This window comes from Streptomyces sp. NBC_01454 (assembly GCF_036227565.1).
Taxonomy (GTDB): Bacteria; Actinomycetota; Actinomycetes; order Streptomycetales; family Streptomycetaceae; genus Streptomyces.
This window is the reverse complement of sequence record NZ_CP109460.1, coordinates 8,281,056-8,338,726: the sequence shown is the minus strand read 5'-3', so window position 1 is coordinate 8,338,726 and position 57,671 is coordinate 8,281,056. Positions and strand designations below refer to the sequence as shown.

The window sequence follows — 57,671 nt, the reverse complement described above, 5'->3', positions numbered from 1 at the left end:
TTGCGCGGCCGCAGGACGGACAGTCGCTCCCGCGACCGGAGGGCCACCTTGCACACCGCGAGCCGGCCCGACGCCTCGAGGAGAAGCGCGTACGGCTTCTGGGCGCCCGGGCCGTGGGCACCCACCCAGTACGGGCGGGCATACAGCAGCGGGTCGACGTCGGTCTCGCCGACGAACCCGACGACCTCGATCACACGCTTCGTGGGCAGCGGCAGGGCCTCGAGGTCGGTGTCTTGGATGATCACCGTGCGGCCGTCGGGTGCCTCCCAGCCGCGGGCGGTCTCCTCCGGCCTGACCTCCCTTCCGTCCAGTTCGCACACCCGCCGGTGGCGGACGCGGCCGCCGTCGGCGGCATGCACGAGATGAAGGCCGGGCCCGTGGTCTTCAGTGGCTGCGTAGATGTCCACGGCACTGCTTATCTAGATCCTGTGCCTATCTGGCCAGGTCAGAGGGGCGTGACTGGCTAAGACGTAAGGTCAGTCTCGTCAACGCAAGCGGTCAACCGATGCTCCGTGCCATAAAAGATTTGTCCCGTGCCGACGACTTCTTGTCGGCGAAGGGACCGCACAGTCCTCTGACCTGCGGCGCGCCCGTCACTCAACGTTCAGCGAGAACCCTCAGCCTTCGCTGCGAGAGGTCATCTTGACGGCAGGGCCCGGGGTGCTGTGTCGAGTGAACGCCCACAGCACGAGCCCGAGGCAGCTGAACGCGGCACCCAGTGCGCATACGGCTCCCCAGCCGGCCACCGTGTAGAGGGAGGTCGCTGCGATGGCGCCGGTGGCGCTGCCGATCGAGTAGAAGACCATGTATCCGCCGATCAGCCGGCTGCCCGCGTCCGGGTGTAGCACGTAGATCAGGGTCTGGTTGGTGACATGGACCGCCTGCACGGCGAGGTCGAGAAGGATCACCCCGACGAACAGGGCCCAGAGCGAGCTGCGGGTGAAGGCCAAGGGCAACCACGAGGCGGCGAGCAGTGCCAGGGCGATGCCGGTGGTCCGCCCGGAGAGTCCGCGATCGTTCAGACGGCCCGCCACGGTCGCGGCCAGGGCGCCGGCGACACCGATCAGCCCCAGCGCCCCGATCTCGCTGTGGGGCAGGAAGTACGGGGCCTCGCTGAGCGGCAGCGCGACGCTGCTCCACAGGGTGCTGAAGGCGGCGAAGATCAGCAGACCGAACAGGGCCCGGAGCCGCAGCAGTCGTTCCCGCGCGAACAGGGTGATCGTGGAGCGCAGGAGCTGTCCGTAGCGCAGGGTTGCCGGCGGAGCGTCACTGGGGCGCGGCAGCACTCGGTACAAGACCAGGGCGAGCAGAGCGGTGAGCGACGCCGAGGCAAGGTAGACGGAACGCCAGCCCGCAAGATCGGCCATGAGGCCGGATGCGGTGCGGGCCAGCAGGATGCCAATGACCACGCCGCTGGTGACCATGCCGACGACCCGTCCGCGCCCGGCGGCAGGTGCCAGTGATGCCGCGAACGCCACCAGCGTCTGTGTGACGACCGCGAGAAGCCCCATCGCGGCCATGCCCGCGAGCAGGACCGCCGCCGTGTGGGCGGCGGCCACCACGGCCAGCGCCACCACCAGGAGCAGCAACTGGGCCACGATGAGCCGCCTGCGGTCGGCCACGTCGCCCAGTGGCACGAGGAAGAAGAGCCCAAGGCCGTATCCGACATGGGTGAGGGTGACCACGCCGCCGACAAGTGCCGGGCTCATGCCGAGGTCGTGGCCCATGGTCACCAGGAGCGGCTGGGAGAAGTAGACGTTGGCCACCGCGGCCCCACAGGCGACGGCGAACAGTATGACGACGCCGCGGGACAGGACGAACGCGGAACCCTCCCCGTTTCGGGCCTCGGTCCGTCGTGTCACAGCCTCACCGTTGCCGGGCATCAGCACTCCTTCGCATTCTGGTTTCATATTGCTACCGGCGGAGACGGTAACTTCGTTGGTAGCATGTTGCAACCATCGTGAGAGTGAGGGACGTACGCCATGGTGACCAGAACGCGCTTCGACGACAGCGAATGTCCCGTCGCCCGGTCGGTGGACGCGATCGGCGACTGGTGGTCCCTGCTGATCGTGCGGGACGCCTTCGACGGAAGTCGGCGCTTCGGGGAGTTCCAGCGCAGCCTCGGCGTCGCGAAGAACATCCTCACCGCGCGCCTGCGCACCCTGGTTGCCGGCGGTGTCCTCGAATCCGTCCCCGCCTCGGACGGCAGCGCCTACCGCGAGTACGTACTGACTCCGAAGGGCAAGGCGCTCTTCCCCGTCATCGTGGCGCTGCGGCAGTGGGGCGAACAAAACTTCTTCGCCCCCGGCGAACCGCACTCACAGTTGGTCGACCGCCGACAAGGGCACGGCCTGCGCGCACTGGAAGTGCTGTCCGCGGACGGGCGACGGCTGAACCCCGACGACACCACCGTCCACAAGGTCTCCGCCCAGTGATCCGAGCCGGAGACCCGGTGCCGACACGCCGCTCTGCCGATGATTCCGAGGCCGGGTGAGGAGCCTGGACAGCCCGTTGCTCCGGTTCCTCCGGCCCGACCGGATGAACGGCGCGAAGGATTGCGGCGCATGCTGCGGAAGGCGTCCGAGGTCACCGGCCAGTCGCCTCGTACATTGCCCTGTGCCGGCCAGGGTTTGTGCCGGTGCTTACCGCTCGGAAGGGCTGACGGCCCACACGTCCTCAGCCGGTGGCCGATCGTCTGCGGTGCGGGGACCGGACACCCTTGCCGCTGCGAGATCGAGGCGGGCGGCCATGCCGAGGTTCACCTCGCCGCACGGGCGTATATGGGACCAGAACCGCGGGGTCAGGCCGTGCGGGAGCGCCGCCATTTGCGGCTGGTGACACGGTTCTTACCGGCACCCCTAATTGCCGTCCCGGATCATCTGACGCAGGCTCGTGCGAGCCGCGGCCAGGTCCTGCTCAAGTGCCTCGACGTGATCGGCGAGTGGCCGGAGCTGGGCCAGCTCGTGTTCGAGCTTCCTGTTGGCTTCGGTGAGTTCGGTGATCCGCTCGGTCAGTTTCCGGTTGCTGATCTGATCAAGCTGATGTCCGAGGTGCTGCCGCATCGCGGCTCGAAGCTGATCGCGTTCAGTGCGGAGTTCTTTGATCTCCTCCCGGGCCATTGCCAGGTCAGCGTGGAGGCTGGCGGGTGCTGCCCGGCGGCCTTGGACAGCTGCGGTGGCGGGAGCCTGTTCCTGCCGCTGGATGGCCGCTTGGACGTGCTCGCGGACCCCCTCGGCATAGACGAGCCAGGTCGACACTCTCGCAGCGCGGGCGATGGCGGCGAAGGAGATCGACTCGCCGTTGTCCAGCATGATCCGGATGGTGTCGAGCACGCGTTGTCGTTTGAGGAGGCTGGTCTGTCGCCGGCATTCGGCGAGGACGTCAGCTGGGGTTCGGGCAGCCATCTCAGGTTCCGTCCTTGGAGACGACGGTGAAGGGGAGGAGTTTGCGGTCGCCGCCGGCCCGGACTCGGCGAAGGATTGCGGCGGCCTGTTCCAATTCGGTCTGTTCGCCCTCCGGTAGGGCTGCCATCCGTTCGCGCATCTTCGCCGCGACGTCTTCGTAAGAGGTGATCTGGGCGGTGAGGTTGTCGATGACGAAGCCGGCTGCGTCCATCGCCCGTGCCTTCTCGCGGTCGGCCCGCAGACTGTTGGCGTGGTCCTCGATCGCGGTCAGGTAGGACGGGTCGGGACGGTAGAAGCCGCAGCCTGAGCACTGGAAGCGGATCGGGCACGCGTGTCCGCCGGCCTTGACGTTGGTCGGTTCGGTGCAGCCGCCGAACGGAACGGCCACCGACCGCTGTTCATAGGCAGTCGACGAACAAGGGATCGCTGTCCCGTGCCGGTCGGCGACCATCAGGCTCAGTGTTTTGACCGCCTTGCGCTTGCGTTCCAGAGAGACCCGGTAGTAACCCATGGTCGTTTTTGGATCGTCGTGGTCCATGAGGTCTCGGAGCACGTCGATCGGGGTACCGGCGTCGGCATGCCGCTGGGCGAAGGAGTGCCGGAACGCGTAAGGATAGATCAGGGACCGGTCGAAGGGGATCACGTTGCCTTCGGCGTCCATGGCGTCGCTGTCCAAGGTGTCCAGGTTGTCCACCCACGTTCGCATGCCGACACCGAAGTTGTTGCTCATCAGGTGGTCCGATCCTCCGGCGGAGGTGATCGCCGGGAACAGGTAGGGCTCACTGACGCTCGGGGCGTCGGGCAAGGTGTCGCGAAGGGCCTGCCATGTCTCGATCGCCGCGACCGTGGATGAGGTGATGGGCAGACGCCTCCGCATGCGGCGGCCTTTGTGGTTGTTCCAGATCAAGGACACTTCGTCGCGTTCGCGTTCAAGGCAGTTGCGGGGCAAGGAGACGACTTCCAAAGGGCGGCGGCCGGAGTCTCGGAGGACGACGTAAGCGGTCTGGAACATGGCTTTGACGCGTTCGGGGCCCATTGCCCCGTAGGTGACGCCTGTGCCGAGTGAGGCGAGCTGGGCATCGAGTTGGCGGATGACGTGCTCGGGAATTGCTTTGCCGAGCTCGTCCTCGTTGGTGTCCTCGTCCGGGATGCGCTGGGAGGAGCGGCGGATGAACGAGCCGGGGGCATCGAGCAGGCCGGCCAGGCGCCCGAAGTCGATCGTCTGGCTGAGCGCGGTCCAAAGATCACAGCGATAGCCAGCGCCGTAGAGACGTCCGTCCTGGTCGACGGCGGCGGCGATCTCGTCGAACGCAGCCTGCATGTGCGCGAAGTCCAACGCGGCGGTGTCGATGCCTCCGCCAGGAAGCCGGTTCATGCCCTGACCCGCGATAACGCAGGACCTCAACCATCTTCTGAACGCCGGGCCGGTGGGCTTCTCGGCCTCGGCCCGGCGCCTGAGGATCCGCCGCAACCACGGCTGGGGGATGACCGTCAGATCGACGCTGCCGAATTGCTCGCGTCGGCCCGAACGGGTGGCGCCCTTCAACCCTGCCGCCCGCAGGTCGAAGTGATCCTCGCCCCGCAGATCGTGCCCGCTGAAGGCGATGTAGCCCTGGTGGACCGACCAGATCAGCTGGCGCAGGACCGACTTCTCATTGGTGGTCCGCATCCTTCTCTGCAGCATGTCGGCCGCCAGCAGCAGGCTCGTCCCGGTGGCCAATGCCCCACTGACAATCGCCCGCATCGCGAACGGTTGCATGGTCGACCCCAGCACATCTCGCTGCTGGATTCCGTAGGCGAGTTCCAGCCGAAGCGGTGGCAGCAACTGGACGAGAGAGAACTCCGCCGCGGTCAGCACGGGAGGCTGTTCCGCTACCCAGCGGCGAAGGGCTGGGGTGTTCGCGGTCCCCCTGTGGCCAGCCGCAAGCCAACGACGCTGGTGATAGGTGCAGATCGGGCTCTTTTCGCTGATGCACCGGTTCCGGCATCCACCGACCGAGCACTCAGGAGGCTGTGGGAACGGCTTGATGCCGAACATGTCGACCCACTCACCAATCGGGAGCCGCCGGCCCTTCAGGCGGCAATGCCGCCGCCAGCTGCTGACGTGGCTTTGGCAGAGCTTCACGACGATACCCACCCGGCCGCATCTCACCGAGCCGCGGACAACCTCACACAGAGCCGGGTCGTTGCCGCGTGGCCGATCCGACGGAACGAATTGAGCATCGAACTCCTCCCAGGGCACACAGCTCAGCTCTTGGCCGCGGGTGCAGCTGCGGCAACGGCCTTGGGAGGCGAGGATGGCTCGACAACGGGGGGTTCGGCATCCCACCGCCGCTGTGCGGGGGCTGTCCACATCTCCCGTGAACAGCCAGCAGTCCTGGTTCCATTCGCCCGGCCGCCAGGCCGGGTCGACGTGATCGCCGAGCCAGTTCTGCCAGCCTGCCCAGTCGACACCCAACGGCGTGACCGTCCGCTGGACTGGAACGAGAGGCGCCCTCATCGCACACCTGCCGCCACTCGCTCGACGGCCTCCCGCCGTTCTCGGTCGGTGGTGTGCAAGTAGGGCTTGAGCGACCCGGGCCACTCGTGTCCGAGCAGGTCCTGGACCACGTCCCGGGGAACCCCGGCCCTGACCCACTCTGTCGCGGCGGTGTGGCGGAGCATGTGCGGCCGGGCCACGATCTGGGCCCACTTCGCCAGGCGGTCGAAGAGCTGCTTCGCGTTCGGGTAACCCATCGCTCGCCCCAGCGGTGCCCGGAACAGGTTCACGAACACCATGTCGCTGTCGGCAGCCTCCGGGTCGGCCTCGCGTTCCCACTGGTAGTCCCGGTAGTAGCCGGCGACCTCCGCGGTCACCGGGATCGTTCGGGATTTCCGGGACTTGGCCAGCGCGTTGTTGGCGTTGTCCCGCCGTCGGTGAACATGTACGTGGGGGCCACTGACGTGGCATCCCAGATCACACGAGTCGGCGAGGAGATGGACATCGGCCCGCCGCATGCCCAGCGTTTCACCGATCCGCATGCCGGTGGCCCTCATCAGCATGATCAGGAAGCGGTCACGGGCGTTCCGGGCCATCCGGATCATCAACTCGACTTGCTCTGGTGTGAAGTACTCGATGCCCGGGTCGGTCGTGGCGAACTCCAAGGTCCGTTCCGTGGACGACCCTGGCGCCACCGCCCTCACCTGCGGCTCCGTCCGGCGAGAACCGCAGGAACTTCGGCTTGACCAAGGACATGGCGACCTGCTCGGAGACCCAGCCTGGCCCGACGCCGAACAGCAGGAACTGCGTCATTGAAGTTTCCCCGTGATCCTGGACACTCTTCTTCTACGCTGCCAGTGTTTGGGCGTTACGGAACCGCTGACGCGTCTCGTGGGGTGTGAGGTACCCGAACACAGCGTGTTTGCGCAGGCGGCGCCGGTTGTAGAAGGTCTCAATGAACGTGAACACGTCGGCGCGGGCGGTCGCCCGGTCGGGCCAGATCCGGGTGCCGATCTCTTCCTTGAGCACGGCCCAGAAGCTCTCCGCCGCGGCGTTGTCGAAGCAGGAGCCAGTCCTGCCGGTGCTCTCACGAAGCCCCAACGTGTGTACTTCTGCGCGGAATTCAGCTGAGGTGTACTCGCTTCCGCGGTCGCTGTGTGTGATGCAGCCGTCTTCCAGGCCGCCCCGGCCGTGGGCCATCCGCAGTGCGTCGACCACCAGCGCGGCACGGTGGTGGTCCGCCATCGCGTAACCGACGACCTCGCGGGTGGCCAGGTCCAGCCAGCAGGCCAGATACAACCAGCCCTCACGGGTGGGCAGGTACGTGATGTCCCCAACCAGCCGGGTGCCGGGCCGGGCGGCGGTGAAGTCACGGCCGATCAGGTCCGGGGCGGGCCGTGCCTGCTTGTCGGGACGGGTCAGCGAGCGGCGTCTTCGGCGTGTGACGCCAGTGATCCGACGTTCGCGCATGACCCGCTCCACCCGCTTGCGGTTGACTGGTCGGCCCAGCCGCCGTAGCTCGGCGTGCACGCGCGGAACACCGTAGGCGCCCTTCGAGGCCAGGTGGATCACGGTGATCTCGTGGGCCAGCGCGTCATCCGCCCGCGTCCGGGCCTCCCGGGCATCCTCCGCCTCCAGCCAGGCGTAGAACGAGGAGCGGACCACGCCCAGGACACGGCACAGCAGGGCCACCGGGTAGACGGCCTTCTCCGCAGCGATGAACTGGTAGAACTCGCTCACCGATCGCTGTCCTTCGCGAAGAAGGCCGCCTTAGATTCAACCGGTCAGAGCAACAGTGCTGGTTGAGGACGGTATACGTGGCGAGATTGGGTCGGCCGGGGATGTCGGACGAGACGAAGGCCGACCTGTGGCGGCGGTGGAGGTCCGGGGAGTCGATCAGCGTCATCTCGAGACAGATCGGCAAACCGCCCGGCTCGGTGTTCACCGTCCTCAAGCATCACGGAGGAATCGCTCCCGCGCCTCGCAAGGCGCGCGCTGGAAGCCTGACCTTGGGCGAGCGGGAAGAGATCTCGCGCGGGCTTTGTGCCGGCCATTCCTACCGGGCGATCGCCAGCCTGCTGGGGCGTGCGGTGTCGACGATCAGCCGTGAAGTCGGCAACAACGGCGGACGCGACGTCTACCGGGCAATCGCTGCGCAGGAACGGGCACTTGACCGCGCCAGGCGCCCGAAACGGTGCCTGCTCGCCACCAGACCGGCGCTCAGGCAGAAGGTGCTGACCCTGCTCTGCGAGGAGTGGTCACCCGAGCAGATAGTCGGCCACCTTCGTCGCTATCACGGCAATGACCCGGCGATGGAGATCAGCCACGAGACGATCTACCGGTCGGTCTACACCACCCGGTGGAAAGTGATCCCCCGCGAGGTCTGCAAACGCCTTCGCACCGGCCGCCCGATCCGGAAGAACAAGCGACACACGGTGAAGGGACAATGGCGCTCGCAGATCACCGATGCCCGGCCGATCGAGGAGCGCCCCCAGGCCGCGGAGGACCGCAGCGAGCCCGGACATCTGGAAGGCGATCTGGTGATCGGCTCGAACAACAGCCAGGTCGCCACCCTGGTCGACCGAAAGACGCGGTTCCTCACGGTCGTGAAACTCGCCAGCCGCCACACCAACGTTGTCGTTCCAGCTCTAGCCGAGACATACACGCGCATGGACTCCCGACTACGAGGCACGCTGACCTGGGATCGCGGCATGGAACTGGCAGCCCATAAGCGTCTCAGCACCGACACCGGCGTCGACGTGTTCTTCGCAGCCCCACGCAGCCCCTGGCAGCGGGGCACCAACGAGAACACCAACAAGCTGCTCCGGCAGTACCTGCCCAAAGGGACGAACCTCTCGACGTTCAGCCAGGGCGACCTTGATGCCATCGCGGCAAAACTCAACAACCGCCCCCGCAAGTGCCTGGGATTCCGCACCCCGGCCGAGAGTGTTGCCTTGACCGGTTGAATCTAAGACCGCTTTTTTCAGGATCTCGATCGTCTTCTGCTGTTCGGCGCTCTGCCTGCGCAGCCGCTTCAGCTCCTCGCGCTCAGCGCTGGTCAGCTCGCCCGACGTGCCCCCGCCGCGGTCGATCCGGTCACGCTTGACCCAGCCACGCAGACTCTCCGGACTCACCCCCAGATCCCGCGCGACCTCCGTGATCGTCTTGTCGGAGGAGCGGGCCAACGCGATCGCGTCCCGCTTGAACTCCTCCGAATACCGCTTGGAGTACTGACTACCCACCTGGCACTACTTCCTCTGGAACCTCATGTCCCAGTCTCCAGGTGTCCAGTCACAAGGGGAAGCTTCATCCCCGCTTCCACCTGCACTTCACACCGACGAGTCGTCCTGGCTGAACCTGGTGGAGCGATGGTTTGCCGAACTCACGCAGAAGAAACTCAGGCGCGGCGTCCACCGCTCCGTCCAGGCCCTCGAACGCGACATCCGCACCTGGCTCGCCGGCTGGAACGACCACCCACAACCATTCATCTGGACGAAGACCGCCGACGAGATCCTCGACAAAGTCGCCGCTTACTGCCGACGAATCTCTGACTCAGGTCACTAGAGTCTGCTGCCGGCCTGATGGCCCGGCCTCACTTCAAGTGCCGGCGGAAGAACCGGTCCCCGTCCTCCACCTCGAACCACGGGGTGCCGACGTGCCCGCCCAGATTGGCGTGCAGCGTCTTCTCCTTGCTGCCGAAGGCAGCGAACAGGTCCAGGGCCCGCTGCCGGGGGTTCCCTTCGTCGTCCCACTGCAGCAGGAACAGCAGCGGAATGGTGACCTGCCGGGCCTCCTCGCGCTGGGCGCGGGGCACGTAACCCCCGGCGAAGAAACCGGCGGCCGTGATGCGCGGTTCGACCACCGCCAGCCGAATGCCGACGGCGGTCCATCCCGAGTACCCGACCGGGCCGGCGATCTCGGGCAGCAAAAGGAGGCGTCCAGGGTGGTCCGCCATTCCGGGACCGCCTTTTCGACCAGCGGGACGATGAAGGACTCGAAGATCTCGTCGACCGGCTCGCCGGCCGCCATCGCCCGGCGGAGGTCGGCGCGAGCCTGCTCATCGGCGGCGGAACGGGGCCGGTCACCGCACCCGGGGGCATCGATAGCGGCCACCGCGTAGCCGTACGCCGCGGACTGCTGGGCCCGTGCCACCAGCCGGGATTCCCCCTTGGGCAGGCCGTTGTTGTGGGCCATCAGGATCAGCGGAGCCGGTGCGGCGGATTCAGGCGTCCACAGGGTGCCGGGGATCTCGCCGAGGGTGAATTCGCGTTCGAGGACGCCGTCGTCGAGGCGCTGTTCAGAAGTGAATCGCATGGTCGTGCCTTTCGGGAGTGCTCTTGAACGGCGCTCCCGGACGACCTACCGTCCGACCGTGACCCCGGAGGGGAGCACCCATGTCGATACTGCGTTCACGGGTACCACCTCCTCGTTGTCTCGCACGGCGTCCGGGAGATTAGCAGTGGTCGCCGTGGTTCGCCCATGGGTTTTGCGGAGGTTCCGTGGCCGGATGCCTCCTCACCACATAGGACACGGTCTAAATCCCACACCCTCCGCAGGTGAACGGTCTCCGACCAGCACTCTTGGTCGGAGACCGCTCCTGTTCCCGGTGTCCGTGATTGTCCGCCACTCCCCGTGGTTCCCACCCGATCGGGCACGCGAGGGGCACGTAACTTCCCCGGTGCGAACTACCGGCGCGGTGGTCGCTGCATCACTGACGGGGCTTCCTGTTCGCCTTACGGCGTCACCACTGCGCATCCATAAAACAAAGGGATGAGCCCACCCAAGGCGGGCAAGGTTGTCGGCGGCCAGGACGGCAGCGCGCAGCGGATGTCCTGGCCGATCAGCCCTCTTCAGTCGTGGCGATCCGGCCGGCGTACCGCTGCATCCAGGTGGTGTCGGTGTCGACGGTGATGACCACGTCGTAGTAGCCCTGCTGGGTCGGCCACATGACGACGTTCGTCATGCCGCCGTCCACCGTGACGTTCCGGGTGCTGCCGAGGAAGTCGTTGGCGGTGAGTGTGTAGCGCACCGGCTTGGTGCCGCCGTTGCGCAGCGTGAGCTTCACCTGAGCCTCCTGATCGGTCCCCGCGCCCTTCAGCAGGGCGACCTCCACGCGCGGAAGGCCACCGTCTGTCTTTCCAGCGGGCGCGACCTGTCCGGCGAAGGAGCGCACAAAGCCGTCGTTGGAGTAGATCGAGAACGCGTACTTGCCGTCGGTGGCCTTGGTGCCCCAGGTGTACTTGCGCGGCTTGCGCGCGGTGACGGTGAACGGCGTGCTGGAGAACGCCCGGTACTTATCGGGGAAGACCTGGAAGCACAAGGCCTTGTCCGTCGCGCCGCCGGTCAGGGTCATCGTGGCGGTGACCGTCCCCGCCGCGCGGTCTTCCGAGATCGTCGCGTGCGGATGGAAGCTCAGCGGGCGCGGCTTCATGTGGTCGGCGGCGATAGACACCGGCTGCTCGGCGAGCGGGTCCGGGAAGGTGGCGGGCCCCGGTTGCGGGTGGGCGAAGTCGATCGCGCTGGTCAGGTCGCCCGCGATCGAGCGCCGCCAGTCGCTGACGTTGGGGCAACGGAACGGCTTGCCGAGGTGGGCCGCCCAGTTCTCGAGGAACTTGATCGTCGAGGTGTGGTCGAAGACCTCCGAGGCGACGTACCCGCCGCGGGTCCACGGTGAGACCAGCAGCATCGGCACCCGCGCACCGAGGCCGAGCGGGTAGTCGCCGGCGTACTCACGCGCCGTGCCCGGCTCAGGCCACGGCGGCAGCACGTGGTCGAACTTCCCGTCGTTCTCGTCGTAGTTGAGGATGAAGAGGGTGTGGTTCCAGATATCGGGGTTGCTCTGGAGGATGTCGAGCACCCTCTTGACGTAGCGCTCGCCGTGCAGGCTGTCCGCGTCCGGGTGCTCGGACCAGCCGTACGGCGCCACGATCCAGGAAACGGCCGGCAGCGGGTGTTCCGCGCCCGGCTGGCAGGCGCCATGGAGGTCTTTGAGGACCGCGTCGAGGTTCTCGTCGGAGTCGTCGTTCGGCGAGGTCATGCCGGAGTAGTACGTGGCGTTGCCGCGCCAGATCAGCCCGGTGCCGGGCTGCAGCTTCGGGTCGTCGGCGCTCAGTCCCTCCGGGTCGAACCCCTTGAAGTACTTCAGCTCGTTGTCGCCGTAGTCGCCGACCCAGGTGCTGACGTAACCCTGTCGCCCGTTGCCGCTGTTGTCGGAGTAGAGCCGCCAGTCGATGCCGGTCTGCTGGAGTTGCTCGGCTACCGTGATCCAGCGACGGGAGTAGTTGGACTCATCGGCATTGCCCGTCTCGCTGTTGGCGGTACCGCTCCACAGGTACTTCCGGTTGGGATCGGTCGGCCCGAACTCAGAGCAGAAGTTCTGGTCAGCGATGGTGTACTGGGCGGCGACCGAATGGTAGAAGCCCATGTAGGCGTCGCTGTGGTAGTTCATGCAGCTGGCGCCGCTGTGCTGCACCCACAGGTCCCACTTGCGGTGGTCGACGTCGCCCCAGGCTCCGTGGTCGTTGCCCCAGGCTCCGTCGTCGACCTGCGGGGTGACGATGTTGCCGTTGCTGTCCTTCTGCTGGAAGACGGTGGTGCCGTCCTGGAACCGCAGCGCCTGCTTGTCGTGAAAGCCGCGTATGCCGGGGAACGTGCCGAAGTAGTGGTCGAGGGACCGGTTCTCCTGCATCAGGATCACGACATGCTTCAGGTCAGATATGTCGCCCTTGAAGCCCTTTGGCAAGACGTACCCGGGCTTCGCAGCGGCGTCCGCGCCGCCCGCCCCGGCGGTCGCGCCGAGCACCAGCGTCCCGGCGGCGACTCCCGCGCCCTGGAGGAACCGACGGCGGGTGGCGCCGGTCGTCGTCTCGTGTCTGTCACCGAACTCGGACTCGGGCGTCGGGGTGGTCGGATCGGGGGCCATGGATGCTCCTCACGAGGAACAGGTAGTTAGGCATGGGTACTGGGGCCGTTCACGTAAGCCAGCCGACGCCAACCCCGTGTGAACACTGGCTGAGCGGTGACTGGCAACAAACGGACGGTTGCGGGGCAGCAGAGCCAGCTGGAGCGGTGCGGGTGCTCGGACAACCAGTAGGGCTTTGTTACGTGGTCCAAGTCCGCCTGCCGGATCTCCCGGCCGCGCAGGAGCTTGATGCGCTCTCCTGTCGTGTAGTCGTCCCAGCGCGCCATGAGGGTCGCTCCTTCCGGATGTACGCCTACTCGGAAGGTACCCGCGGCAGTTGGGCCCAGGACACACTTCGGCGCACACTCATCCGCGGTGCGGGCTGACTGCGTCTGTCCACGAACCTGGGGCGCCCGCAGCCGGGCGGTCGAGTCGTCGGTCACCAGGTGAAGTGGGCCTTGCGGGGTGCGTAGGAGTACAGGCGCCTTGGCGATAAGAACCTCGACGTTGCGCGGACCGGTGCGGTGCATGGGGAGGATGGTGTTCGCGTCGTACCTCGAAGGAGTGAGCCGTGAGCGCCGTCGCCCTGTCCGCCGAGCACGTCCCTGAGCGCCACTACACCCACCACGAAGGCCGCGGGCCGACGCCGCACCGCTCGAACCCGGCCGTCATCAACAGGTATTGCGCGGTGCGCTCCCGGGCGGCGTCGGCGGCCCTTCGTCGCCGCGGCGACGGCGTCTGCGCCGGTGGGGTTGTGCGGCTCACCTCCGCTCCCGCGGAGAGCACCACCCGGGGTATCGCTGACACCAGTCAGAACAACGGCTCACCTCCGCTCCCGCGGAGAGCACGATGTGGACACCTCTGGCGCGATGTCGGCGATCGGCTCACCTCCAGGAGGGGCAGCCGCCGCCCTGAACACGGTTGAGGACGGTCGCCTCCCATCGGTGCCCGTGGCGGCACTGCCAGGGAAGCGTCGCGTAGACCCCGCCGGACTCATCCCCGGCGATCCGTTTCCTTGACACGTTGTGCCGACTTGTGGGCAGCCGGCACGAGTCGACGTCTGGATCATCCAGCTCGTCCGCGATCTCCGCGAACCTTGCGCGCAGCGAGTCTGCCCGACTGGTACGTGACAGCGGGTTGCCTGTTCCAGACGGTCTGGAGTGTGGTCACGGACAGGCATCCCACCAACGGGATCAAGGACTACGACGTCTTCTACTTCGAAAACCGTGACCTGTCGTGGGAAGCGGAGGACGCAGTGATCAAGGCCGCCGGCGAAGCCTTCGCCGGGCTGCCGGCGGAGGTCGAGGTCCGCAACGAGGCCCGCGTTCACCTCTGGTACGAGCAGAAGTTCGGCGTCGCGTGCGCTCCCTATGCCTCCACCGAGGCGGCCATCGACAGCTTCGCGGCGACCACCTGCTGCCTGGGCGCGCGGCTGGAGCCGGGTGGGCGGTGGCGCGTCTATGCGCCGCACGGGCTCTCCGAGGTGTTCAATCTCGTCGTGCGTCCCAATCCGGCGCTTGCCCCGCGCGAGGTGTACGAGACCAAGACCGCGCGCTGGCGACAGCAGTGGCCCGAGCTGACCGTGCTCGACTGGCCTTCGGCGCCCACCATCCTGACGCCCTCTTCACCCTGATGCACGGAGTCGGTGCAGGCAGATGGTGCTGCACGCGAGTTGGAGCAGACCGACGTGGAGGTCGGGGCGTCGTTCGTAGCGGATCCGCAGTCGCTTGAACTGATGGAGCCAGGCGAAGGAGCGCTCGACGACCCAACGGACCTTGCCCAGTACGGAGCCATGGGCGACGCCGCGTCGGGCGATCATCGGCTTGATGCCGCGCTTCCACAGCAGGCGACGGTACTTGTCGAAGTCGTAGCCCCGGTCGGCGTACACGCACCGGGGCCTGTGGCGGGGCCGTCCCCGCAGACCCGGATCGGAGGGACTGCGTTCAGCAGCGGCAGAAGCTGGGTGACGTCGTGGCGGTTGCCGCCGGTCAGCGTGACGGCGAGCGGAGTTCCGTACCGGTCGACGACGATGTGGGCCCCCCTTTGAGGGCCCGGACGTGTGAGCCGTCGACAGCGCATTCGTCCAGGTCCAGGAGGTCCGCGCGGTGCAGTTCGGTCAGCAGGGCAGCGTGCAGGCGGGGCCAGAGCCGGCCTCGGTCCAGTCCCGCAGCCGACGGCCTCGGCAGGAACGTCTCGCCACGCGATACCGGTCCGCAGTACGTACACATGCCCGCGAGCGCGGTCCGGTCCGGAACGCGTAGGCGCCCGCAGTAACGGTGGCGCCGCTCGGGAGCGGGAGGCAGCAGCGGAGCTACGCGCTCCACAGGTCATCCGGAACAAGATCAGCACGCACTCGGACACCCTGCCGACCAAGATCGCCGAGCACAGGACCCTCGGCTCAACTCATTCTGAAACGATCAGTTAGCCGAACGCAGCCAGGGAGACCGGCTGCCACTGGCGCCAGGTACTCAGACGCTCCTCGTAGAGACCAGCGACGTCGGTGAAGGACTTGCCGAGGAAGATCCTCAGTGGGGGCCGCTCCGCATCGACGATCCGAAGAATCGCCGCGCGGGTCGCGCGCGGGTCGCCTACCTCGAAATCCTGCGCAGTGGCCGCGTGGACTTCGGTGTAGTCCGGGTGCCGCGCACTGTGCCGTGCCCCGCGAGCCAGCCAGTCGGTGGCATAGGGGCCAGGCTCGACGTTGGTGATGTGGATGCCGAAGGCTGCCACTTCTTGCGCCAGGGACTCCGACAGCCCCTCAAGAGCCCATTTGGAGGCGTGGTACGCACCGATGCCAGGGAAAGCACGTACGCCTCCCTCGCTGGTCACTTGCAGGATCCTTCCCGATCGTTGCGACCGCATGAGGGGCAGCACGGCCTGCGTGACCCACACCGCGCCGAAGAAGTTGGTCTCCATCTGAGCCCGGAGGTCATCCTCGTTCAACTCCTCGACCATGCCGAAATGCCCGTAGCCGGCGTTGTTGACCGCGATATCCAGCGAACCGAAATGTGAGTGGGCCAGCTGCACTGCCTCATGCACCGCGGCGCGGTCGGTGACGTCGAGCCGGACCGGCAATACCGCGTCCCCGTACCGCTCGGCCAAAGGGGTCAGCCGGCTGATGTCCCGAGCCGTCGCCGCGACGTGATCGCCGCGTTCGAGCGCCGCTTCTGCCCACTCGCGGCCGAACCCTCTCGAGCTGCCCGTGATGAACCACGTCTTCGCCATGGCTGGTGCTCCCTGTGCGTGAATTGCTTGCTGTTGCTCCTCCATCGTGCTGCTGATCCAGGTATTCCACCAGCGAAGGTATTACATAGGAGACATGCGCTTTCGGAATGTGTCAGGATGACGGCATGGCCGACTTCACCCTCACCGGTCTCCGCGTCATCCAGGCAGTAGTCGACACCGGATCGTTCACCGCGGCGGCCGACGCACTCGGATACACGCAGTCAGCGGTGTCCCGTCAGGTGGCGGCGATGGAAGCCGCCGCGGGCGCACCGCTGTTCGTCCGGGGCGCCCGCGGGGTGGCTCCCTCTCCCGCGGGCATGATGCTCGCCCGCCGAGCCGCGACGGCCCTCAACGAGATCGACGCCGTCAGCACAGACCTCGCCGGACTGCAGGACCACGTCACCGGACGAGTCGCCATCGCGGCGTTCCCCTCGGCCGCCGCCGTGCTCGTCCCCAGGACATTGGCTCGCCTTGGAAGGGACCACCCGGGTTTGATCGTCGAGTTCGGCGAGACGTCCTCGCCCACGCAGCTTCGCCAACTCCGCGCTCACCGCATCGACGTCGCAGTGATCGGCGTGGGACCGGACCTGCCCGCCTACGATTTCGAGGGACTGCGCCGCGACCTGCTCCTCGACGGCGGCCTTCTGCTCGCCGTCCCTGCCAACCACCGGTTCGCCGGCCGCGGAACCATCCCGGTGACCGAGCTGAGGGACGAACCCTGGATCGTCGGCAAAGGCCTCCGTGACGACCCCCAGTTCGGCGCCTGGCCGACCCTCGACCACCCGCGGATCGCCTACGCCGCCCGCGAATGGCCCACTCGCCTCGGCCTTGTCGCCACCGGTCTCGGCATCGCCGTACTCCCCGAAGTAGCCGCGGCCGCGGTCCCCACCGGAGTCCGCATCGTCCAAGTCGACGACCCCGCCTGGCTCGGCCGAGCCATCGTCGCCGTCACGGTCCGCGACCGCTCTCCCGAGGTGACGGCCACCGTGGGGGCGCTGCGCCACGAGGCCGCACAGCTTCGTGTGGCGCCATAACGCCGCACCCGGCAAGGCAGATCCAGGCGGGGGACCATCCTGGGTCCAGCGCGTGCGCGGTCGGCCGCTCCAAGGTGGACCATGGAAGCCAAAGCACTCCATAGGTACGGGGCAGGGCCGCGGGCTGGTGCGAGCGGAGGCCCTTATGGTCCGGCGTAGGGAAGGAGTGCCCGTGTGAGCACAGCCGATGGGCGTCCGGCTGACACCGGCCAGCCGCAGGAGCGGTCGTCGCAGCCGAGTGGGCTGATGGACCTTCTCGGCGTTCCGCGGTGCTGCTGGATGCCGAGGGGCGGATCGTGTTGTGGAGCCCGGAAGCCGAGGAGCTGTTCGGCTATGCCGCTGAGGAGGCGCTGGGGCAGTACGCTGCGCCGCTGCTCGTTCACGAACAGCACTGGGAATGGATGATCAAGCTGTCCGCCGAGGTCATGGGCACCGGTGAGCGGTGGGCCGGGGCGTTCCCCATCCGGCGCAAGGACGGCAGCACCCGTTTGGTGGAGTTCCGCAACATGCGGCTGCTGGACGACCTCGGCGACTTCTACGCCCTTGGCCTGGCCCCCGACCGATCCGCCGTACGCCAATACCGCTGAGAGATTCGGCAGAGCCCGGGAGTGGCTCGGCTCAGCGCGGGGCGTCGCCGAGCAGGGGATCGGGGAAGGCCGCCCAGCCGTCCCAGCCCAGCGACAACTCCCTGTCGTTCAGCAACGCCGCGTCGAGTGCGGAGCAGAGCAGGTCCCGGTCGAGGTCGGCGCCGGTGAACGTGAGGGCGTTACGGCGTTCGCCGTAGTAGTCGTGCCAGAACCACGACGCGAGGGTGCGCCGTTGCGGGGATGCGCTCCGCCAGGCGCTCTCGTCTCCGGACTCCAGCCAGCGATCTGCTTCGTGCAGTTCCATGTGCGGTCCGGCCGACCGCCAGGTCACCACGGCTGCGGGCCGGCTGGACAGCCACAGGTGGCCTCGGCCGCGCACCACGCCGGCCATGACGGTGGGCAGTGCGTCCGCGAGCCGCTCAGGGTGCAGCGGTCGCCGGGCTCGCCACACCACCGACGTCACACCCAGGTCGGTACCGGGGCGTGCGGGCACCACGGTCACCGGTTCCAGCCGGGCCCGCCACTCCTCAAGGGCGTCCGGTACGGGCCGCAGGAACGACGGCGGCAACTCCGCTGCCACTTGCGGCTGTTGTGCCACGTGAATGAGTGTCGCGGAGGGGTTGAGGTGGCGCGCCAGGGCAGCCACCCCATCCGTTCGACGGCCGGTGTGGTCCGGTTGGGCCGTCACGAGGACGCCGTGGGCGGCTTCCACCCTGCGGGCGGCTATCTCGGCCGGTGTCAGGGGGCTGGTGTGATCCGTACCGTCCCACAGCCGGGCGGCCCGGTGGACGCATCCGAGCTCGGCCAGAAAGGCCGCTGGGTCGAGCCCGACCACGACCGGGCCCGGGGCGTAGTGGTCGCCCAGTGCGCTGGCGCCGGTCCGCGGTCGCCACAACTCCACCAGGAACGGCAGGAGATCCAGCTCGTCGGGGAGTGCGAGGACCAAGTGTGGGGGCCGTGCGGTGCGTCGGATGGCCAACAGGTCCTGCCGGAGGATCACCACCGGGTCGCCGGTGGCCACCTGCGCCATGGGCTGCGAGACGGACTGCGGCACTCCGGGACCGGTGACGAAGCGTTGTACGACCGGGTACCCGGTGTCCCGGCAGTGGATGGATGCGGCCAGCACCACGGCGCTGGGCGAGCTGCGCACCAGCGTGTCCACCGTGAGCCCGCGGGCAGCCGGGGTGTTCCCGCTCACGATACTCAACAGCCCTTTGGGCACTGGGCTTCCTGTCAGTTGAGGTGGGCGATGTGGCGGGGCGCGGGCACCGCGCGCAGCCGGTGCGGAAGCGTGCCGTCGTCCGGCATGCCGGCCAGGAGCCATGCGCCGACCAGTTCCGCGTCGGCTTCGGTGGCGATGGGGCCCAGGCGGGTGACGGGGCCGGCGGGAGTGCGGTCCTTCGCGCACGGCTGTACTGCGGCGTGGAGGCCCTCAGCCGGGGTGCAGTGCAGCAGGCCGCCCAGGCATCCAGTGGCGACGAGAATGCCGTGCGGGCAGGTACGGACGGCCTCGCGCAGCCGGTCCATCACCGGTTCGCCCACATCGCTTGGGCAGTTGGTGCAGGCGACCAGCGTGAAGGGGCGACTCGGGCCGCCCGGTGTTGCGCGGTTCATCGGTAGGTCCTTCTGAGGGGCGGCCGGGACGGCGCCGCGGCCTGGGTGTTGACCCAGACCGCAGCGCCGTCCAGCGTGGCGGTCGCCGGATATCACCAGGACGACTTGGTGACTCCGGGGAGGAATCCGGCGTGCGCCTGCTCGCGCATCCGCACCCGGGACATGCCGAACTTGCGCAGGTGGCCTCGGGGGCGGCCGTCCACGCTGTCCCGGTTCCGCACCCGGGTCGCGCTGGCGTCGCGCGGCTGACGCCGCAACTCAGCCTGTGCGGCCGCCCGTTCGTCGTCGGTGGAGGAAGGCCGCCGGATGATCTCCTTCAGCTCAGCGCGCCGGGCGGCGTACCGCTCGACGATCACCTTGCGCTGCTCGTTCTTCGCGATCTTGCTCTGCTTGGCCATCAGACCTTCACCCCTCGTGCGCGGATCCGTGCCACCGCGGCCTCGACACCGATCGAATCAACCGTCTTGATCCCCTTGGCGCTGAGCGTGAGCCGGACATGCCGGCCCTCGCTCGCCAGCCAGTAGCGCTTGCGCTGGATATTCGGGTCGAACCGACGGGACGTACGGCGGTGCGAGTGGGAGATGGTCTTGCCGAAGCCCGGCTTGGCGCCGGTCAGCTGGCAGTGGGCGGACATGGTGTGTGGGTTACCTCTCGTCGGAGCCGTTATCGGCAATGGAAACCATTCCCATATAGTAGCGCCCATGGCACGCAACGAGCTCCGCCCGATCATCAAGCTCCGCTCCACCGCGGGAACGGGCTACACCTACGTCACCCGCAAGAACCGGCGGAACGACCCCGACCGCCTGGTCCTGCGCAAGTACGACCCGGTCGTTGGCCGGCACGTCGACTTCCGCGAAGAACGCTGACTCACAAGCCGACTTAGCAGACAGGAACACCGTCATGAAGCCTGGGATCCACCCCGCCTACGGCCCCGTCGTCTTCCGCGACCGGGCTGCCGACTTCGCCTTCCTCACCCGGTCGACCGCGACCAGCGACAAGACGATCGAGTGGGAGGACGGCAACACCTACCCCGTCATAGACGTGGAGATCTCGTCTCAGAGCCACCCCTTCTACACCGGCACGGCCCGGGTCCTCGACACGGCCGGCCGCGTCGAGCGCTTCGAGCGGCGCTACGGCCGGCGCGGGGCGCGGTAATGACGGCGAAGAGCAGGCTCCCCGTCGTCCTCGTCGGCGGGCTGCATTCCGACGCCCGTGAGCAGGTCGTGCTGCGGCTACTGCACACCGTGCGCGGCAGTGTCGCGCTCCACCACAACCTCTCCACGGCAGCAGCCGGAACGGTACGCCGCACGGTGCGGGACGCCTCGGGCGAGCTGTCCTCCGGCGAGGCACCCCTCGTCAACGACTGTGCATGCTGTGCCCTGCGCGAGGACCTGGTGCCCGAGCTCCGGCGGCTGGCCGAGAGCGGTCTGCACCGGCTGGCGGTGGTCGAACTCTGGGACTCCGTCGAGCCTCGGGCGATGGCCGAGGTCATCGCCGCGCACGGCGGCGAGTCGCTGACGCTCTCCAATGCGATGACCGCGGTCGACCCCGCGCTCGTACTGCCGTACCTCGCCAACGGGGACGACCTGGCGGAGGCCGGGCTCGCGGCGGCCGCAACCGATCAGCGGACCATCGGGGACACCTGGGCGCGACAGCTGGAGTACGCCCCCGTCCTCGCGCTCGCCGACGGAGAGGAGGCGGACGACGAGGACCGTGCGATCCTCGCCCAACTGCACCCGACGGCACGCCATGTGCCCGTGGCCTCCCGTCAGCTCGCGGAGGCCGCCTTCGCCGGATTCGACGTCGAGGCGGCGGCCGCCGCCCAGCACCCGGCCTGCGCACTGCTGCCGCAGGAAGCGGAGGAGTCGGGAGTCGCCACCTTCGTGTGGCACCGGCGGCGTCCCTTCCACCCGGAACGGCTCTACCAGGCGCTGGAAGACCTGGCGTGCGTGGCCGTTCGCAGCCGTGGCCGGTTCTGGCTCGCCGACCGCCCCGACACCCTGCTGTCCTGGGACGCCGCGGGCGGTGCGCTGTGCGTGGAGAATGCCGGCCCGTGGCTCGCGTCGCTCCCGGACGCCGCCTGGGACATGATTCCCCCGATGCGCCGAGCGGCCGCCGCCCTCGACTGGCATCCCGAACACGGCGACTGCTGCCAGCACCTGGTCTTCACCGCACCCGGCCTCGACCGCGAAGGACTGGAGCGGCTGCTCGACTCCTGCCTGCTGACAAAGGACGAATTCGCTGCCGGTCGTGAGGCATGGAAGCACCTCCCGGCGTCCTTCGACGCGCTCCTCGACCCTGTCTCCTGAGCACCCGACCGCCCGCAGTTCTTCACCCGCACCTCCCCGACCCGAGAAATGGAAGTGTCATGGCCCGCCGCCACGATCCCCGCAAGCCCCTCAAGTCCCGCCCCAACCCGTTGGATCACGCCGGGATCACCTACATCGACTACAAGGACACCGATCTGCTGCGGAAGTTCATCTCGGACCGCGGCAAGATCCGCAGCCGGCGGGTGACCCGGGTCACCGCGCAGCAGCAGCGGCAGCTGGCCCGCGCGATCAAGAACGCCCGGGAGATGGCGCTGCTGCCGTACGACTCCAAGTAGCGCGGTCCCCGCTGCCGTACAGATCTACCCGGAGAGCGGCCGTCGCGTCCAGCGGCGGCGCTCCCGGGGTCGCGTCATGCCCGGGGTCGCGTCAGTCGCGGGGAGAACTCCCCGCTGCAGAGCCGCAGTCGGGGCAGATTCCGGTGAGTTCGACGGTGTGCCGGACAGCTGTGAAGCCGCTCGTCCGGGCCACTCCGGCGGCCCAGTTCTCCACCATCACGGAGTCCAGCGTCACGCTGACACCGCATGCGGTGCAGATCAGGTAGTGCCGGTGGTCGGAGCCGGGGCGGTAGCGGAAGATCCGCTCCCCGTGCATGTCCCGTACGACGTCGGCGCGCCCCGCTTCGGCCAGGGCGCTGAGCGTGCGGTAGACGGTGGCCAGGCCGACCGGTGATCCGGCGGCCAGCAGCCGGGTGTGCAGGGACTGGGCACTGACGAACCCCTCCGACTCCTCCGCTTCGATCAATGCCTCCAGCACGGTGGCGCGTTGCTGGGTGAAGCGTCCCAGGAGGGAGATCTCCTGCGTTGCGGTGGCCTGAGGGTTGGTGCCTGCGGTCATCGTGTTGTGAGACCTCATACCGCGGTGGAAGCGGTGGTCGGATGAAGACGCGTACGAGCCGCCGGCCGCCGGACGAGGAAGGTGGCGGCGTAGACGGCGGTGGCCACGGCCATCATGGCGAAGCTGGGTGGCACCTCCGGCATTACGCAGGAGGCGGCGAGGCCGGCCCACATGTCGAGAACCGCCAGGAGCGCGGAGAGCGCAAGTGCCGCATAATCCTTCGGGTGGTGGGTTCAGACGGTGGGGGTAGTGCCGCCGTCGATGACGTGTTCGGCGCCGACGATGGACGAGGCGCGGTCGGAGACGAGGAAGGCAGCGAGTTCGGCGACTTCCTCGGGCCGGTTGGGGCGCCCGAGAGGAATGCCGCCGAGGGCGTCCATGAGGCGTCCCAGCGCCGCCTCCTGGGTGACGTCGGCTTCGCTTGCGATCCGGGCGATCAGCCTGTCGGCGGCGGTGGTCTGGATGAAGCCCGGTGAGACGGTATTGACGCGGACGCCGTGTGGGGCGACCTCGTTGGCCAGGCCCTTGCTGTAGGTGGTCAGTGCCGCTTTGGCCGCTGCGTAGGCGAGGGTGCCGTTCCACAGTGGCATGCGGCGCTGGATCGAAGTGACGTGCAGGATCACGCCCTTGCCGCTCGCGATCATGCCGGGCAGCAGACCGCGGTCGAGGCGGACGGCAGCGAGCAGGTTGGTGTTGAGCTCTTTGGCCCAGTCGTCCTCGTCGAGCGCCGCGAATCCTCCGGCCGGCGCCTCGGAGCCGCCGAGGGTGTGGACCAGGATGTCGACGCCCCCCAGGCGTGCTTCCACTTCGGCGATCACGTGACCGGCACCTTCGGCGGTCGACAGGTCGGCGGCGATGAATGCCTTCTCCGCCAGCTCGTCGGGGCGGCTGCGGGAGGTGACGAGCACGTTTGCGCCGGCTTCGGCGAGGCGTCGGGCGATCGCGGCTCCGGTGCCCTTGGTGCCGCCGGTGACCAGGGCGCGGCGGCCTTCGAGGGATTCGCTGATGGGGCTGGTCATGGCACGTTCCATTCCCGGGTGCGGGCATAGCCACGACACTCGTGGCTGCTAAAATAAAAGCTACTAACTTCGATTTTAGCAGTAACCAAGGGGATGGTCGCCGTGGCGAGCAGGATCAGGCTGGAGGACCGGGAGTGCCCGCTGTCCACGACGGTGGAGCACGTCGGCGAGTGGTGGACGCTGCTGCTCCTCCACGACGCCTTCGACGGCTACACCCGCTTCGACCAGTTCCAGGAGAACCTGGGCATCTCGTCCAGCATGCTCACCACCCGACTGAAGACACTCGTCACGGACGGGCTGCTGGAGCGCCGGCCCTACCAGACCAACCCCGTCCGCCACGAATACGTGCTTACCGAGCTCGGGCGCTCCCTGCGCCCGGTGATGGTCGCCCTGGCCGCATGGGGCAACTCCCGCCTGGCACCGCACGAGCGCAGCATGGTCCTCGTCGACGCCAACAGTGGCGAAGAAGTCGAGCCCATGGTGGTCGACGCCAAGACCGGTCGCCGACTCGACGACAGTGACGCCTACGTCTTCACGGCCGGCCCTGCAGCCAGCAACGCCATGCGCAGCCGTTACGCCCAGCAGCGACCGGCTGTCCCGACGACAGGGGCGTAGGACACGCCATCTTGACAGCGCACCTGCCTGCACGCCGAGCCACCGGACAGCCCCGCGCCTCACCGCCATTGCGCTTGCGATGCCTCCCCGGCCCGTGGGATAAGGACCAATTGGGTCAAGCGGCAACACCGGTCATTTCCGAGAAGGGCCATCAACGGATCGCCTCTCGTTCGTAGCCATCCTCCTATCGACTGCGTAGAGCTGATTCCTCAGCGTCCGTAGTCATCACGGAAGCGAGGCCACAAACGCTCCTGCGCACCGTGCACGGCCACCTCCACGCCGCTCGGACACCGAACACGACATGCCAGCCCGCCCACACACCGCTTGACGGACCAACCGACGGCCCGCCAGCCGAGCGTTCGACCGCCGGGCCCTGGTCGATCTGCGGTTCCTGCGAGAGGCGTCGCCTGTCGCGGGTGTTGCGGCCTCGCGGTCGATGATGAAGCTGCCGACGAGCCGTTCCCGCAGCGGGCGGGAGAGGAGGTCGACGAAGGCGCGTGAGCTGAGTCACCCCGGGTGTCGAGCCTCGCCGGCCCGGCCGCGGTGCGCGACGACGTCGGCCTCGCCGCCTGACCACTCCACCGCTGCTGCCCTCCAGGCCCCATCACGCCCACGCACCGGCACGGCCAGTCCAGCCCTGCCGGCCACCGGGCTGCCCATCACGCACCCGATCCGTCGGGAACGTCCCGCTTCGCGGGACGTTCCCGAAAACCAGGACCAACCCTATGGACCGACCCTGGTGGGGTTGACGAAACAGATACGGCACCCCCAGCCTCGAACGCGTCCTCGGAACCCGCCTCGACCACCAGGCCGTCACCTGGCTGCTGGAGCGCCACGAATCCCCGGCCGCACGGTCAGTGACCGTGGCGTCCCCAGCTTTCGGCATCGACGACGCGGCGGTGGTCGTAGCACAGGGTGGCGGTGTCGCCGGTGTTGTCCCAGCGAAAGTGCCCGCAGCGAACCCGTCGCCGTCATCGTCCGGCCACCGCCATCGACCACCCGCGTACGCCCGTACCTGGACACCTCACCCGCTGCCCGGTCTGCGCAGCCACCACGGCTACCGCGTCTACCTGTCGCCACGATGATGCGCATCTGCCCATTTCCGTCGGTGGGCTTGGGCCCACGTTGTCCCGCTGGAACGAGGTCGGGGTGGGGCGCCAAAGCCATGCAGCGGGGGGCAGCAGGCAGCTCGACCGGGCCCTGTATGCGCCGAGGTCCCGGGCCCCACGTGGCGCCGACGCCGACAGCCCCAAGCCCCGCAGCCACTACAAGCGCCGAGGCCGCAGCCGATAGAGCTGCGGCCTCGACACCACACCACGCAGTCGCGGTGCTGAGCGCTGAATCTGTTACCGCGTGCCGTGGATCGCTTGGGGGTCGGTGGCCCGAAGAGCAGGCCCGGCCTTCGTAGCGGAGGGGGACGCGGTCACATAGACCGGGGTGGGGTCGGGTTCGGGGGCGCAGGTCTTGGCGATGAAGCCCTTGCCGGTTGGGAGGCTGCCGTCCCGCAGGTAGGCGGTGAAGGTGTCGTCCAGGCAGGCGTTGCCGTGGAAGAGGATCTCGTGGAAGCTGCCGCCGTGCTGGACGACCAGCTTGGAGCCGGGCAACGCCTTGTGCATCGCGACAGCGCCGGGGTAGGGGGTGGCGGCGTCCTCCGTGGCCTGGAAGAGCAGGACGGGCGGCAAGCCCTTACCGGTGATCTTCAGCCGGCCGGCCTGGTCTCCCTGGTAGGGCCAGAACATGCAGGCAGCGTTGTACCACATGTTGTTATAGGTGTAGAAGGGCGCGATGGCGTTGACCTTGGCCTGGTCCTTCTTCCAGAACTCCCAGTCACGCGGCCAGGCGTTCTCGGTGCACTGCGCCGCGTTGTACGCCGGGAAGGTGCCGTCGTCGGCGCCCGGTGCCGCGTAGCGGTTGTAGGCGATGTTCAGCGGCCGGGTGTCGTGCTGGTTGAGGTAGGCCGAGAGCGCGGTGGCCATCCGGGGCCAGCGCAGGAAGTTGTAGCCGCCGCCGTAGAAGGTGTCCTCGAACTCGGCGGGGCCGATCTTGCCAGGGGCCGGGGCGGCATCCACCGGATTGATCCGCAGCACGGCTTCGACCCGGTGGTATTTCTTCTCGACGGCGGCCGCGTCGGTGCCCAGGTGGTAGACGGAGTCGGCCTTGGCGGTCCACGCCGCGAAGGCGTCGAATCGGCGCTGGTGCTCCTTGTCCTGCAGGATGTTGTGGTCGTACCAGTCGATGGTCGGGCCGACGATGCTGTCCAGCACCATCCGGCGCACGTGCGAGGGGAAGAGCTGGCCGTATGTCGAGCCCAGCGAGGTGCCCCACGAGCCACCGTAGAAGTTGATCTTCTGGACGCCAAGCGCCCGACGAATGCTGTCCATGTCGCGCGCGTTGTCGACGGTGGTCATGTGCGGCAGGAACCAGCTCCAGTTCGCGGCGCAGTCGGCGGCGTACTTGGCCGACTTCTCCAGCCACACCTTCGAGGCGCCTTGGCTGACTTGATAGTCCGGCCGCTCGCCGTCGAAGTAGTGCGGGTCGCAGGTGACGTGTGGGGTGCTGGCGTTGGTGCCGCGCGGGTCGAAGCCGATCCAGTCGTAGGTCGAGGCGACGTCGTGCGGGATCTTTCCGGAGATGTAGCCGGGCATCCACAGGCCCGAGTCGCCGGGACCGCCGGGGTTCAGCAGGATCGGGCCCTGTTGCTTGTCCTTGGGGGCGGTGGCCGGGAGCCGGTTCACCTTGATCTTGATTTTGGTTCCGTTTGGGTGTGCATAGTTCAGCGGCACTTCGAGCATGGCGCACTGCAGCGCGGGGGTCGTCGTGTCGTGGCAGGAGCTCCAGGCGAGCTTCCTTTCACCGACGCCCTCGGGTGCTGACCGGGAGGTAGAGGCAGGCGTAACACCCGCTGTCATTCCGCCGATTGCGGCGACGGCCGCTATCAAGGCTGTGACTCTTCTCATGGAGGAATTATGTGACATGTACAATGTCACACTTGGGCGTGATGGGCCGTGCGTTACCGAACTGTGACCATGGCGAGGTCGGGAAGCTGTTCCGGAATGGTGCCGTGCGCCCTCGCCAATCCCGGTCGAGGACGTGCGTACACGTCCGGGAGACCGAACTCGCCGCCATCCGCCCGACCACGATCGCCGCCTGAGAAGCGTCGAGCGCCTGGGCGAGCACAACCGACCCGGTCCACCGAACCAGTCAGCGCACGCAGCCACGCACGTGAGCCCGTCCGCCCCGCTCGTACGCTACGAGCAGTTCATCCGCCCCTGGAGGTCTACCGGCATCACGGGTCACCATGGCCTGTTGCGAAAGTGGATCAAGGACAGTTGCCGGGTGGCTCACAGCCCCCGGAGTCGTTAGTCGCCGCGACCAGCACGGTCGCGTGAGAGCGGACGGCGAGTTCGTCGTATCTCGTGGCGACCGCGCGGTGGCACTTGAGCCGGCTGATCCCGCACTCGGCTGCATGCCGCTGCTTGTACTCGTCCTTGTCGAACTTCGGTGGGCGGCCGCCCCTGAAGCCGAGCTTGTGGCTCCGGCTTGGACCGGTATACGCATCAGGCCGCGGGGTTCCCGGGAGCCTGATGGTCGAAGGTGGTAGTGGGGGCGGGAGCGCCGTCGGGCCGGGGCGGCAGCATCGGGCCGCAGTCCCACTGCTGGAAGATCAACCGGGTCTCGACGCGCGCCACTTCGGGCCGTGAGGTGAACCCGTCGAGGACCAGCCGCTGAAGATCCGCCATGTCCGCGACCGCGACATGGACGAGATAGTCGTCGGGCCCGGTCAGATGGAAGACCGTAATGGACTCCGGCAGCGCCCTGATCCGCTCCACGAACGGCCCCACCAACTCGCGCCGATGCGGCCTGACCTGCACGGACAGCAGTGCCTCCAGGCCCCGGCCCAGCTTCGCCGGGTCCAGCCGCAGCTGATGGCCGAGAATCACTCCCGAGCGGCGCAGCCTGGTCACCCGATCCAGACAGGTCGAAGGCGCGACACCGACCTGCGCGGCGAGATCGCGGTAGGTCATCCGTGCGTCGTTCTGCAGCAGCTGTAGCAGATGGAGATCTACCGGATCTAGTACGACAGAATCAGCCATATATCGAACGTAACACGGGGTCCGGCGCTCTGACCCCGCTCAGTGTTCAGACTCCTGACCATGGACTCCGGCAGCTTTGACGCATATGACGTACCGACCGACCCACAGGGAACCGGCCATGATCCCGACGGCACCGGCCGTCGTGTCCCGGGCGTGCCCGCACCCCGGGCGCTCGCCACCGAGGCGGTGCACGCCGGGCGGGACGACCTCGCGCGGCAGGGGGTGCACGCCCCGCCGATCGACCTGTCCACGACCTACCCCTCGTACGACAGCCAGGGCGAGGCCGCCCGGATAGACGCCTTCGCGGCCGACGGTGCCGAACCGCAGGGCCCGCCCGTCTACGGCCGCCTCGGCAACCCGACCGTCGCCCGCTTCGAGACCGCCCTCGCGCGTCTTGAGGGCACCGAGAGCGCGGTTGCGTTCGCCACCGGGATGGCCGCGCTGAGCGCCGTGCTGCTCGTACGCAACGCGATGGGCCTGCGCCATGTCGTCGCCGTACGACCGCTGTACGGATGCAGCGATCACCTGCTCACCGCAGGGCTGCTGGGCTCCGAGGTGACCTGGGTCGACCCGGCGGGCATCGCGGACGCGCTGCGCCCCGACACCGGCCTGGTCATGGTCGAAAGCCCGGCCAACCCGACCCTCGCCGAACTCGATCTGAGAGCCGTCGCGCACGCTTGCGGTTCCGTCCCGCTGCTCGCCGACAACACCTTCGCCACCCCCGTGCTGCAACGCCCCGTCGTGCAGGGAGCCCGTCTCGTCCTGCACAGCGCCACCAAATACCTGGGCGGCCACGGAGACGTCATGGGCGGCGTGGTGGCCTGCGACGAGGAGTTCGCCGGGCGGCTGCGCCAGGTGCGGTTCGCCACGGGCGGAGTGCTGCATCCGCTCGCGGGCTATCTGCTGCTCCGTGGTCTGTCGACGCTGCCCGTACGGGTCCGAGCCGCGTCCTCGAACGCGGCGGAGCTGGCCGGCCGGCTCGCCGCCGACCCACGCATCACCCGCGTCCACTACCCGCGCATCGGAGGCGCCATGGTCGCCTTCGAGGTGGCCGGCGACCCCCACGACGTCATCGCGGGCGTCCGACTGATCACCCCGGCCGTGAGCCTCGGCAGCGTCGACACCCTCATCCAGCACCCCGCGTCCATCAGCCACCGCATCGTGGACGCGAACGACCGCCGCGGCGCGGGAGTCAGCGACCGGCTGCTGCGGCTCTCGGTGGGGTTGGAGGACGTGGAGGACCTGTGGGCCGACCTCGACCGGGCGTTGGGGACGGCGCCGGGGCCGGGCAGGGTCCTCCGGGAAGCGGCGGTCGCGAACAGGTAGAACCGCAGGCGACGACCGGGCCGGTCGTCGTCCTGTGCGGTCGGGACCCAGGCGGCATGTGTTGTGGTCGGCCGACGGCACTTGGGAGAGGCTCCTCCAGCACCAGCGGGCGGACTGCACCCAGGTCGAGCTGGTCATGAGCAAGATCCACGTTCCCCGCACGGGGCTCGGACGTCCGCGCCGCACTCCGGACAGCGTGGGTGCTGACAGGGCGTAGAGCAACCGCACGATCCGCGCCTAACCGCTCGACCGAAGCCGACACCTCTTCAGCGACCACGTGCTGCGCCGGCGCAAGTGGGAGGCCGGAGTGAACAGCTGAGTACACCCGGAGGCGGAACAGTAGGCCCCGATGGGTAGCGACGCCGGCTACCGGCAGGACCACGCTCACTGGCGGCTGAAGACTCAGTCACATCCCGGCGGCTCACATCCACGGAGCGAGTCAGGTGGCGTGGCTGATGTGGTGCGGCTCAGGCGTTGCCGGTGTCGTCGGCCGGTTCGTCGAGGAGGTGCGGGCCGTTGTTGCGGACGTTGTTGACCGCGGTCGAGACCGCGCGGGCGCCGAGGTGGCCGGCGGCAGGAGTGGTCAGCAGCGCGCGTAGCCCGGCGGGGTCCTGGTGGGCGGGGTCGAGCCAGGCACCCCAGTCGGCGGGGGTGACGGCCAGCGGCATGCGGGGGTGGACGCGGCCGGCGGCATCGGTGGCGTCGGTAGTGATGATCGTGCAGGTCGACCACCACGCCCCGGCGTGCCGTCGTCTTCGACCGCCGGGTCGCGCCAGAACTCGTACAGGCCGGCCAGTGCCATGATCTGGCCGTCTTCGGGGCTGATGAAGTACGGCTGCTTGCGGGCCTTGGCGGTCTTGGTGGCGGCGATGTTCTGCCACTCGTAGAAGCCGTCCGCGGGCAGCAGGCAGCGGCGCTTGGCGAACGCGCGGCGGTAGGCCGGCTTCTCCGCGACGGTCTCCGCCCTGGCGTTGATCATCTTCGCGCCCGTGTTCAGGCTCTTCGCCCAGGACGGCACCAGGCCCCAGCGCAGCGGCCGCAGCTGCCGGGTGATCTCGCCCGTGTCGTGCTCGACGCGCTCCAGCACCGACCACACCTCATCCGTCGGCGCTACGTTCCAGCTCGGATCCAGAGCCAGGCCAGGGTCCCAGCGGGTGACGTCGAAGACGCTCGCCAGGGCTTGCGGACTGCGGGTGGAAACGAAACGACCACACATACCCCCACCCTGCCAGGCACCCGCCCAGGAAGCGGGCTCCCCCGTGCGGTGTGCCATCGAACGTTGAGTGCGTACCATCGAAGTTTGAATGACGTGGATCACTAAAGATCTACGTGCCGCACGCAACTGAGGCCCATCCCGTTGCTGTCTGACAGGGAGTCGGGCCCCTCAGGGCCGGGGAGCGAAGAGAGCGGGGCAGGTCGTGGGACGGCGCACGGGAGGCACGGGGATAGCACTCGTCACGGTCGCGATGCTGGTGGGCACGAGTGCCTGCGGCGGGGGCGGCAGTGACAAGGCGAGCGGGGACGACGCAAAGGCGCCGGGAAAGGCGAGTGCAAGTGCCTCGCCGTCACCGACGAAGCCCGCGGGCCCGCCGATGCTGCTGGACACGATCACCCCGCAGACGGGAACCACGGTCGGCGTGGCCATGCCGATCTCGGTGGTCTTCACGAACCCGGTCGCGGAAAAGGCGCGGGCCACGGTCGAGAAGCACATGAAGGTGAGTGCGTCGCACCCCGTGGCCGGCGCCTGGCACTGGCTGGGCGACAGGCGCGCCGACTGGCGGCCGAAGAAGTACTGGCCCTCCGGCACGAAGGTGAAGATCGACGCCGCCATGAAGGGCGTCACCAACGGCCACGGGCGCTACGGCGTGAACGGCTACACCCACACCTTCAAGGTCGGCGACGACGTGCGCGCGGATGTCTCGGTGACCGGCCACACCATGAAGGTGACCCGGAACGGCAAGGCGGTACGCACCCTTTCGATCAATGCGGGCAGCGCCCAGTATCCGACGTGGAACGGCACGATGGCCGTCATCGACAAGCAGGAGAAGGTCCACATGACCTCCTGCAGCGTGGGCATCAGCTGTGACAAGGGCAGCCCCAACTACTACGACCTGACGCTGCCCTGGGACGTCCACCTGACTCAATCCGGCACGTACGTGCACTACTCCACCGGCGACCCCACTCCCGGCAACGGCAGCGCCCGCGGCTCGCACGGCTGCGTCCATCTGTCCATGTCGGAAGCCAAATGGTTCTACGGCCAGGTCAAACAGGGCGACCCGATCACCATCACCGGCTCCCCCCGCGCCAAGGCCCCGGCCGACAACGGCTACGCCGACTTCAACCTGGGATGGGACCAATGGCTCGCAGGCAGCGCGTCCGGGGAGCAGACGACCACGACACTGTGACAGGCTGCGGCGCCGACAGCGGTGGTGCGGCCGGCCGCACCGATGGTTTTCAGCAGCTGGTCGGCGCCGCCGAGCCGATAGGGAAGCTGTGGTCGTTGAAGTCGGTCTCGCCTACCAGGTGCCCGGGCTCGTCGTAGCGGTATCGCCAGGATGCACCGTTCATGGTGACTGCCGGCAGCTGCAGCTCGGTGTCATAGGCGAAGCGTTGCACTGCTCCGTCGGACAGGGTCCTGCCGGCCAGTTTGCCGAAGGGGCCGATCTCGCATCGGGTTACCGCTCCGGCTCGGTCGCGGTGCTCGATGACGAAGCCTTCAGGGTCGTGAACCCATGGCTCGACCGCACCGTCGGGATGGACACGCCGGGTGATCTCGCCCTCGGTACGGTACTCGAGCGGTTGGTGAAGCCGAGTGAGTTGGTGGCAGTGATGACGCGGCCGAAGGCGTCGTAGGTGGCCTGGATCGTCTGGCCCGCGGCGTCGGCTATCGCGTCGAAGCGGGTGGTTCTGTTGATCTCATCGGTGCGGGCGCTGACCCGGCCGGCCTCGTCGTAGTCGGTCCGTGTCGTGTTGCCGAGCGGATCGACGGTCTTGGTCACGTGCTGCTGCTCGTCCCTTCGTCGCTCCGGCATGGGCGTTGAGTCCCAGCAGCGCCGTCCGGCTCGTGTTGGGTGCCTGTCACCGTCGGGTTCTTCTGCCGCAACTCACCCTTTGCCTATGCTGTCTTGAGGCCGCAGAGCGCGGTCGAAGGGAGATGCTCATGCCTACGCAGACCAGCCACGCATCGCACCACCTTCCTCGCTTCGAAGACGCGGAACCGCTCGGCCCACAGGACGCGGAGTTCGCCAGGGACATCAAGGCCGTGCTGGAGAAGCACGGCAACCTGGATCGGTTCGGTCTGGTCCTGTTACACGACCACTTCTCGGTCGACAGCGACGAAGTGCTCGTCGAGACGAACGATCCGCAGGCCCGCGCACTCCACGTCGAGGTGGAAAAGAAGGGAGAGACCAAGCACGCCCAGCCGTCGCAGTGGCGGTTCGTCGCGGAGTTGGAGGAGGCGACCACCGCACAGAGCGACAGCACCCCCTACGAGGTGATGATGCTGTGCCTGACGCTTGCCTGCGAGGACCGCTGAGGGCGGGCGCCTCCGGCTGACAGGGGCACACATGGGGAGGGCTGTACGAACTCCCTCGGGTACAGCCCTCGTTGTGCTTCGCCCCGCCTCGTTCAGAGCGTGGCGGGGCGAAGCCCGGTGAGGGGACGATGAGCCAGGCTGGCGCCGGCTTGCTCGCGAAGGCCCTCGGAGACGCTTCCTGCAGGCGTCCTGGCGGGAGGGCATCGGCGCGGAGGAGTACAACCGCCGTCGCCGCCTCGCCGAGGAACGCCGGCGCCACGTTCTGCTCCTCGAGGGGTACCGCCAGGAGTTCAACGCCATCAGCGCCCGCAACCCGCTAACCTTCGACCGCGCCGCCTCCTCTTCTTCGAACTCGCCCACATCGGCCCAGGCGTCTGCTCGACACTGTGCCGGATCTACCGGAAGGCAGCAGCCCGCCGGCCCCCGACCGGCCCGGGGCGATCACAAGGTGGGCCTCGCCGACCTGCGGTGTGGGTACGTCACCGGGTCCCCTCGCACCGTGGTTTTCGCCGGGCCTGGGCGGGGCCCTCAACCAGGCAGCGGGACAGCGGAGAGTCGCTCGGCGACGAAGCCGGTGACCTCGGGGACGTTCTCGCTGAGGAAGAAGTGACCACCGGGGAACACCCGCAGTGCGAAGTCGCCAGTGGTGTGCTCCTGCCAGGCGGCTGCCTCATCCCGGGAGGTACGGGGGTCGTCGGCGCCGGTCAGAACGGTGACCGGGCAGCGGACGGGCGGTTCCGGCGCGAAGCGGTAGGCGCCCAGGGCTTGGTAGTCGGCGCGCAGCGGCTCCATGATCATCTCAAGCATCTCGTCGTCTCCCAGCAGCCGGGGATCTGTGCCGCTCAGCTCCCGGATCTCGGCGAGCAGGCTCTCCTTGCTGCTCAGGTCGACGTTCTCGTCCCGATGGCGGGACGGAGCGCGCCGCCCGGACAGGAAGAGCGCCGCCGGTGAGGTGTTGAGCTCCCGCTCGAACCTCCGGGTCACCTCGAACGCCAAGAGTGCCCCCATGCTGTGGCCGAAGAACGCCATCGGGCGGTCCGCGAAGTGCCGCAGCCGGTCGAACAGGAGGTCCGCCAGGACGTGCAGATCGGTCACACAAGGCTCATCGCGCCGGTCTTGACGCCCCGGATACTGCAGGGCGAGCGCGTTGAACCGGTCCGACAGGGACGTGCAGAAGGGCCGGTAATAACTGGCGGAACCGCCTGCATGGGGAAAGTGGACGAGATGGAGCGCCTTGGCGGGACCCGGTAGATAGCTGCGGATCCATCGGTCCTCCGACTCGGTGACTGTTTTTGAACTCAACTCATTACCCCTACCGCTGCTCTGGTGAACTTGCGCCCTGCGTGAAGTATTCAGAGAATCGCAGTCGCCCACTGTCGATTCAACCCCCGCCCCGCGGAGCTTTTTAAGTCAGGGGCCATAGGGGGTGGTTAGGGGATTGTCCTGCCGCTGCGGACCGGTGAACCCTTCTTGCGGAACCCGCAGCGTCAGTGGAGAGAACGGATGGTCATGACAGGTGAAGGTCAGTCGGACCAGCTGGTGACCGCGCTCCGGAAGGTCACGCGGGACCTGCGCGATACCCGGCGACGGCTTCAGGTGGAAGAGGACAGGAACGGCGAGCCCATTGCCATCGTGGGAATGAGCTGCCGATTCCCCGGCCATGTGGACTCCCCGGAAGCGCTCTGGGAGTTGGTGTCGTCAGGGAGGGTAGCGAGCGGCTCGTTCCCTGTGGACCGGGGCTGGGATCTGGACGCGCTCTTCAGCGAGGCGGCGGACGGAAAAGCAGCGTCGTATGTTCGCGAGGGCGGATTTCTCTACGACGCCGGATGGTTCGATGCCTCGTTCTTCGGGATATCTCCGCGCGAAGCCGTGACAATCGATCCCCAGCAGCGACTGCTGCTGGAAGGCGCCTGGGAGGCCTTGGAAAGGGCCCGGATTTCTCCACAGGCCTTGCGCGGCAGCGACGTCGGCGTCTTCGCCGGGGCCATGAACCAGGACTACGCCGTCCGACTGCACGAGTCCATCGAGGACTTCGAGGGTTTCCTGACAACTGGCAACACCGGAAGCGTGGTCTCCGGCCGGCTGTCCTACACCCTCGGTCTGGTCGGCCCGGCCGTAACCGTCGACACGGCCTGTTCCTCGTCGCTCGTGACCATGCACCTGGCGGCCCGGTCGCTGCGCAGTCGGGAATGCTCGCTGGCCCTTGCCGGCGGGGTGACGGTGATGTCGATGCCCACGACATTCACCGAGTTCTGCAAGCAGCGCAATCTTGCCCCCGACGGCCGGGCCAAGTCCTTCGCCGCCGCTGCGGACGGCACCGCGTGGGCCGAGGGCGTCGGCGTCCTCGTGCTGGAGCGGTTGTCCGACGCCGAACGCAACGGCCATCCCGTCCTCGCGTTGATACGTGGATCGGCGGTGAACCAGGACGGGGCCTCCAACGGCCTGTCCGCCCCGAACGGGCCTTCCCAGGAGCGTGTCATCTGGCAGGCCTTGCGCGACGCCCGGCTGACGGCCGATGAGGTCGACGCGGTCGAGGGCCATGCGACGGGGACGCGGCTGGGTGATCCGATCGAGGCGCAGGCGTTGTTGGCGACGTATGGCCAGGGCCGGCCGGCCGATCGGCCCTTGTGGCTGGGGTCGTTGAAGTCGAACATCGGGCATGCACAAGCTGCCGCGGGTGTCGGTGGCGTGATCAAGATGGTGATGGCGTTGCGGCACGGGGTGCTGCCGCAGACGCTGCATGTGGATGCACCGACGCCGAAAGTGGACTGGTCGGCGGGTGAGGTGCGGTTGCTCACGGAGCGGCGGGAGTGGCCGCGTGCGGGCCGGCCGCGCCGGGCGGGCGTGTCCTCCTTCGGGGTCAGCGGCACCAACGCCCACCTCATCCTCGAAGAAGCCCCGGAAGCTCCTCCACACGACGCTGCCGCGGACCGCACGGACACCCACGGCCGCGGAACGCTGCCGTGGGTCCTCTCGGCCCGTACCGCCGCCGCCGTCCGGGAGCAGGCCCGCAGGCTGCACAGCCACCTGACCGACCACCCCGAGCTCGTACCCGCTCAGGTCGCCGGCTCGCTGGTGACGACCCGGAGCACGTTCGACCAACGGGCCGTCGTCCTCGGCACGGACCGTGCCGAACTGCTTGACGGGCTGGACAGTGTCGTCCAGGGCGTTCCGGACGCACGGACGGTCACCGGTTCCGCTGTCGCCGGCCGCGAAGTGGTCTTCGTCTTCCCCGGTCAAGGAGGCCAGTGGGCAGGCATGGCCCTGGAGCTGATGGAGGAGTTCCCGGTCTTCGCCGAGACCCTGCACTCCTGCGCCGACGCCCTCGCCGACCACGTGGACTGGTCCCTGCTGGACGTCCTGCGCGAGGCTGAGGGGGCGCCGGGCCTGGACCGGGTCGATGTGATCCAGCCCGTGCTGTTCTCGGTCACGGTCGCCCTCGCCGACCTGTGGCGTTCCCTGGGCATCGAGCCTTCGGCCGTGGTGGGCAGTTCCCTGGGCGAGATCGCGGCCGCCTACACGGCCGGCACGCTGTCGCTCGCCGACGCGACCAAGGTGGCGGTGCTGCGCAGCCGGGCCCTGCTGGAACTGTCCGGACGCAGCGGCATGGTGTCCGTTCCTCTCGGGCGGGCGCAGGTCGAGGAACTGATCGCCGCCTGGCCGGACCGGCTGTTCGTCGCCGGGGTCAACAGCCCGTCCATCAGCGTGGTCTCCGGCGACAACGAGGCGGTGGACGAGCTGCTGGCGGTCTGTGCCGAGCGGGGCGTACGTGCCCGGCGCGTCGCCACCGACTGCGCCTCCCACTACCCCGCCGTCGAAGCCCTCGAAGAGCGGCTGCTGACGGACCTGGCGGACGTGGCGCCGACGCCGGCGCGCATCGCCTTCCTGTCGACGGTCTCCGGGGAGCCGGCGGAGACCGAAACGGTCCCGGACGCCGCGTACTGGTACCGCAACACGCGCCGGACCGTCGAGTTCGGGCCGGTCATCCAGCGGCTCGCCGCCACCGGGAGCAAGGTCTATATCGAGATCAGCCCCCACCCGGTGCTGCAGGTGGCGCTGTCCGAGATCGTGGAGGGAGAGAGCCGGGAGGCAGCCGTTCTCAGCACCTTGCGACGCAATACGAGCGACCGGTGGGCCTTCCTCACCTCCCTGGCCAAGGCATACGTCAGCGGCGTCACCGTCGACTGGGCGGCGCTGCCGGACCTGGCCGGCGCTCGGCACGTCGACCTGCCCACGTACGCCTTTCAGCGCGAGCGCTACTGGCCCCGTCCGGCGGCCGCGTCGAACGGCGGCCGTGGACCGGGGGCGGCCGCCCCCGCGACCGTCGGCCAAGGGACGGTGGACGCCCACTTCTGGGCGGCCGTGGAGAACGGGGACCTGGGCGGCCTCGGTCCGGACGTACGGTTCGACGACGAGACCCCGCTCAAGGACGTCCTCCCGGAGCTGGCCTGCTGGCACCGCCAGGGTCTCGAACAGGCCAGAGTGGACGGCTGGCGGTACGTCGAGCAGTGGCGGCCGCTCGACGTACCCGCCACCGGGCCGCACGGCAGGTGGCTGCTGGTCCACCCGGGCGGCACGGAGTCCGACGCCACCACCCAATGGGTGCGGGACAGCCTGCTGGAGGCGGGTTGCCCGGTCGTCGACCTCCTGGTCGACACGACGGACACCGACCCCGCGGCGGTCACCGAGCGCCTGAAGCAGGCCTGCGCGGGCGACGGGCCGGAGCCGGTCGGAGTGGTGTCCCTGCTGGCCTTCGACGGGCGGCACGACACCGCGTGTCCCTCGGTGCCCCGGGGCACGGCGGCGACCCTCGCCCTCGTCCGGGCGCTCGGCGCCGCCGGGATCACGGCACCCCTGTGGTGCCTGACGCAGGGCGCGGTCACCACCGGTACCGGCGACCGGCCCGGTGCGGTCGAGCAGGCTCAGATCTGGGGCCTGGGCAGGGTGGTGGCGCTGGAACACCCCGACCGCTGGGGCGGACTCGTCGACCTGCCGAGCACCCTCGACCCGCACGTACGAACCCAGCTGTGCGCGGCCCTGGGCGGCGCGCACACGGACGAAGACCAACTGGCGCTGCGCCCGGTCGGCATCCTCGGACGCCGACTCGTCCCGGACGGCGGCGATCGCCCGGCCGCTCGGACCGCCCCCTGGCGGCCGGCCGGAACCGTCCTCATCACCGGCGGTACCGGCGCTCTGGGCGCCCACGTCGCCCGCTGGGCCGCCGCCCAGGGAGCCGGCCATCTGCTGCTGACCAGCCGACGCGGGGCCGACGCGCCCGGCGTGGCCGAACTCAGGGCCGATCTGGCGGCGTCGGGTGCTGCCGTGACCGTCGCCGCCTGCGATGTCGCCGACCGCCGGGCCGTACAAGAACTGCTCGACGGCATTCCGGACCGGCATCCGCTGACGGCGGTTTTCCACGCTGCCGGAGTGCTCGACGACGGCATGACCGCCGACCTGGACACCGCACGCCTGGAAACCGTCCTGGCGCCGAAGACCGAAGGTGCCCGGCTGCTGGACGAACTCACCCGCGGCACCGAACTGTCGGCGTTCGTGCTGTTCTCCGGCTTCGCCGCCACCGTGGGCAGCAGCGGCCAGGCCGGTTACGCCGCCGCCAACGCTCACCTGGACGCCCTGGCCCAGCGGCGTCGGGCCGACGGACTGCCCGCCACCTCGATCGCCTGGGGGCCGTGGACCGGAGGCGGTCTCGTGGACGAGGGCATCGAGGAGCGCCTGCTGCGGCGCGGCCTCACCGCCATGGAACCCCGGCTGGCCGTCCTGGGGCTGTCCGCGCTGCTTTCCGACGGCCCCGACGGTCCCGCGAACGTGGCGCTCGTGGATGTCGACTGGCGGCGGTTCCTGCCCTCGTTCACCGCCTCCCGGCCGAGCCCCCTGCTGAGGGAACTGCACCAGCCCTCGCACGCGGACCCCGCCGCGACCGACGTGCGCGACGGGCGCGAGGGCACACCCGGCGGCGGGGCCGGCCCCACGCTGGCCGAACGCCTGCCGGGCCTCACCGGCGCGGAGCGGGACCGGCTCCTGCTGACGACGGTCCGTGCCCAGGTGGCCGGCACGCTCGGGTACCCCGGGCCCGACGCCGTGCCCCCACGGCAGCAGTTCAAGGAACTCGGTATCGATTCCCTCACCGCCCTCGAACTGCGCAACGGGCTGCAGGCCGTGGCCGGAGTCGCTCTCCCGGCCACGCTGGTCTTCGACCATCCGACACCGGAGGCGGTCGCCGGCCATCTGAGCCGGACCATCCTCGGTGACGGGGCGGACTCGTCGTCCTCCCTCTTCACCGCGATTGAACGCCTCGGCTCCGCGCTCGGCTCCGCCGACCTGGACGAAGCGGAACGAAACCTCGTCGCGACCCGACTGCGCTCTCTGGCCTCCCGATGGGACGTCGGCCCGTCGGGCGGCGCCGGAGACGTCGCACAGACGCTGGCGGACGCCGACCGGGCCGAGGTCCTCGCCTTCATCGACCGAGAGCTCGGCCTCTCGTAGCCAGGAACCGTCGTCGGCCCATATTCCAGAGATGAGCAGGACATGCGATCCGAAGAAGAATTGCTGGACTACTTGAAGCGCGTGACCACGGACCTGCACGACACCCGGGTGCGGCTTCAGGCGACGGAGGAGGCCTCCCGCGAGCCGATCGCGATCGTCGGGATGGGCTGCCGATACCCGGGCGGCGTGTTCTCGCCGGAGGATCTGTGGCAGTTGGTCGCCGAGGGGCGCGACGTCATCGGAGATCTGCCCACCGACCGTTCCTGGAACCTTGACACCCTCTACGACCCCGATCCGACGGCACCCGGTACCACGTACGCCCGCGGTGGTGGGTTCGTCGACACCGCTACCCATTTCGACGCGGGGTTCTTCGGGATTTCGCCGCGGGAAGCCGCCGCGATGGACCCGCAGCAGCGGCTGGTCCTGGAGACGGGCTGGGAGGCGCTGGAGCGCGCCGGAATCCCCCCGACGTCTCTCGGCGGGAGCGACACCGGTGTCTATATCGGTACGGGCATGCAGGACCACATCATCCACCTGCAGAAGTCCCGGCAGGAGGCCGAGGGATTCGTCGGCACCGGTAACGCCATCTCGGTGGTGTCCGGCCGGCTCGCCTACACGCTCGGGCTCGAAGGCCCCGCCGTCAGCGTGGACACGGCCTGCTCGTCCTCGCTGGTGGCACTGCACCTCGCGGTCCAGGCACTGCGGGCCGAAGAGTGCTCGCTGGCCCTGGCAGGAGGGGCGACGGTCATCAACACCCCTGTGATGTTCGTGGAGTTCAGCCGCCAGCGCGGGCTGTCCCCGGACGGCAGGTGCCGGTCCTTCGCGGCGGACGCGGACGGCACCGGCTGGTCGGAGGGCGTGGGTGTCCTGGCACTGGAGAGGCTGTCGGACGCGCGGCGTCGCGGGCACCGGGTGCTCGCTGTCATCCGTGGGTCGGCGGTCAACCAGGACGGCGCCTCGAACGGTCTGACGGCGCCGAACGGACCGTCGCAGCAACGGGTGATCCGGCGGGCACTGACCGCGGCCCGGCTGACGGCTGATGAGGTCGACGCGGTGGAGGCGCACGGGACGGGGACGCGGCTGGGTGATCCGATCGAGGCGCAGGCGCTGTTGGCGACGTATGGCCAGGACCGGCCGGCCGATCGGCCTTTGTGGTTGGGGTCGTTGAAGTCGAACATCGGGCACGCGCAGGCTGCCGCGGGTGTCGGTGGCGTGATCAAGTCGGTGATGGCGTTGCGGCACGGGGTGCTGCCGCAGACGCTGCATGTGGATGCGCCGACGCCGGAGGTGGACTGGTCGGCGGGTGAGGTGCGGTTGCTCACGGAGCGGCGGGAGTGGCCGCGTGCGGGCCGGCCGCGCCGGGCGGGCGTGTCCGCCTTCGGGATCAGCGGCACCAACGCCCACCTCATCCTCGAAGAAGCCCCGGAAGAGGCTCCCGAAGAGGCGGCTGCCCCAGCGCCCCGCCTCACGGGCATGCCGTGGGTGGTGTCCGGGCGGGGCAGGCAGGCGCTGCGGGCTCAGGCGGCCCGGTTGCGGGACTGGGCCGCGGGACACCCGGACGTGGCGCCGGAGAAGGTGGGCCTGGCCCTGGCCACGCGGCGGTCGGTGTTCGAGCACACCGCGGTGATCAGCGGCGCCGACCACGACGCACTGCTGAGCGGGCTGTCGGCCCTGAGCGAGGACCGGCCGGCGCCGGGCGTACGCCTGGAGACGGCGGCCGGGGGCGGTCTCGCCTTCGCGTTCACCGGGCAGGGAGCCCAGCGCCCGGGCATGGGACGCGGCCTGTACGAGACCTTTCCCGCGTACGCCGAGGCGTTCGACGAGGCGTGCGCGGCACTGGACCCGCACCTGGAGCGCCCGTTGGCGTCGATCGTCTTCGCTGACGATCCCGCCGACGCCGAGGCGCTGAAGACGACGGCGTACGCACAGCCGGCCCTGTTCGCCGTGGAGACGGCGCTGTTCCGCCTGATGCAGTCGATCGGCGTCCACCCGGATCTGCTGATCGGGCATTCGGTGGGCGAACTGTCCGCCGCTCACGCGGCCGGGGTGCTCTCCCTTCAGGACGCGGCACGGCTGGTGGCGGCCCGTGGGCGGCTGATGCAATCCCTGCCCGAGGACGGACGGATGCTCGCGATCCAGGCGTCGCAGGACGAGGTGCTGCCGTGGGTCGCCGAGCTGGCGGAGAAGGCCGGTGGCTTGGCGGTGGCCGCGGTGAACGGGCCCGAGTCGGTGGTGGTCTCGGGCCGCACCGAGGCCGTGAACACGCTGGAGAAGGAGTTCGCCGGACGTGGCCGCCGCACCCGATACCTCGACGTGAGCCACGCGTTCCACTCCCCGCTCATGGATCCGGTTGTGGACGAGTTCGCCCGGATCGCTGCGTCGGTCACCTTCCGGCCGGCGACGATCCCCGTGGTCTCCAATGTGACCGGGGACCTGGCCGGCGACGACCGGCTCACGGACCCCGCTTATTGGGCGGAGCACATCCGCGCCACGGTCCGGTTCGCCGACGGAGTACGGGCGTTGGCCCGCGAGCAGGTGGACACCGTGGTCGAACTGGGCCCGGACGCCGCACTTACGGCGCTCGGCGGCGAGATCCTCGACCAGGACACCGCCGCTTTCGTGCCCACCCTCAGCCGCAAGCACGACGAGACGTCCACGTTTCTGACGGCGCTGGCCCGGCTGCACGCCCGTGGCATCCCCGTCCGCTGGCCCGCCGCGGCCACGCCGTCCGTCGAATCACCGGACCTGCCCACCTACGCCTTCCAGCGGGAGCGCCACTGGCTGGACGGCGTGGCAGAGACCGATGTCGCGGGCACGGGCCTGACCGGCATCGGCCATCCGCTCCTGCCGGCACAGACCGCGCTGCCGGGCACAGAGGGCGTCGTCCTCACCGGCAGCCTGTCGCTGCGGGACCATGCCTGGCTCGCCGACCACGCCGTGATGGGCGTGGTGCTGGTGCCCGGCGCGGGGCTGCTGGACATGGCCCTGACCGCCGCCGGGCACGCGGGCTGCAACCGGGTCGAGGAGCTCACGCTGGAGAGCCCGCTGATCCTCCCCGAACAGGGAGCCCGCTCCGTGCAGGTCCTGGTCGGCGCGGCCCAGGACGCCGGACAGCGCGCGCTCACGATCCACTCGCGGCCGCAGGACGGCGACCCGCAGGCTGCTTGGACGCGCCACGCCACCGGGCTGCTCGCGACCGGCCCGCAGGAGGAGCCGGCCACCTCTTCGCAAGCCTGGCCGCCGACCGGGGCCGTCCCCGTCCCTGTCGACGACCTCTACCTCCGCCTGGCCGAGGGAGGCGTCGACTACGGACCGTCGTTCCGGGGACTGCGGGCCGCATGGCGGCTCGGCGAGGACTTCTACGCCGACATCGACCTTCCCCTCCTGTCCGACGTGGAGCGGTTCTCGCTCCACCCCGCGCTGCTGGACGCCGCCCTGCATTCCCTTGCCCTGCCCGGCGCGATCCTGCACACGGGCCAGGCGCACCTACCGTTCTCCTGGAGCGGGGTACGGCTGCACGCCTCGGGGGCCGACACGCTGCGCATACGGGTCCGGGGCACGGGGCCGAGCAGCGTCAGCCTGGAGCTGGCCGACGGTACGGGCCGGCCCGTCGCGACCGTCGGTGAACTCGCCCTCCGTCCGGTGACCCCGGAGCAATTGCGGTCCCCCGGCGCCGACGCCACCTCTCTGTACACAGTGGAGTGGCCCGTGAAGGAGCTGCCCGGGGGCGCGGAGGGCTCCGCGGCGCGGACCTGGGCGCTGATCGCAGACGCCGAGCCTGACGGGTACGCGGTCAAGGGCGTCGAGCTGAGCCACTACACGAGTCTCCCGGCGCTCGCCGCCGCCCTCGACGCCACGGACGTACCCGTGCCCGAAGCGGTCCTCGTCCCCTGCTTCCTCCCCCGCTCTCCAGGCGGCCCGCCGGAAGACTCCGCCGACCTCGTCGAGCGGGCGCACGACTACGCAGCGACCGTCCTCGACCTCGTGCGCACCTGGTTGGCGAATGCGCGTTTCGAGGCGTCCCGACTCCTCCTGCTCACCCGAGGCGCGGTCACGCCCGACGCCGGCCACCATCCCCTCAGCGACGCATTGGGCAGTCTCGCCTGGGGCCTCGTCCGGACCGTGCAGAACGAGCATCCGGGGCGGGTCCTCGTGGCCGACATCGACGACGATCCGGCGTCCTGGTCCGTGCTGCCCGGTGTACTCGCCCACGAGGAACCCCAGGTGGCCATGCGCCGTGGTGTCGCCCACGTGCCCCGCCTGACCCCGGCCCGCGCCGCCGCGGAGCGGCCCACCCCCTTCGACGGCGTGGGAACCGTGCTGGTCACCGGCGGTACGGGAGGACTGGGCAGTCTGCTGGCCCGTCATCTCGTGGTCGAGCACGGGGTACGGCAGCTGCTGCTGACCAGCCGCCGTGGTCCACAGGCGCCCGGAGCCGCTGAACTCGCCGCCGAACTGAGCGGGCTGGGAGCGCAGGTGACGGTCGCCGCGTGCGACATGGCCGACTCCGCCGCCGTCAGGGAACTCCTCGGCTCGCTCCCCGCCGACCATCCGCTCACCGCGGTGATCCACACGGCCGGCGTTCTGGACGACGGTCTCGTCGAGGATCTGACACCGGAGCGGCTGAACACGGTACTGCGTCCGAAGGCCGACGCCGCCGTTGTCCTGGACCGGCTGACACGTCACCTGGATCTGGCCGCGTTCGTGCTCTACTCCTCCGTCGGAGGCACCTTGGGCGGTCCGGGCCAGGGCAACTACGCCGCCGCGAACGCCTTCCTGGACGCGGTCGCCCATCGCCGCCGCGCCGAGGGACTCCCCGGACTCTCGCTGGGCTGGGGGCTGTGGAGCGACACCACCGGCATGGCCGCCGAGATCGGCACCACGCACGTCGACCGCCTGAACCGCTCCGGACTGGTCACGATGTCCCCCGCCGAGGGGCTGGCGTTGTTCGACGCGGCGCTCAGCGGGGAATACGGACCGGTGGTCCTGCCCGTCCGTCTCGACCTGCCCGCACTCCAGGCCCGCGCCACCTCAGGAGCGCTGCCGTCGGTGCTCGCCGACGTGGTCCGCACACCCGCGGGCCCGGCCCGCGCGGCGAAGAGCGGCAAGGTGTCCGGGGCCGCGCTGCGCACGAGGCTGTCGGAGCTGTCGGAGGACGAGCGCCGCCGGATGCTGCTGGACGTCGTACGCGAGAACGTGGCAGCCGTACTGGGCCACAGTCAGGGCGGGGCGATCGACGACGAACAGCCGTTCAAGGACCTCGGCCTCGACTCCCTCACCGCCGTGGAGCTGCGCAACCGCCTCGCCTCCGCCACCGGTCTCACACTCCCGGCCACCCTGCTGTTCGATCTGCCCTCGCCGTCGGTGCTTGCCCACCACCTGCTCACCCGCATGGGGTCGCAGGAGAGCAAGTCCCCGGTGGCCGAGGCTGTCGACCACCTCGCGGCACTGCTCACCACCCATGACCTGGGGGACCCGGAACGCGGCCAGGTCACCGCCCGACTGCGCTCCCTGCTGTGGCGGCTCGACGACGGCGGGGCACAGCGCACGGAGGACGCCGCGGACCAGGCGGAGACGGACGACGACATCTTCGCGCTCGTCGACCGGGAGCTGGGCCTGGCGTGAGCCCGGCTCCGCGGCCTTCGGGCCCGGCCGCCCTCCGGCCTCCCACCGAACACACAAGGAGCCCACCCGTGTCCACCGATCCCACCGCGTCCGACGCACCCGGTCTCTCCCGCGAGTCCGCCGGGTCCACCGCGTCCCCGCAATCGACCGAGGAGAAGTACCGCGACTACCTCAAGCGCGTGACCGCCGATCTGCGGCAGGCCAAGCAGCGTCTGCAGACGGAGCGCGAACAGGCCGCCGAACCCCTCGCGATCGTCGGCATGGGGTGCCGTTTCCCCGGGGGCGTGCAGTCGCCCCAGGACCTGTGGGAGCTGGTGGCCGCCGAGGTCGACGCCATCGGCCCGCTGCCCGCCGACCGGGGCTGGCCGCTGGACACCCTTTACGATCCCGATCCGGACCGCCCCGGCAAGAGCTACGTCATGGAGAGCGGGATTCTGCACGACGCCGCCGGATTCGACGCCGAGTTCTTCGGGATCTCACCGCGCGAGGCACGGGCGATGGACCCGCAGCACCGGCTGCTGCTCGAAACCTCCTGGGAAGCCCTCGAACACGCGGGAATCCCGCCGACCTCGCTACGGGGCAGCACCACCGGCGTGTACGTCGGGCTGTCGCCCTTCGGCTACGGGCCCCAGTCGGCGGAGGTCCCCGCCGATGCGGAGGGTCACGTCGTGACGGGCGGTGCGCCGGCCGTCGCCTCGGGACGGATCTCGTACCTCTTCGGTCTCGAAGGACCGGCGATGACCGTCGACACCGCCTGCTCGGCGGGGCTGGTCGCCCTCCACCTGGCCGGTGAGGCGCTGCGCCGGGACCAGTGCGACCTCGCCCTGGTCGCCGGCGCGGCCGTGATCGCCACCCCGATGGTCTTCACGGAGTTCAGCAAGCAGCGAGCGCTGGCCCGGGACGGCCGTTGCAAGGCGTTCTCGGCCGACGCGGACGGCACCAGCTGGTCGGAGGGATGCGGTGTGCTCGTCGTGGAGCGGCTTTCCGCGGCCCGCCGCAACGGCCACCAGGTACTGGCCGTCATCCGGGGCTCGGCCCTCAACCAGGACGGGGCGTCGAACGGCCTGACGGCGCCGAACGGCCCATCGCAGCAGCGGGTGATCGAGGCCGCGCTCACCGCCGCCAGGGTCGCCGCCGACCAGGTGGACATGGTGGAGGCGCACGGCACCGGCACCCCGCTCGGCGACCCGATCGAGGCGCAGGCACTGCTCGCGACGTACGGCCAGGGCCGCGGCGCCGACCGCCCGCTGCGGCTCGGCTCGCTGAAGTCCAACATCGGCCACACTCAGGCCGCCGCCGGCATCGCCGGGGTCATCAAGACCGTCCTCGCGCTGCGGAACGGGGTCATGCCCAAAACCCTGCACGTGGACCGGCCGACCACCCAGGTCGACTGGTCGGCCGGCCGTGTCGAACTGCTCCGCGAGGCGCTGACCTGGCCGGAGGTCGACCGGCCCCGCCGGGCCGCGGTGTCCGCGTTCGGTGTGAGCGGCACCAACGCGCACGTCATCCTCGAATACGATGCTCGCCCCGCCGAGCCCGGCACGGACACCGACACGGCCACGGCCACGGCCACCGACACCGACACCGACACCGAAGCGGAATTCACCGCAGCGCCCGCGTCACCGGGGCCCGTCCCCGTCGTTCTGTCGGCCAGGTCGTCCGCCGGTCTCGCCGCACAGGCGGACAGGCTCCGCCGGCACCTGCTGGCCACGCCCGGCGCGGAGCCGGCCGATGTCGCCTGGTCGCTTGCCACGACCCGCGCGCACCTGCACCACCGGGCCGCGGTGGTGGCCCCGGACCGTACGGCTCTGCTGGCCGACCTGCGGTGCCTGGCGGACGGACTCGACCTGCCGCGGAACGTCGTCACCGGCACCGTGACGGCGAGCCGGAAGGTGGCGCTGATCTTCCCCGGCCAGGGCTCGCAGTGGCCGGGCATGGCCCGCGAACTGCTCGCGTCCTCCCCCGTGTTCGCCGAGTCGCTGCACGAGTGCGCCCGGGTGATCGACGAGATGGTCGACTGGTCGCTGATCGGCGTCGTGACAGGCGCCGACGAACAGCGCCTCGACGAGGTGGACGTCCTGCAGCCCGCACTGTTCGCGGTCATGGTCTCCCTGGCGAAACTCTGGCGTTCCTACGGTATCGACGTCCACGGCGTCGTCGGCCACTCCCAGGGGGAGATCGCGGCCGCGTACATTTCGGGCGCGCTGTCGCTGGCCGACGCCGCACGGATCGTGGTCACCCGGTCCAGGCTCCTGATCAAGGTCGCCGGCCGCGGTGGTGCCCTGGCGGTCGGGCTCTCCGCACAGGCCGCTACGGACCGGATCACGCCGTGGGACGGAAAGCTGTCCATCGCCGCCGTCAACGGGGCGGATTCGGTCGTCGTCTCGGGCGAGGCCGGGGCGTTGCGCGATTTCCAGGAAAGCTGCCAGGCCGACCGGGTGTGGTCCCGGCGCGTCGATGTCGCGGGCATCGCCGCGCACTCGGCCGAGATCGAGTCGGTACGCGACGAACTCGTCGCCGCCCTCCAGGGCATCGCACCGCGCGAGGCGGCCGTGCCCTTCTACTCGACGGTCACCGGCACCCGCCTCACGGGCCGGGAACTGGACCCGGAGTACTGGTACCGGAACCTGCGGGAGACCGTACGGTTCCTGGACACCACCGAGGCGATGGTGGCCGACGGGATCGGCTTCTTCGTCGAGGCCAGCCCGCACCCGCAGTTGACGGTCGGCACGAACCAGACCCTCAAGGCCGCCGAGTCCGACGGCACGGTCCTCGGCTCGCTGCGCCGCGACTCGGGCGGTCCGGAGCAGATGCTGCTGTCCTTGGGAGAGGGGTACGTCCACGGCCTCCCGGTGGACTGGACCCGCGTCCTGGAGCCGGGCGAGCGGGTGCCGCTGCCGACGTACGCCTTCCAGCACGAGCACTACTGGCTCACCGCCGCGGACACCGTCGGCGCCGTGACGGAGACCGACGCCCGGTTCTGGGACGCCGTGGAGCGCGAGGACCTGGAGCAGCTGGCCGACGAACTCGGCACGGACGCGGGCATGGCCGAGGTCGTGCCCGCGCTCGCCCGCTGGCGGCGCGAGGGGCGCCGCCGGTCTCGCCTGGACTCCTTGCGCTACCGGATTGCCTGGCGGGCCGTCACCGAACCGCCGTCCGCGGCCAGGGTCCCGGGCCGTTGGCTGCTGGTGGGCGACGACGGCCGGACCAAGGAGGTGGAGCGGCTCTTCGAGGCGGCCGAGGTGCTGCCCTCGGTCGGCGCGGACCGTGCCGCACTCGTCGAACGGCTCGGCGGGGCCGGCCCGTTCGACGCCGTGGCCTACGTCGGCCGGGACGCCGAACGGCTGCTCGTACTCGTCCAGGCCCTCGGCGACATGGACGTCACCGCACCCCTGTGGTGTCTGACGACGGGCGCGGTCAGCACCGGCCCGTCCGACCCGCCGGCCGATCCGGACGGTGCGGCCCTCTGGGGGCTCGGCCGGGTGATCGCGCTGGAACGGCCGGACCGCTGGGGCGGCCTGGTGGACCTGCCCGACGCGCTGGACGACCGGACAGCCGGACTGCTCGCCGGAGTGCTGGCGACCGCCGACGATGAGGACCAGCTCGCCGTCCGGTCGAACGGCGTCTGGGCCCGGCGGCTCGCCCACGCCGCCACCGCCAAGTCGCCGGGCGGGTGGAAGCCGTCCGGCACCGTGCTCATCACGGGCGGGACAGGGGCCATCGGAGGGGCGGTGGCACGCTGGCTCGCCGAGCAGGGCGGCTGCTCGCTGGTCCTGATCTCCCGCCGCGGCCCGGACGCCCCCGGCGCGGCGGAGCTCGCGGCCGAACTGGCAGCCACGCGCACGCCGGTCCGGATCATCGCCGCCGATGTTGCCGACCACGCCGCCATGACGCGGGTTCTGAGCGACGTCACCGAGGAGTTCGGGCCGCTGCGCTCGGTGTTCCACGCCGCCGGTGTCCCGCAGAGCACCCCGCTGGAAGACATGACGGCCGACGAGTTCCACGAGGTCGTCTCGGCCAAGATCGACGGGGCCCGGGTGCTCGACGAGCTCCTCGGCGACACCGAGCTGGACGCGTTCGTCGTGTTCTCGTCGATCTCCGCGGTCTGGGGCAGCTCCCGCAGCGGCGCCTACGCCGCCGGCAACGCCTATCTGGACGCCCTCGTCGAGCAACGCCGCGCCCGCGCCGCAGCCGGCACCTCGGTCGCCTGGGGTTTCTGGGGCGACGGCGGCATGGTGGACGCCGAAACGGCCCCGCTGCTGCGTCGCATCGGCCTCGTCCCGCTGAGCCCGCAGGACGGCATCGCCTCACTGCACCTCGCCCTCGCGAACGACGATGTGGCAGTGGCTGTGGCCGAGGTCGACTGGGAGCCGTTCGCCGCCTCCTACACCGCGGCCAGGCCCCGCCCGCTGATCGAGGGCCTGGAGGAAGTGCGGCAGGCCGCCCTGCGTGGTGAGGCCGGGCCGCGGGTGGAGTCCGTACCGGCAGAAGTCTTCCGCCGCGAGATGCTGGCTCTGGGATCGGCGGAACGGCTGACGGCGATGACCGATCTCGTGCGCACCGAGGCGGCGGCGCAACTGGGGTGGAGCGACCTGGAGCGCATCGAACCCCATCGCGCCTTCCGGGACCTCGGGCTCGACTCCCTGGCCTCGGTCGGTCTGCGCAAGCGGCTGGACGGCAAAACGGGGCTCAGGACTCCGGTGACCCTCGCGTTCGACCACCCGACACCCGCCGAGGCCGCCGCCTTCCTGCTCGGACTCCTCCTGCCGGAGGGTGCCGACCGCGACCCGGCGGTGCAGGTCGAGAACGAACTCGACCGTCTGGAAGCGGCACTCGCCGGCTCGCAGGCGGGATCGGTCGGCCGGGCCCGGATCACCATGCGCCTGTCGAGCATCCTCGCCCGCTGGAAGGAGACCGGGCCGTCCTCCGCCCTGCCGACCGCCGGTGAGGACGCCGCGGACGCGGGTCTCGCCGACGCCTCCGACGACGAACTGCTCGACGTCCTCGGCCGCGAGTTCGGTATCTCCTGACGGGCCGTCTCCTGGCCCGACATCCGTATGTCCCGAACAGGCACCGCCACGAAAGGCTTCCCCCGTGCCCCAAGAAAAGAGCGCGTCCGCCGACGGACGGATGCGGCATTTCCTCACCGAGCTCACCGCGGAGCTGCGCCAGGCCAAGAAGCGGATCAGCGCGTACGAGGCCGAGGAGAACGAGCCGGTCGCCATCGTCGGGATGGGCTGTCGGCTGCCCGGTGGCGCGACCAACCCGGCCGAGCTGTGGGAACTGGTCTCCACAGGCACGGACGCCATCGGAGCCTTTCCCACCGACCGCGGCTGGGACACCGAGCGGATCTACGACCCGCTGGGCGAACAGCCCGGCACCACCCGGGTCCTCGAGGGCGGCTTCGTCTACAACGCGAGCGGCTTCGACGCGGGGTTCTTCGGCATCTCACCGCGTGAAGCGGTCGGCATGGACCCGCAGCAACGGCTCCTGCTGGAGACGACCTGGGAGGCCCTTGAGGATGCCGGGATCCTCCCCGCCGACCTCCGCGGCAGCCGCACCTCGGTCCATGTCGGCGCCGGTACGCAGGGCTACGGCTGGAACATGTACGCCGACGACCGGGACACCGGCGCCGAGGACCACAGCATCATCGGTGTCACCACCTCCCTCGTGTCCGGGCGCATCGCCTACACCCTCGGCCTGGAGGGAGCAGCGCTGACCATCGACACGGCCTGCTCGTCCTCGCTGGTGGCGCTGCACCTCGCCTGCCAGTCGCTACGCCGTGGCGAGAGCGACCTGGCACTGGCCGGCGGTGTGACGGTGATGGCGGCGCCGAGCGTGTTCGTCGAGTTCACCAAGCAGGGCGGCCTGGCCGCCGACGGCCGGTGCAAGTCCTTTTCCGACGACGCCGACGGTACCGGCTGGGCCGAGGGTTCCGGCGTCCTTGTCCTGGAGCGGCTCTCCGAGGCCCGCCGCAACGGCCATCAGGTCCTTGCCGTGATCCGTGGCTCCGCCGTCAACCAGGACGGTGCGTCCAATGGCCTGACCGCCCCGAACGGTCCTTCCCAGCAGCGCGTCATCCTCGACGCCTTGGCAAGCGCGCGACTGGAGCCGTGGGACATCGACACCGTGGAGGCGCACGGAACGGGTACGACGCTCGGTGACCCGATCGAGGCCCAGGCACTGCTGGCGACCTACGGCCGGGACCGGGATCCCGACAAGCCGCTCTGGCTGGGCTCGCTGAAGTCGAACATCGGGCACAGCCAATCCGCGTCGGGCGTGCTGGGCGTCATCAAGACGGTGCAGGCCATGAGGCACACCACCCTGCCGCCGACGCTGCACGCGGCGATCCCGACCACAGCGGTGGACTGGAGCGCGGGAGCCGTCCAGCTGCTGACCGAGTCCCGTCCCTGGCCGAGCGAGGGACGCCCGCGCCGGGCCGGCGTCTCCTCCTTCGGGATCAGCGGTACCAACGCGCACGTCATCCTCGAAGAGGTCGAAGCCGAGCCCGAGGTGCACGAACCTGCCCCGGAAGGTCCGGTCCCGCTGCTGCTCTCCGGCCGGTCGGAGCAGGCGGTACGGGACCAGGCGGAGGCGCTGCGCGCACACCTGCTGCGCCGCCCCGCGGACGAGCTGACGGGTGTGGCCAGGTCATTGGCCACCACGCGGACCGTGTTCGAACACCGCGCCGTCGTCGTCGGCGAGACCCGTGAAGAGCTTCTCGACGCGCTGTCGTCCGTGACCCCGGTGCTCTCGGGCCGCGGGCGGGTGGCGGGCCTGTTCTCCGGTCAGGGTGCGCAGCGGTCGGGTATGGGGCGTGAGCTGGCGGGGCGTTTCCCGGTGTTCGCCGCCGTGCTGGACGAGGTGTGCGCGGTGGTGGATCCGTTGTTGGGGCGGTCGTTGCGGGAGGTGATGTGGTCGGGGCCCGCGGAGGCGTTGGAGCGGACGGAGTTCGCGCAGCCGGCGCTGTTCGCGTTCGAGGTGGCGATGGCGCGGTTGTGGCAGTCGTGGGGCGTGGAGTTCTCCGTGCTGGCGGGGCATTCGGTGGGAGAGATCGCCGCCGCGTGTGTGTCGGGGGTCCTGTCGTTGCCGGACGCGGCGCGGATGGCGGTGGCGCGGGGCCGGTTGATGCAGGCAGTGCCGGAGGGCGGGGCCATGGTCGCCATCGCCGCGAGCGACGTCGAGGTCGAACTCCTCACTTCGGGGGAACCCGCGGCCACGATCGCCGCGGTCAACGGCCCGGAGGCGGTCGTGGTCTCCGGTGCCGAGGCAGCCGTCATGCGGGTCGCGGACTACTGGCGTGAACAGGGCCGCCGTACATCCCGGCTGAGGGTGAGCCACGCCTTCCACTCGCCGCTCATGGAGCCGATGCTCGACGACTTCGCGGCTGTCCTCGGCGAGCTGACGTTTCACGAGCCGTCCATCCCGGTCAGCCCGTCGGCCGACAGCTCACGGTCCTTCGCGTCCGCGGAGTACTGGCTCGACCACGCCCGCCACGCCGTCCGTTTCGCCGACGCGATCCAAGAGATGCCCGCGGTCGACCTCTCCCTCGAACTGGGCCCGGACGCCGCACTGACCCCTCTGCTGGACGGGGACCGCCCCGCGGTGGCCACCGCCCGCCGGGACAAGCCCGAGACGCTCACCCTCCTCCAGGCCGCGGGCCAGGCACACGCCCACGGTGTGGCAATGGACTGGCCGGCCCTGCTGGGCGCCGGACGGCGGGTGCCGCTGCCCACGTACCCCTTCCAGCGGGAGACGTACTGGCTCGGCGGCACGGCCTCCCCCACCGCCTCGAACGGCGTCCGTTCGGCAGCTCGCAGCAGCCAGGAAGAGCGATTCTGGGCAGCCGTCGAGCAGGAGGACGAGCAGACGCTCACCGGCCTGGGCGCACCGGCCGAACTCGCCCCGGCTCTCCCGGCGCTGGCCCGGTGGCACCGTGCGGCCCGGCGGCAGAGCACGCTCGACTCGTGGCGTTACCGGATCGCCTGGCAGCCGGTGGCCGAGCCCCGGTCCGTCGCACAGGTTCCGGGTACCTGGCTGGTGGTGGTGCAGTCGGACGACGACACCGCGGAGACCACCGCGGCGCTGCGCGTCCTGACGCGGATCCTCGCCGACACGGTGTTCGTGGAGACCGGGACCGACCGCGAGGAGGCGAAGGCAGCGCTGGTCGATGCCCTCGCCGACGCGCCCATGCTGGCCGGAGTCGTCAGTCTGATCCAGCACCCGGACGCGCTCCTGACCCTCCTTCAGGCACTGGGCGACGCGGGGACGGGCGCCCGGCTGTGGTGCTTGACCCAGGGCGGGGTGGGCACGAGCGACGGCGAAGCGCCGCGCAGCGCCCACGCGGGGGCGTGCTGGGGACTCGGTCTGGTCGCCGGCCTCGAACACCCTGACCGCTGGGGCGGTCTGCTCGACCTGCCGGTCCGGCTCGGCGAGCGCGCCACCGGCCGGCTCGCCGGCATCCTCGCGGGCGACGTGGTCGAGGATCAGGTGGCGTTGCGGGACAGCGGCGTGCTGCTGCGCCGGCTGGTGCAGGCCCCCGCCCTGCCCGCGGCCCGTGCCTGGAACCCGTCCGGCACCGTGCTGATCACCGGCGGCACCGGCTCACTCGGCGCGCACGTGGCCCGCTGGCTCGCCGAGCGCGCCACGTGCTCCTTCGTCCTGCTCTCCCGCAGCGGGCCCGACGCGCCCGGGGCCGCTGAACTCGTCGAGGAGCTGGAGAAAGCCGGCGCCCGGGTCAGCGTCGTCGCGGCCGACGTCACGGACCACGCGCGGATGTCCTCCCTGGCGGCCGAACTCGCAGCCAGGGGCGAACCGGTGCGCGCGGTCTTCCACGCCGCGGGCGTCGGCCAGAACACCGCGCTCATGGACATGAGCCTGGAGGAGTTCCGGACCGTCTACTCCAGCAAGATCACCGGCGCCACCGTGCTCGACGAGGTGTTCGACGACGCGGAGATCGACCTGTTCGTCCTCTTCTCGTCCGTCTCCGGGGTGTGGGGCAGCGGTCGCTACGCCGGGTATGCCGCGGGCAACGCCTACCTCGACGCCCTCGCCCAGATGCGCCGCACCCGCGGGCTGGCCGCGACGTCCGTCGCGTGGGGAGTGTGGGCAGACTCCACCATGGTCACCCCCGAGGCCGAACAGCAGTACCGGCGACGCGGCTTGATACCGATGCCCGCGCCCCAGGCGATCGCCTCGCTGGAACGGGTTCTCGACGCCGACGAGCTCACGACAGTCGTGGCCGACATGGACTGGGACCTCTTCATGACGGGCTACGGCGCGGCTCGTCGGCGCCCGTTGCTGGAGGAGCTGCCGCAGGTGCGGGCGCGGCGTCCGCAGGAGGCGACCACCTCCGCCGCGGACCGGACCGACCTGCGGGGCAGGCTCGCCGGGCTGTCGCCGGCCGAGCGGGGGACCCTCCTGGACGACTTGGTGCGCGCCACTCTCGCCGAGGTGCTCGGTCACACGGACCCGTCCGCCCTCGCTCTGGACCAGCCCCTGGTGGAACTCGGCTTCGACTCGCTCTCCGCCGTGCAGGTGCGCAACAAGCTGGGCCTCGCCACCGGGCTCTCGCTGCCCGCAATGCTCGTCTTCGACCACCCCACGGTGACCGCCGTACGCGATTTCCTGGCTGCCGAGCTCGACGGCGCAGGCCGGGACCGGACGGCACAGAAGACGGGTGAGGGGCACGAGGACCTGGTGTCCGGGGCTGACGAGTCCTTCGCCGCCATTTACCGCAAGGTCGCGCTGCGGGGTCGTATGGAGGAGGTCGAAGACCTGCTGGGCAGCGCGTCAGGCCTGCGTGCCCGCTTCTCCGAGGCTTCCGGGGCTCCGGACGGCACTCGCTTCGTACGGCTCGCCTCCGGCGGGCAAGGGCCCGCTGTCATCAGTTTCCCGCCGTTCGCACCGGTGGAGCAGACCCTGCAGTTCGTCCGGCTGGCCAGCTTCTTCCGTGACCGACGGGATCTGAGCATGGTGACCGTGCCGGGCTTCCTGAAAGGCGAACCGCTGGCCGAGAGCGTCGATGTGCTCATCGACGTCCTGGCCGAGTCGGCCCTTGAATGCGCGGCCGGCTCGCCCTTCGCACTGCTGGGGTACTCCTCGAGCGGCTGGCTCGCGCACTGCGTCACAGCCCGTATGGAAGCTCTCGGCACACCGGCCCAGGGGCTGGTGCTGCTCGACACCTACCTCCCCGACGGTATGTCGGTGGCACTGCGCCAGGCGATGACGTACGAGGTGAACGAGCGACGGTCGCGGTTCACCAAGCTGAACTTCACGACGATCACCGCGCTCGGTACCTACCGCAGGATGTTCCGCGGCTGGACCCCGCAGCCGGTCTCCACGCCGACACTGTTCATCCGGCCCGAGGACTGCATCCCCGGCGATCCCGGGCTCCCGCCGCTCACCGCGGAGTGGCGCACGCACTGGCCACTGCCGCACACCGACGCGACGGTCCCGGGCGACCACTGCACGATCGTCGCAGAGAACGCCGACGCCACCGCGGCCCTGGTCCACGACTGGCTGGACGCCCTCTGACCGGCTCCCTGCCTCCGGTCCGGCCCCGTCGCCCTCGCATGGACGACGGGGCCGGCTTGGCTGTGCCACCCCGGCTGGTCGGTCCGGGAGGCGATGTCGCGAGGGGGTTTCCGCGGGACTCCTGTTCCACCCGCCGGATCAGACCTACGGGAATCACCTGGTGCACCGTCAGTGGTGCGTTCACGTAGGCGGTCAGCTCGTGGTGCGCCGATTAGGACTCCGTCAGGTCTGTGTGCCGACCGTATTCAGAGGCACGGTGAGTACGTGGAGGACGCACATGAAGTCAATCGCGCTCGGGTGAAGTTGCCGTGATGCGTGGCGGATGTGTGCGCCCCGATACCGCGCAAGGACCAAGGCGTGCCTTGTTGTTGCGCCCCCCCATTTGACCCCGAAGTACGCCCTTACGGCCATGGTGCGGAGAGCTGTACCGGAAAGGGAATAAAGGCTAGGGGAAGCTAGGGGTTATCCCTGCCACGACCCGGTCCGTACTGTTTGGCACCAAGCATGGAACCGGAGGTAAAAGGCCATGTCTCTTTCACTCGCGCACCCATGCCGGTCCCGTGCAGAGGTGGCGGCATAATGGGGCCGCGGACCGAGGCCGCCATAGGAATTCTCGGCACCGGCTCGTATCTTCCGGCTGAAACGGTCTCCAATCATGTGGTCGCCGAACGATCGGGCGTGAGCGCTGAGTGGATTCAGACCAAGACGGGTATCCGCAGCCGTCATTATGCGGCCGGGCACGAAGCCACCTCCGACCTTGCCGCCGAAGCCGCGCGGGCCGCTCTCGCCACGGCCGGGATCACCGCCGGGCAGCTGAAGTGGATCGTGGTGGCGACGTCGACCCCGGACCATCCTCAGCCCGCCACGGCCTGCTTGGTCCAGCAGCGGATCGGTGCCCGCGCCGCCGCGGCCTTCGACATCAACTCGGTGTGCAGCGGTTTCGTGTTCGCGCTGGTGACGGCGGCCCGGCTGCTGTCCTCCGCCCCGGACGAGTCGGTCCCGTACGCCTTGGTGATCGGGGCGGACGTCTACTCACGCATCATCGACCCCACAGACCGACGCACCGCCATACTCTTCGGTGACGGCGCCGGAGCCGTCGTACTCGGCCCGGTGCGGCCCGGCCACGGACTGATCGGCGCGCACCTCGCCAGTGACGGCGAGCGGCACGATCTGATCCACGTCCCGGCCGGCGGCAGCCGCGAACCCGCCTCGGAGAAGACCGTGGCCGAGGGGCGGCACTACTTCCGCATGAAGGGCCGGGCGGTCAGCGACTACGTGCTGTCCGAGCTGCCCCGGGCGGTGCGGGCACTGCTGGCCGCCCACGACGTGGAGTCCGCCGACGTCGATCACTTCATCCCGCATCAGGCCAACGGCGTCCTGCTGCGCACGGCCCTGCCCGATCTCAGGTTGCCTCGGGCACGGGTCCACCTCACGGTCGCCGAACACGGCAACACCAGCGCCGCCTCCATTCCGCTGGCGCTCGACCAGGCCCGGCGGCAAGGCGCCTTCGCCGACGGAGAGTTGCTCCTGCTGGCCGGATTCGGCGGCGGCATGTCGCTCGGCACCGCGCTCGTCAGATGGCAGAGCGGCGAGGCCCGCCACTGAGGACACCCGCACTCCCCCACACCGGCCGCCCATGAAACGACGCGAAGGACTCAACGGCATGGCTAAGCGCTTCTCCACCATCGCGGTGATAGGTCTCGGGACCACCGGGTCGGCGCTCGCGAGCATGGTCGCCCGCAGCGGCCGCCGGGTGATCGCCGTCGACACCGACGCCGCCGCTCTGGACCTGGCCGGTGCCCGGCTGACCGACACCGGCCGAGGCACGGTTGACCTCACCACGCGCTCGGCCGACATCATGTCGGCGGACCTGGTGATCGAAGCGGTACCCGAGCGGATGAAGACCAAGTGCGAGGTGCTCCGTCACGCGCACCACACGTGCGACCCGGGCACGGTGTTCGCGACGACGACCACCGGACTGGCGGTGACCGACCTCGCCTTCGGCTCGGGGC

At 69.7% G+C, this 57,671-nt stretch carries 38 protein-coding genes and 7 pseudogenes (2 of these 45 cut by a window edge); 21 read left to right on the top strand and 24 right to left on the bottom strand.

The window, feature by feature from the left end:
- Window positions 1–407, bottom strand: the 5' portion of a protein-coding gene (gene ku, locus OIU81_RS36555) for a non-homologous end joining protein Ku (RefSeq protein WP_329154744.1). It extends 253 nt beyond the left edge of the window; only the first 407 of its 660 coding nucleotides appear in the window; the start codon lies at window positions 405–407; the stop codon falls past the left edge of the window.
- 210 nt (window positions 408–617) lie between these two features.
- Window positions 618–1,883, bottom strand: coding sequence for an MFS transporter (locus OIU81_RS36550; protein ID WP_329154743.1), 1,266 nt, complete (start codon window positions 1,881–1,883; stop codon window positions 618–620).
- Window positions 1,884–1,982: 99 nt separating this feature from the next.
- Here OIU81_RS36550 and OIU81_RS36545 point away from each other — a divergent pair, with 99 nt between their 5' ends.
- Window positions 1,983–2,435 (top strand): winged helix-turn-helix transcriptional regulator, encoded by a 453-nt coding sequence (locus OIU81_RS36545; RefSeq protein WP_329154741.1) that lies wholly within the window; start codon window positions 1,983–1,985, stop codon window positions 2,433–2,435.
- A gap of 423 nt (window positions 2,436–2,858) precedes the next feature.
- On the opposite strand, the gene OIU81_RS36540 is transcribed toward OIU81_RS36545, so the two are convergent.
- From OIU81_RS36540 to OIU81_RS36525, 4 genes are all read right to left on the bottom strand, one after another.
- The gene (locus tag OIU81_RS36540; protein WP_329154739.1) at window positions 2,859–3,404 is read right to left on the bottom strand and encodes a DUF6262 family protein; all 546 of its coding nucleotides are present in this window, start codon (window positions 3,402–3,404) and stop codon (window positions 2,859–2,861) included.
- A gap of 1 nt (window position 3,405) precedes the next feature.
- Entirely contained in the window at window positions 3,406–5,541 is a 2,136-nt protein-coding gene (locus OIU81_RS36535; protein ID WP_329154737.1) for a tyrosine-type recombinase/integrase, read from the bottom strand.
- 359 nt (window positions 5,542–5,900) lie between these two features.
- The gene (locus tag OIU81_RS36530; RefSeq protein WP_329154735.1) at window positions 5,901–6,548 is read right to left on the bottom strand and encodes a tyrosine-type recombinase/integrase; all 648 of its coding nucleotides are present in this window, start codon (window positions 6,546–6,548) and stop codon (window positions 5,901–5,903) included.
- A gap of 181 nt (window positions 6,549–6,729) precedes the next feature.
- Window positions 6,730–7,623 carry an IS3 family transposase gene (locus OIU81_RS36525; protein ID WP_329142503.1) on the bottom strand — a complete coding sequence of 298 codons (894 nt, stop codon included), beginning with the start codon at window positions 7,621–7,623 and terminating at the stop codon, window positions 6,730–6,732.
- 101 nt (window positions 7,624–7,724) lie between these two features.
- Between OIU81_RS36525 and OIU81_RS36520 the strand changes: the two genes are divergently transcribed.
- Entirely contained in the window at window positions 7,725–8,849 is a 1,125-nt protein-coding gene (locus OIU81_RS36520) for an IS30 family transposase (RefSeq protein ID WP_329142502.1), read from the top strand.
- A gap of 63 nt (window positions 8,850–8,912) precedes the next feature.
- Here the strand turns inward: OIU81_RS36520 and OIU81_RS42490 are convergent.
- Window positions 8,913–9,125, bottom strand: a pseudogene (locus tag OIU81_RS42490) (transposase); the annotation flags it as partial.
- A 65-nt stretch (window positions 9,126–9,190) separates the two neighbouring features.
- Between OIU81_RS42490 and OIU81_RS36515 the strand changes: the two are divergent.
- Window positions 9,191–9,447, top strand: a pseudogene (locus tag OIU81_RS36515) (IS630 family transposase); the annotation flags it as partial.
- Window positions 9,448–9,475: 28 nt separating this feature from the next.
- On the opposite strand, the pseudogene OIU81_RS36510 reads toward OIU81_RS36515, so the two are convergent.
- The 3 genes and pseudogenes from OIU81_RS36510 to OIU81_RS42485 all read right to left on the bottom strand — a co-directional run bounded on the left by OIU81_RS36510 (window position 9,476) and on the right by OIU81_RS42485 (window position 13,806).
- Window positions 9,476–10,197: pseudogene (locus OIU81_RS36510) on the bottom strand (dienelactone hydrolase family protein).
- Window positions 10,198–10,723: 526 nt separating this feature from the next.
- On the bottom strand, window positions 10,724–12,805 hold the full coding sequence (locus OIU81_RS36505) for an alkaline phosphatase family protein (RefSeq protein ID WP_329154733.1): 2,082 nt from the start codon (window positions 12,803–12,805) through the stop codon (window positions 10,724–10,726).
- Window positions 12,806–13,668: 863 nt separating this feature from the next.
- Window positions 13,669–13,806 (bottom strand): zinc-ribbon domain-containing protein, encoded by a 138-nt coding sequence (locus OIU81_RS42485; RefSeq protein WP_443074103.1) that lies wholly within the window; start codon window positions 13,804–13,806, stop codon window positions 13,669–13,671.
- Between the two features lie 80 nt (window positions 13,807–13,886).
- Between OIU81_RS42485 and OIU81_RS36500 the strand changes: the two are divergent.
- Window positions 13,887–14,417, top strand: a pseudogene (locus tag OIU81_RS36500) (nucleotidyltransferase family protein); the annotation flags it as partial.
- On the opposite strand, the pseudogene OIU81_RS36495 reads toward OIU81_RS36500, so the two are convergent.
- Together OIU81_RS36495 and OIU81_RS36490 are read right to left on the bottom strand one after the other, a co-directional pair.
- Window positions 14,409–15,137, bottom strand: a pseudogene (locus OIU81_RS36495) (IS5 family transposase). The pseudogenes OIU81_RS36500 and OIU81_RS36495 sit on opposite strands and share 9 nt — an antisense overlap.
- Before the next feature lie 68 nt (window positions 15,138–15,205).
- Window positions 15,206–16,009, bottom strand: a complete 804-nt coding sequence (locus OIU81_RS36490) for an SDR family NAD(P)-dependent oxidoreductase (RefSeq protein WP_329154731.1) — start codon at window positions 16,007–16,009, stop codon at window positions 15,206–15,208.
- Window positions 16,010–16,134: 125 nt separating this feature from the next.
- Between OIU81_RS36490 and OIU81_RS36485 the strand changes: the two genes are divergently transcribed.
- Together OIU81_RS36485 and OIU81_RS36480 are read left to right on the top strand one after the other, a co-directional pair.
- Window positions 16,135–17,043 (top strand): LysR family transcriptional regulator, encoded by a 909-nt coding sequence (locus OIU81_RS36485; RefSeq protein WP_329154729.1) that lies wholly within the window; start codon window positions 16,135–16,137, stop codon window positions 17,041–17,043.
- A 246-nt stretch (window positions 17,044–17,289) separates the two neighbouring features.
- Window positions 17,290–17,621 (top strand): annotated as a pseudogene (locus tag OIU81_RS36480) (PAS domain S-box protein); the annotation flags it as partial.
- Between the two features lie 40 nt (window positions 17,622–17,661).
- On the opposite strand, the gene OIU81_RS36475 reads toward OIU81_RS36480, so the two are convergent.
- From OIU81_RS36475 to rpmB, 4 genes are all read right to left on the bottom strand, one after another.
- The gene (locus tag OIU81_RS36475) at window positions 17,662–18,828 is read right to left on the bottom strand and encodes a GTP-binding protein (protein ID WP_329154728.1); all 1,167 of its coding nucleotides are present in this window, start codon (window positions 18,826–18,828) and stop codon (window positions 17,662–17,664) included.
- Between the two features lie 35 nt (window positions 18,829–18,863).
- Window positions 18,864–19,244: a hypothetical protein gene (locus OIU81_RS36470; RefSeq protein WP_329154726.1), complete on the bottom strand. Its 381-nt coding sequence runs from the start codon at window positions 19,242–19,244 to the stop codon at window positions 18,864–18,866.
- Window positions 19,245–19,336: 92 nt separating this feature from the next.
- Window positions 19,337–19,642: a 30S ribosomal protein S14 gene (rpsN, locus tag OIU81_RS36465; protein ID WP_006601605.1), complete on the bottom strand. Its 306-nt coding sequence runs from the start codon at window positions 19,640–19,642 to the stop codon at window positions 19,337–19,339.
- Complete coding sequence (gene rpmB, locus OIU81_RS36460) at window positions 19,642–19,878, bottom strand: 50S ribosomal protein L28 (protein ID WP_018542462.1); 237 nt, start codon at window positions 19,876–19,878, stop codon at window positions 19,642–19,644. Before rpmB ends, rpsN begins: the two co-directional genes overlap by 1 nt.
- Window positions 19,879–19,945: 67 nt before the next feature.
- On the opposite strand from rpmB, the gene rpmG reads away from it, so the two are divergent.
- Genes rpmG through rpsR form a run of 4 tightly spaced genes read left to right on the top strand, consistent with a single transcriptional unit; the run spans window position 19,946 to window position 21,849 of the window.
- The gene (gene rpmG / locus OIU81_RS36455) at window positions 19,946–20,110 is read left to right on the top strand and encodes a 50S ribosomal protein L33 (RefSeq protein WP_109886461.1); all 165 of its coding nucleotides are present in this window, start codon (window positions 19,946–19,948) and stop codon (window positions 20,108–20,110) included.
- Window positions 20,111–20,144: 34 nt separating this feature from the next.
- Window positions 20,145–20,399, top strand: coding sequence for a type B 50S ribosomal protein L31 (locus tag OIU81_RS36450; RefSeq protein ID WP_329154720.1), 255 nt, complete (start codon window positions 20,145–20,147; stop codon window positions 20,397–20,399).
- Window positions 20,399–21,553, top strand: a complete 1,155-nt coding sequence (locus tag OIU81_RS36445; RefSeq protein ID WP_329154719.1) for a CobW family GTP-binding protein — start codon at window positions 20,399–20,401, stop codon at window positions 21,551–21,553. Before OIU81_RS36450 ends, OIU81_RS36445 begins: the two co-directional genes overlap by 1 nt.
- Before the next feature lie 59 nt (window positions 21,554–21,612).
- Entirely contained in the window at window positions 21,613–21,849 is a 237-nt protein-coding gene (rpsR, locus tag OIU81_RS36440; protein ID WP_006601609.1) for a 30S ribosomal protein S18, read from the top strand.
- Window positions 21,850–21,940: 91 nt separating this feature from the next.
- Here rpsR and OIU81_RS36435 read toward each other — a convergent pair whose 3' ends face one another.
- Entirely contained in the window at window positions 21,941–22,408 is a 468-nt protein-coding gene (locus OIU81_RS36435; protein WP_329154716.1) for a Fur family transcriptional regulator, read from the bottom strand.
- A gap of 233 nt (window positions 22,409–22,641) precedes the next feature.
- A complete protein-coding gene (locus OIU81_RS36430; RefSeq protein ID WP_329154713.1) occupies window positions 22,642–23,427 on the bottom strand; it encodes an SDR family oxidoreductase in 786 nt (261 codons plus the stop codon).
- 93 nt (window positions 23,428–23,520) lie between these two features.
- Here OIU81_RS36430 and OIU81_RS36425 point away from each other — a divergent pair, with 93 nt between their 5' ends.
- Both OIU81_RS36425 and OIU81_RS36420 read left to right on the top strand, forming a co-directional pair.
- Window positions 23,521–24,042: a winged helix-turn-helix transcriptional regulator gene (locus OIU81_RS36425; protein WP_329154711.1), complete on the top strand. Its 522-nt coding sequence runs from the start codon at window positions 23,521–23,523 to the stop codon at window positions 24,040–24,042.
- A gap of 863 nt (window positions 24,043–24,905) precedes the next feature.
- Window positions 24,906–25,127: a hypothetical protein gene (locus OIU81_RS36420; RefSeq protein ID WP_329331670.1), complete on the top strand. Its 222-nt coding sequence runs from the start codon at window positions 24,906–24,908 to the stop codon at window positions 25,125–25,127.
- Between the two features lie 261 nt (window positions 25,128–25,388).
- On the opposite strand, the gene OIU81_RS36415 is transcribed toward OIU81_RS36420, so the two are convergent.
- Together OIU81_RS36415 and OIU81_RS36405 are read right to left on the bottom strand one after the other, a co-directional pair.
- Entirely contained in the window at window positions 25,389–26,777 is a 1,389-nt protein-coding gene (locus tag OIU81_RS36415; protein WP_329154709.1) for an alpha/beta hydrolase, read from the bottom strand.
- Between the two features lie 822 nt (window positions 26,778–27,599).
- Entirely contained in the window at window positions 27,600–28,136 is a 537-nt protein-coding gene (locus OIU81_RS36405; protein WP_329154708.1) for an Lrp/AsnC family transcriptional regulator, read from the bottom strand.
- A gap of 60 nt (window positions 28,137–28,196) precedes the next feature.
- Here OIU81_RS36405 and OIU81_RS36400 point away from each other — a divergent pair, with 60 nt between their 5' ends.
- On the top strand, window positions 28,197–29,462 hold the full coding sequence (locus tag OIU81_RS36400) for a trans-sulfuration enzyme family protein (protein ID WP_329154706.1): 1,266 nt from the start codon (window positions 28,197–28,199) through the stop codon (window positions 29,460–29,462).
- 467 nt (window positions 29,463–29,929) lie between these two features.
- Here OIU81_RS36400 and OIU81_RS36390 read toward each other — a convergent pair.
- Window positions 29,930–30,678, bottom strand: a pseudogene (locus OIU81_RS36390) (SOS response-associated peptidase).
- A 250-nt stretch (window positions 30,679–30,928) separates the two neighbouring features.
- Between OIU81_RS36390 and OIU81_RS36385 the strand changes: the two are divergent.
- Window positions 30,929–31,867, top strand: coding sequence for a L,D-transpeptidase (locus tag OIU81_RS36385; RefSeq protein ID WP_329331827.1), 939 nt, complete (start codon window positions 30,929–30,931; stop codon window positions 31,865–31,867).
- A gap of 49 nt (window positions 31,868–31,916) precedes the next feature.
- Here OIU81_RS36385 and OIU81_RS36380 read toward each other — a convergent pair whose 3' ends face one another.
- Together OIU81_RS36380 and OIU81_RS36375 are read right to left on the bottom strand one after the other, a co-directional pair.
- Complete coding sequence (locus tag OIU81_RS36380; RefSeq protein ID WP_329154703.1) at window positions 31,917–32,078, bottom strand: RHS repeat domain-containing protein; 162 nt, start codon at window positions 32,076–32,078, stop codon at window positions 31,917–31,919.
- 59 nt (window positions 32,079–32,137) lie between these two features.
- Entirely contained in the window at window positions 32,138–32,494 is a 357-nt protein-coding gene (locus OIU81_RS36375) for an RHS repeat domain-containing protein (protein ID WP_329154702.1), read from the bottom strand.
- 128 nt (window positions 32,495–32,622) lie between these two features.
- Here OIU81_RS36375 and OIU81_RS36370 point away from each other — a divergent pair, with 128 nt between their 5' ends.
- Window positions 32,623–32,997 carry a hypothetical protein gene (locus tag OIU81_RS36370; protein WP_329154701.1) on the top strand — a complete coding sequence of 125 codons (375 nt, stop codon included), beginning with the start codon at window positions 32,623–32,625 and terminating at the stop codon, window positions 32,995–32,997.
- A 528-nt stretch (window positions 32,998–33,525) separates the two neighbouring features.
- Here the strand turns inward: OIU81_RS36370 and OIU81_RS36365 are convergent.
- Window positions 33,526–34,371, bottom strand: a complete 846-nt coding sequence (locus tag OIU81_RS36365; protein WP_329154699.1) for a thioesterase II family protein — start codon at window positions 34,369–34,371, stop codon at window positions 33,526–33,528.
- Between the two features lie 165 nt (window positions 34,372–34,536).
- On the opposite strand from OIU81_RS36365, the gene OIU81_RS36360 reads away from it, so the two are divergent.
- The 6 genes from OIU81_RS36360 to OIU81_RS36335 all read left to right on the top strand — a co-directional run.
- A complete protein-coding gene (locus OIU81_RS36360) occupies window positions 34,537–39,498 on the top strand; it encodes a type I polyketide synthase (protein WP_443074892.1) in 4,962 nt (1,653 codons plus the stop codon).
- A gap of 42 nt (window positions 39,499–39,540) precedes the next feature.
- Entirely contained in the window at window positions 39,541–45,123 is a 5,583-nt protein-coding gene (locus OIU81_RS36355) for a type I polyketide synthase (protein ID WP_329154696.1), read from the top strand.
- Window positions 45,124–45,191: 68 nt separating this feature from the next.
- Window positions 45,192–50,153, top strand: a complete 4,962-nt coding sequence (locus OIU81_RS36350) for a type I polyketide synthase (RefSeq protein WP_329154695.1) — start codon at window positions 45,192–45,194, stop codon at window positions 50,151–50,153.
- Window positions 50,154–50,217: 64 nt separating this feature from the next.
- Complete coding sequence (locus OIU81_RS36345; protein ID WP_329154693.1) at window positions 50,218–55,659, top strand: type I polyketide synthase; 5,442 nt, start codon at window positions 50,218–50,220, stop codon at window positions 55,657–55,659.
- A 579-nt stretch (window positions 55,660–56,238) separates the two neighbouring features.
- Window positions 56,239–57,264 (top strand): 3-oxoacyl-ACP synthase III family protein, encoded by a 1,026-nt coding sequence (locus OIU81_RS36340; protein ID WP_329154691.1) that lies wholly within the window; start codon window positions 56,239–56,241, stop codon window positions 57,262–57,264.
- A gap of 58 nt (window positions 57,265–57,322) precedes the next feature.
- Window positions 57,323–57,671, top strand: the beginning of a protein-coding gene (locus tag OIU81_RS36335) for a 3-hydroxyacyl-CoA dehydrogenase family protein (RefSeq protein ID WP_329154689.1). Its footprint extends 1,367 nt past the window's final position; the window shows 349 of its 1,716 coding nt (coding positions 1–349); its start codon is at window positions 57,323–57,325; its stop codon lies off the right edge, out of view.

Coding starts and splice junctions, on each gene's coding strand:
- OIU81_RS36450 (WP_329154720.1), top strand. CDS start 20,145: ATGAAGCCTGGGATCCACCCCGCCTACGGCCCCGTCGTCTTCCGCGAC.
- OIU81_RS36435 (WP_329154716.1), bottom strand. CDS start 22,408: ATGACCGCAGGCACCAACCCTCAGGCCACCGCAACGCAGGAGATCTCC.
- OIU81_RS36540 (WP_329154739.1), bottom strand. CDS start 3,404: ATGGCTGCCCGAACCCCAGCTGACGTCCTCGCCGAATGCCGGCGACAG.
- OIU81_RS36400 (WP_329154706.1), top strand. CDS start 28,197: ATGGACTCCGGCAGCTTTGACGCATATGACGTACCGACCGACCCACAG.
- OIU81_RS36430 (WP_329154713.1), bottom strand. CDS start 23,427: ATGACCAGCCCCATCAGCGAATCCCTCGAAGGCCGCCGCGCCCTGGTC.
- OIU81_RS36340 (WP_329154691.1), top strand. CDS start 56,239: ATGGGGCCGCGGACCGAGGCCGCCATAGGAATTCTCGGCACCGGCTCG.
- OIU81_RS36485 (WP_329154729.1), top strand. CDS start 16,135: ATGGCCGACTTCACCCTCACCGGTCTCCGCGTCATCCAGGCAGTAGTC.
- OIU81_RS36520 (WP_329142502.1), top strand. CDS start 7,725: ATGTCGGACGAGACGAAGGCCGACCTGTGGCGGCGGTGGAGGTCCGGG.
- OIU81_RS36545 (WP_329154741.1), top strand. CDS start 1,983: ATGGTGACCAGAACGCGCTTCGACGACAGCGAATGTCCCGTCGCCCGG.
- OIU81_RS36355 (WP_329154696.1), top strand. CDS start 39,541: ATGCGATCCGAAGAAGAATTGCTGGACTACTTGAAGCGCGTGACCACG.
- rpmB (WP_018542462.1), bottom strand. CDS start 19,878: ATGTCCGCCCACTGCCAGCTGACCGGCGCCAAGCCGGGCTTCGGCAAG.
- OIU81_RS36370 (WP_329154701.1), top strand. CDS start 32,623: ATGCCTACGCAGACCAGCCACGCATCGCACCACCTTCCTCGCTTCGAA.
- rpsN (WP_006601605.1), bottom strand. CDS start 19,642: ATGGCCAAGCAGAGCAAGATCGCGAAGAACGAGCAGCGCAAGGTGATC.
- OIU81_RS36490 (WP_329154731.1), bottom strand. CDS start 16,009: ATGGCGAAGACGTGGTTCATCACGGGCAGCTCGAGAGGGTTCGGCCGC.
- OIU81_RS36470 (WP_329154726.1), bottom strand. CDS start 19,244: ATGAACCGCGCAACACCGGGCGGCCCGAGTCGCCCCTTCACGCTGGTC.
- OIU81_RS36405 (WP_329154708.1), bottom strand. CDS start 28,136: ATGGCTGATTCTGTCGTACTAGATCCGGTAGATCTCCATCTGCTACAG.
- OIU81_RS36445 (WP_329154719.1), top strand. CDS start 20,399: ATGACGGCGAAGAGCAGGCTCCCCGTCGTCCTCGTCGGCGGGCTGCAT.
- rpmG (WP_109886461.1), top strand. CDS start 19,946: ATGGCACGCAACGAGCTCCGCCCGATCATCAAGCTCCGCTCCACCGCG.
- rpsR (WP_006601609.1), top strand. CDS start 21,613: ATGGCCCGCCGCCACGATCCCCGCAAGCCCCTCAAGTCCCGCCCCAAC.
- OIU81_RS36505 (WP_329154733.1), bottom strand. CDS start 12,805: ATGGCCCCCGATCCGACCACCCCGACGCCCGAGTCCGAGTTCGGTGAC.
- OIU81_RS36375 (WP_329154702.1), bottom strand. CDS start 32,494: ATGCCGGAGCGACGAAGGGACGAGCAGCAGCACGTGACCAAGACCGTC.
- OIU81_RS36550 (WP_329154743.1), bottom strand. CDS start 1,883: ATGCCCGGCAACGGTGAGGCTGTGACACGACGGACCGAGGCCCGAAAC.
- OIU81_RS36385 (WP_329331827.1), top strand. CDS start 30,929: ATGCTGGTGGGCACGAGTGCCTGCGGCGGGGGCGGCAGTGACAAGGCG.
- OIU81_RS36425 (WP_329154711.1), top strand. CDS start 23,521: ATGGTCGCCGTGGCGAGCAGGATCAGGCTGGAGGACCGGGAGTGCCCG.